This is a genomic window from Mariniflexile sp. HMF6888 (genome assembly GCF_044335535.1).
Lineage (GTDB): Bacteria > Bacteroidota > Bacteroidia > Flavobacteriales > Flavobacteriaceae > Mariniflexile.
In genome coordinates, this window is the sequence record NZ_JBIQVZ010000002.1 from 692055 (window position 1) to 749725 (window position 57671).

The following is a 57671-nucleotide window of genomic DNA, read 5'->3' on the forward strand; positions in this document are numbered from 1 at the left end:
GTACGGCCAATGCCTGTTTGTACCTCATCGGCAATAAATAACACGTTATAGCTTTCACATAATGCTTTTGCTTTTGCTAAATAACCTTCTTGTGGTACATAAACACCTGCTTCACCTTGAATAGGTTCTACCAAAAAACCAGCAACATTGGGGTTGCTTTTTAATGTAGTCTCTAAGGTTTCTAGGTTATCATATTCAATTTTTATAAATCCTTTTGTAAAAGGCCCGAAATTTTTCCGTGCCACAGGATCGTTAGAAAACGAAATAATAGTAGTTGTTCGCCCATGAAAATTATTTTCGCACACAATAATATCTGCTTCATTTTCATCGATACCTTTAACTTCATACGCCCATTTTCTACAAATTTTTAATGCCGTTTCTACAGCTTCAGCACCCGTATTCATGGGTAATAATTTATCGAAGCCAAAAAAATTACAGGCAAATTTTTCATATTTACCAAGTACATCATTAAAAAAGGCACGCGATGTCAAGGTTAAAGTTTGTGCTTGCTGTATCATAGCATTCACGATTTTCGGGTGGCAATGTCCTTGATTTACAGCCGAATAAGCCGATAGAAAATCGTAATACTGCTTCCCTTCTACATCCCACACAAATACCCCTTCACCCCTATTTAATACGACAGGAAGTGGATGGTAGTTATGCGCTCCGTACTTGTTTTCTAATGCAATTGCTTGCTGTGGTGTTAATTGTTCTAAAACAGCCATTTTAATGTAAATTAAATTGATAAAATAACCATTCCTACTGTACCTTTATTCTTTCGAAGATTTCGAAAAAGCAGCGTGGGAGAGAAATCATCCCCAGATAGAACTGCAAGTTACTAAATATTCTTAAAAGTTTCTGGGTTTCAGAGTTTCAAAGTTTCAAAGGCGCAAAGTTCCAAAGTTTCTGAATTGCAGAGTTTTTAGTTAGCTACTTTTCGCTTTGCCACTTTGCTACTTTGTCACTTTGCCACTTTGCATTCAAAAATCGTTATTCAAAAATCGTAAATCGTAAATCCTTTCATTACTTTTGCAGCATGTCAAAAAGAACAAAAAAGCAAGCGTTTACAAACGTTGAAGTTTTAGATGCCGGTGCCAAAGGCAAAACCATAGCCAAAGCACCCGATGGGAAGGTTATTTTCCTATCCAACACCGTCCCTGGTGATGTAGTAGATGTACAAACATTTAAAGCCCGCAAAGCTTATTATGAAGCCAAAGCCACGGTATTCCATAAATTATCCGATAAACGTACAACACCTGCATGCGAGCATTTTGGTGTTTGCGGTGGTTGTAAATGGCAAGATATGGGGTATGAACATCAATTATATTACAAACAAAAAGAAGTCACTAATAATTTAACTCGTATTGGGCATATTGAATTGCCCAAAATAACACCTATTTTAGGCGCAGCCAATCCATATTTCTACAGAAATAAAATGGAATTTTCGTTTAGTGACAGCCGTTGGTTGACCCAAGAAGAGGTGCAATCGGATGCCGATTTAGGCGACAGAAATGCTTTAGGATTTCATATACCGGGTATGTGGGACAAAATTCTTGATATAAAAAAGTGCCATTTACAAGCAGACCCTTCAAACGCTATTAGAAATGCCGTAAAGCAATTTGCCCTCGATAATGATTTTGAATTCTTCAACACCAGAAACCAAACAGGCTTGTTGCGTACCATGATGATTCGCACTTCCAGTACGGGCGATGTGATGGTGGTTATTCAATTTTTTAAAGAAGACAAAGCTAAACGTATTTTGTTATTGGATTTTCTTGCTGAAACCTTTCCGCAGATAAGCTCTTTACAATACATCATCAACGAAAAAGCAAACGATACCATTTACGACCAAGAGGTTATTTGCTATAAAGGTGAAGACCACATTTTTGAACAAATGGAAGGTTTGAAATTTAAAATTAATGCCAAATCGTTTTATCAAACCAATTCAGACCAAGCATTTGAACTATATAAAATAACCCGGGATTTTGCAGGCTTGACAGGAAACGAATTGGTTTACGATTTATATACAGGGACTGGTACTATTGCGCAATTTATAGCTAAACAAGCCAAAAAAGTGATTGGTGTTGAAGCCGTTCCAGACGCTATTACCGCTGCCAAAGAAAATGCACAATTAAATGATATTAATAACGTTGAATTCTTTGTAGGCGACATGAAGCATGTTTTTAATAACGAATTTATTACAGCCCACGGGCACCCAGATGTTATTATTACCGATCCGCCTCGTGATGGGATGCATAAAGATGTGGTGCAACAACTATTAAATATTGCGCCTAAAAAAGTAGTGTATGTAAGTTGTAACAGCGCCACCCAAGCTAGAGATTTAGAATTAATGGATGCCATGTATAAAGTTACGAAAACACAAGCTGTGGATATGTTTCCGCAAACGTTTCATGTTGAAAATGTTGTACTTTTGGAAAAACGGTAATTTAGATTGTTAGATTAATTAGAAAGTTAGAACCTTAGGTTAACTTAACAAATAAACTCAGAAAAGAGATTAATGAAAAAAACAAGCTTACTTTTAATGTTGCTTATCCTTACTGGAATTGGAATCACCATAAGCTGCGAACCCGATGATATTTGTCCAGAAAGCACTCCCACAACCCCTAGTTTAATAATTGATGTTTACGATGTTGATAATCCTGAAAACATAAAAGCCGTCACGAACTTACTTGTTGGCGGTGTAGATAACGACAACGTATTACCAGGATACGCCATAGCTACTTCCACACAAATTGTACTGCCTTTAAAAACCGATGCTGATACAACACAATATGTCCTTATTAAAGGCGCTTTTGTAAATAATAATGGCACACCAGATGACACAAGCGATGATTATATTGATGGCAATACCGATATTATAACCATCAATTATACCAGAGAAGAGGTTTATGTATCGCGCGCTTGTGGCTACAAAACCATTTATAAAAACGTTACGCTTACCATTGAGCCTGAAAACAATGACGAAAATTGGATCAAATCAAGACAACCTTTAAACGATAACCAATCTGTAGAAGATGAAACAGAAACACATTTTAACATATTTCATTAGTAGCTTAACGTGTATGCTTTTGTTTTCTGTGTCTTTAAACGCTCAAAACGATAGCATTGCAACTACCGTTAAAGATTCAATAAAAATTAAAGAAAAATACGGACTTCGTGTTGGTGGCGATATTGGCAAACTAATCCGCTCTTTTGTTGATGATGATTATACGGGTTTTGAAGTGTCGGGCGATTTCCGATTAAAAAAACGCTTATACATTGCTGGTGAACTAGGTATTGAAGAAAAACATACAACCACCGATTATTTAGATGTAACCACTAGCGGAAGTTACCTAAAAGCAGGAATAGATTATAATTTATACCAAAACTGGTTGGATATGGATAACATGATTTATGCAGGCTTTCGTGTCGGTGCTAGTACTTTTAGTCAAAAACTTAATAGCTATAGCATTTATAGTACCAACCCTTATTGGTCACCACACTTTTCATCATCCGATTTACAAGAATTCAATGACTTAACAGCCTTTTGGGGAGAACTTATTCTTGGTATCAAAACGGAGCTATTAACCAACCTATATCTTGGCTTAAACGTACAACTCAAAGTTATGGCAAATGAAACCGAACCCAACAATTTTGAGAACATTTACATTCCAGGATTCAATAAAACTTATGATAGTAGCGGTATAGGTGTTGGATATAGCTATACGCTTTCGTATCGCATTCCACTTTATAAGAAGGATAAATAGTCTTTATAAAATTATATCTTTGTATTAAATTTTCAATAATTAGTAATGCCTAAAAACACATACAAAATAGCCGTTATTCAATTGAACCTGAATAATACACCTGATAATAATTTAAAAAAATGCATGCAATGGGTAAAAGACGCCGCTAAACAAGGTGCTGAAGTTATCTTGTTACCCGAATTATATAGCAGTCATTATTTCTGCCAAAGTGAAGATGTTAATAATTTCGCTTATGCGGAACCCTTATATAGCACATCGTTTACAGCTTTTAGTGCATTAGCTAAAGAATTGGGTGTGGTTGTTATTGTCCCTTTTTTCGAAAAACGAATGGCAGGTATTTATCATAACAGTGCTTACATTATTGATACCGATGGAACTGAAGCTGGTTTATATAGAAAAATGCACATTCCAGACGACCCACATTTTTATGAAAAATTCTATTTTACGCCGGGCGATATTGGGTTCAAATCATTTCCAACCAAAAAAGGAAATATTGGCACGCTTATTTGTTGGGACCAATGGTATCCCGAAGCTGCCAGATTAACTGCTTTACAAGGTGCCGAAGTATTATTTTACCCAACCGCTATTGGTTGGCATCCTCAAGAGAAAGCACAATATGGTGAAAATCAACAAGGTGCTTGGATGAACGTCATGCGTGGTCATGCGGTGGCAAATGGCATTTATGTAGCCGCAGCTAACAGAATTGGATTGGAAAAATACCTTCCAGACACCAATGGTATTGAGTTTTGGGGCTCCTCGTTTATTGCAGGTCCCCAAGGTGAAATTTTAGCACAAGCTTCAGAAGATAAAGAAGAAATTTTAATAGCTGAAGTCGATTTAAGCTTACAGGAAAACGTTCGACAAAATTGGCCATTTTTACGCGATCGTCGTATTGATAAATATGGTGACATTACTAAAAGAGCGATTGATTAATGAAAGCTGATAATTGGATATTTCCTGCCGAATGGGAAAAGCAACAAGGTGTTTTATTATGCTTTCCTCATAATGGTAACGACTGGCCTGGTAAATACGAAGCGGTACAATGGGCTTTTGTTGAGTTTATTAAAAAAGTAGCTTCAGTTGAAGAAGTCATTTTAATCGTTGCCAACGAAAAACTAAAAAGCAAAGTTTCCACTATGCTTGAAACGGCACATGTTAACTTAGAACATGTATCTTTCATTATTCATAAAACCAACCGCAGTTGGATGCGCGATTCAGGACCCATTGTTGTAAAAAACGGGAATTCCAGAAAAGCCATCAATTTCAATTTTAATGGTTGGGCAAAATATGCTAACTACAAATTAGACAAACATGTACCTACAAAAGTTTCGGGATTTTTAAATATTCCTTTAGAACAAGCCGTCTACAAAGGTAAACCGGTTGTTTTGGAAGGTGGTGCCATTGATGTCAATGGAAAAGGCACTTTGTTAACTTCGGAAGAATGCCTGCTTCACCCAAATATTCAGGTTAGAAACCAAGGGTTTACCAAGCAAGATTACGAAGCTGTGTTTAAAGAATACTTAGGCGTCACAAACGTTATTTGGTTAGGAAATGGTATTGAAGGCGATGACACCCACGGACATATTGATGATTTAGCTCGTTTTGTTAATGATGACACTATTATTACTGTTTTAGAAGATAACCCGAAAGACGCTAATTACAAACCACTTCAAGACAATTTAAAACGTTTACAAACTTCTACTTTAGAAAATGGTAAACACCCAAACATAGTAACCTTACCCATGCCAAAACGTTTGGATTTTGATGGCATTAGGCTACCTGCCAGTTACGCAAACTTTTTAATTTTAAACAAGACGGTTTTAGTACCAACCTTTAACGATACTAACGATCGCATAGCACTAAACATTATTGCAGATTGCTTTCCTGATAGAGAGGTTATTGGAATTGCCGCCACCGATTTTATTTGGGGGTTCGGTACGTTGCATTGTTTGAGCCAGCAAATACCTAGATAATTTTTATAATTGGCAATAGGAACATTATGGTCTTGGTGACTTTACCTTGTTCGATTGCTATTTAGGTTTAGAGAAACTGACCTATCAGGGTTTTAAATCCGGTAAGTTTCTATATATAAATCTTCGAAATGCTTTACCCTTCCGTCTTTTATTTTTTTTCTGAAATCAAATCCACCTTCCCTTAAAAAAAGGGAAGGAGTTGTTTGGTACTTCAATTTAAAAGGAAAATAGCTTTATTGATCCATAGTTTTATAACTGAATTCAGGTTATTAAACCATACCGTCTTCATCTATTTATTTAACTAAAAGAACATTAAAAACCTAAAGTGTGGAACCACCATCAACCACAATTTTCTCGTTTCGTAATACCAAAGAATTATCAGAAACTAAAAATTCAACTATAGGTGCTATATCTTCTGGTAAAACCACTCTTCCAATGGGAGAAGTTTCAGAGAAATACTGCAACAATCCATCAATGGCTTCGTCTGTCATTCCTGATTTTTTCTGGATTGGAGTATGCGTAACTCCTAGACTAACTACATTAATTCTGATGCCTTTTTGTGCCAATTCAAGATTCAATACTTTAGCTATGGCTTCTAATGCTGCTTTGCTTGCCGAATAAACACTTGCATTAGGAAATGCTTTAAAAACGGCAATAGAAGTATTCAAAACAATACTCGAAGGATTTTTAAGTATGGGAATAAACTTTTGTACCGTAAAAAAAGCGCCTTTAAAATTAATGTTCATGGTTTCATCAAACAAGGCTTCATTGGTGTCTTCAAAACCAATCGATTTAAAAATGCCTGCATTTATAAACAAACCATCAATGATTCCATGAGCTTCTTTAATTCGATTTACTAAACCGTCAATGTCATGTAACACACTTGTATCCGAAGTATATCCGAAGGCATTCTTTCCTAGTTCGGTTAACGCTTTTTCCAGATTTTCTTCATTTCGACCTGTAATAATGACTTGGTAATTTTTTGCAATTAGATATTTTGCACAAGCTAAACCGATTCCGCTTGTTCCTCCTGTAATAACAATTATTTTATTCATTTTGTATTTATTTTTGAACAAAACTAGATTATTACTAACTTTGAAACAAGTACTTACTAAATGGTAAGTAACTGACTTTTAACTCGGAAAATTATTCTTACTGTGAAAATAGAGACAAAAAAAATTGAAGAAAAATATATTATAGCTGAAGAATGTCCCATTACAATTTTCATGGAGCAAATTGGAGGTAAATGGAAACCTGTTATTATATGGGTATTATTAAGCAATAAAGTGATGCGTTTTAATGAACTTGACAAAACCATAAAAGGAATTAGTCAGAAAATGTTATCGCAACAATTAAAAGACTTGGAACAATTAGGAGTAATTACTAGAAAATCTTACCCTGTAATTCCCCCAAAAGTAGAATACCGTTTAACTGAAAAAGGAAAATCGCTAGCGCCTCTTTTAACAGCGATGAAAGCGTGGGTTTATGAAAATTTAAAATAAACCACTATGGATTTCAAATCATAGTGGTTTATTTTAAATGATTTAGCAATTCGGCAAAAGACACTTTAAACTGTTCGCTTGAAACCATGTTTTTAAGAGTATAAGTATTTGAATTCACTTCGGCCTCACCTACTATAACCACAAACGGAATATTACGTTTATTAGCGTGATCCATTTGCTTTCTAATTTGTTTAGCATTAGTAGCTTTATCGGGATATAATTCAGTATGAATACCCGCCGAACGCAATTCCTTAATGGCTTTTAAACAATACATTGCTTCTTTATCACCAAAATTGATAAACAAAACTTCTACATTTTTAGTTACCGTTTCTGGGAACAACCCCAATTCTTCCAACACCAAATAAATACGGTCTAAACCAAAACTTATACCAACACCACTTGTGTCTGGTTTTCCAAATATACTAGTAAGATCGTCATAACGTCCTCCACCGCCAATAGAGCCCATTTGCACGGTTTTTGGTGCAGCGACTTCAAAAATGGCTCCTGTGTAGTAATTTAACCCGCGCGCCAAGGTGACGTCCAATTGTAAACTGGCGGTTTTTAATCCTAATTCTGAAATCGCTTCGTTTATAAACGCCAATTCTTCAATACCTTTTTTACCTTCTTCGGAAGTTGACAAAATATCTTTTAAAGATTCAACTTGCGATTCAAAAGAACCCGATAAGGTGAATAGCGGCTGTAATTTAGAAATACCTGCTTCTGAAATCCCTTTGGAAAGCATTTCCTCCTTCACCTTGGCCTCGCCTATTTTATCAAGCTTATCTAAGGCTACTGTAAAGTCTATCAATTTATCGGAAGCGCCAATAATTTCAGCAATGCCGGACAAAATTTTTCGGTTGTTGATTTTTATGGTAACACCTTCCAGTTTTAAAGCTGAAAACACGGTATCGTATAACTGAATAAACTCCACCTCTTGCCACAACGATTTGCTGCCAACCACATCGGCATCACATTGGTAAAACTCCCTAAAACGCCCTTTCTGTGGTCTGTCGGCTCGCCAAACAGGTTGTATTTGGTAGCGTTTAAATGGAAATTCGATTTCGTTTTGATGTTGTACCACGTATCTTGCGAATGGCACGGTTAGGTCGTAGCGTAGGGCTTTTTCGGAGATTAAATTTACCGATTCGTTAGAGTTATAAATTTCCTCACTAAAGAATTTATTTAAAAACTCTATAAATGCATTTGTCTTTTCTAATTCCTTCCCGAATTGATTAAGATTTTTATTGTCGATTAAAGCACTTTTATGATTTTCTAGAACTTCCTTTACTAAATCCTTAAAAGAAGAACTTTCATTTTTATAATAACTATTAATAGTTTTATCAAGAATTCCATTAAAATCAACTGAATAACTTTCGTCAGAAATTCTATCGACAATTTTATCATACAAAGGATAAAAATTACCAGCAACAAGCGAAGCACTAACTTTGGCTTTCTTTACATCTTTAAAAAAATCCCCACTATTCAAAATCTTAAAAATCAGTCTGTCCCCTTCATCACCATACTTTCCCATGAGGGTTTCGGAGTTTTCAAAACTGGGTGTTTCAATAGGCTGAAATCCAAACGTTTCGAAAGTACCACGAATGGTATTAAAAATATAATTGCGTTTTGCTACCTGTTCTGGGTTGAAATCCCTGGTGCCTTTAGGAATGCTTGGTTTTTGAGCCATATTAATGCCTGCGAAAGCAGGTATCTTTTTTTATTAGTTAAAATTCTGCATCAAACCACTACCAACGTAATTGTATGATGAGGATTGCAAAAATAATAGTTTTAAATGAAAATAGATTCCTTCCTACGCAGGAATGACAAAAATAATTAATGAAAACGTCATGGCGTGCCTTTTCTTTAAAAAAAAGCGAAACCATTCTTTTTAAATTAAAGTTTAATCACGCAAAGCCGCAAAGTTGCAAAGTTGCAAAGATTGTTTCGTTTAAAACAGTAGATATCGTGATGTACTTTTGTTTTAAAAAAGCTCGGCTTCTAACCGATAATAACCCAACTGTTCACTGCAACTGAACACTGCCTACTGCGACTGTTTACTGAACACTGCAACTGAACACTGAACACTGCAACTGCCTACTGGCTATTGATTATTGTTTATGGGTTTATGAGTTTATGCGCTGAATCGTTTAATTGGTTAATCGTTGAACAGATTGTTGATCACCAACTACTGACACCAACTACTGACACTGCCTACTGTTACTGCCTACTGCTACTGTTTACTGAATACTGCAACTGCATACTGAACACTGCAACTGCCTACTGGCTATTGATTATTGTTTATGGGTTTATGAGCTGAATCGTTTAATTGGTTAATCGTTGAACTGATTGCTGATCACCAACTACTGACACTGCCTACTGTTACTGCTTACTGTTACTGCTTACTGTTACTGTCTACTGAATACTGTGACTGTTTACTGAACACTGCCTACTGCGACTGTTTACTGAACACTGCAACTTATTTAATTTATCAATTTATTAAAATACTTAAACAAATCGCCTTTGGTAATTACGGCGCCTTGTTCAATCATTTTAAATTTGTCAAGGTTTTTATCTTCGGTATAATCTTTATCGGCTTGTAAGAACTCAACCGTTTCATCCATTAAATTTTCGCGGAGCCAATTATAACCTTCTTGTGTGGTGATATCTACTGCTTTGTTTTTTACGTTTACAACAATGGCTTTCATTTTTTTCTTTCCCAAACGGAATAAATACATGTGTTGTGCCGAAAAATGTTCTAGATATTCAGCTTTGTTTAAAACACCTTCCCAAATTAAATCGCTAAAAACATCCAGTTCCATTTCTGCTAATTCTGGCTTATTGGTTTTCAAATTAGCCCATTCATCGGCAGTAATGGATTGTGTTGCCAAAAAGTTTATAAATTCTTGGTGCAGTTCTTCAAACTGTTCTTTTGTAAGTCTTGAATATTTCATTGAAAATAAATTTTTTAATAAAAAAGCCCCAACTAAGTTGAGGCTTTTATATGAATCTATTTGATATTATTCAGCTTGTGCAATAACCTCAAATTCTAAATCTACACTTACTTCTCTGTGTAAACGTATTACGGCATTATACTTACCTGTACGTTTTACAGTTGTAACTGTAATGAATTTTTTATCGATAGATTGCCCTTCTTTTTCTAAAGCAGCAGCAACATCAATATTATTTACAGAACCAAATAATTTATCTCCTGTTCCTACTTTTGCAGCTATTTTAATTTCTAAAGCTTTTATAGCTTCAGCAATTTTGTTAGCCTCATCAACTATTTTCTTTTCTTTATAAGCTCTTTGCTTTAAGTTTTCTGCCAATACTTTTTTAGCAGAAGCCGTAGCCATAATAGCTTGTCCTTGAGGAATTAAAAAATTTCTACCATAACCGTTCTTAACTGTTACAACATCGTCTTTAAATCCTAAATTTTCAACGTCTTGTTTTAATATAAGTTCCATTGTTATCGGTATTTTATTTTAATAAATCGGCTACATAAGGCATTAAAGCTAAATGACGTGCTCTTTTTACAGCAACAGCCACTTTTCTTTGATACTTCAATGAAGTCCCTGTTAAACGTCTTGGTAAAATTTTACCTTGCTCGTTTATAAATCTTAACAAGAAATCTGGATCTTTGTAATCAACATATTTGATTCCAGACTTTTGAAACATACAATACTTCTTCTTCTTGTTTGTATCGATGTTAAGAGGAGTTAAATATCTAATTTCTCCGTCTTTTTTTCCTTTAGATTGTTGTTCTATAGATGACATAATTAAGCTTTTTGTTTAAGTTTAACTCTTCTTCTCTCAGCCCAAGAAATAGCATGTTTATCTAACGCTACCGTTAAATAACGCATAAAACGCTCATCACGTCTAAACTCTACTTCCAAAGTATTAATTACCTCACCGGCAACCGTGTATTCAAATAAGTGATAAAAACCACTTTTTTTGTTTTGAATTGGATAAGCTAATTTTTTAAGCCCCCAATCTTCTTTTGATACCATCTTAGCGCCGTTAGAAACAAGAAAATCTTCGTATTTCTTTACTGTTTCCTTTATCTGGTCTTCAGATAAAACGGGATTTAAGATGAAAACAGTTTCATAATGATTCATAAAAATCGTGTTTATTGTTAAAAATTGGGTGCAAAAATAGTTAATAAATACATATTACACAACTATATTATCACTATATTTTATAGTATATTTGCTACACGAAACAAATGTTAAAATTATGTTAAAATCAACAGTTTAACGATGTTTTTTGGTTTTTAGCCGAATTTTTTGTACTATTGTCGATATCTTAACCGAAATAATATAAATGTTATGACTTTAAACTGTGTAGTAGTAGACGATTCGGCAATACAACGTCTCTCTATTGTTAAGTTAGTAGAGAACCACCCCGCTCTAAACCTAATAGCAGAGTACAGTAGTGCCCTAGAAACCAAAAATGGTTTAAATACACACCAAGTAGATTTAATCTTTTTAGACATTGAAATGCCAGTGCTAAACGGATTTGAACTTTTAGACGTATTAAACAACAAGCCTCAAATTATTTTTGTAACTGGTAAAACAGAGTATGCTTTTAAAGCATTTAACTATGATGCTACCGATTATTTACATAAACCAATTACAAGAGAACGTTTTAATGTCGCTGTAGAGAAAGCTCTGGAGCAACACAAATTAACTCAGGATTTTAACGAAGAAGAGGGTGAACACATCTTTGTTAAGAGTAATCTTAAAAAACGTAAGGTTTATATCAAAGACATTAAATGGATTGAAGCTCTAGGCGATTATGTAAAACTTGTTACTGAAGAAAACAGCTTGGTAGTACTTTCTACTATGAAATCTTTTGAAAAAGAATTGCCGGAAAATAAGTTTTTAAGAATTCACAAATCTTATATTGTCAACCTAGATAAAATTGACAGGTTTAACAGTAAAAATGTTGAAGTTGGTGCTTATGAAATTCCTTTAAGTAGAAACAAGAAAACCCAATTGGTTGATGCTCTGAATAATATTTAAGCATAACCAACTAAACTTAAAAGTTATCGACATTTAAAATTACTTTAACCGACCGAAAATCTTTTACACTCAAGAAGCTATTATTTATTTTAATGATAGCTTCTTTAGTTTTTGACAAGGATTGTTTCTTCGGGATTTTTACCAAAATGTTTTTATGAAACTGATTTCTAATTCTGGCAATTGGTGGCGATTCGGGTCCTAAAACAAAATTTCCAAATACATTGCGTAGCGATTTTGCATACCAAATTGAAGCGGTATCTACCCTAGTATAATCCTTATGTTTCAAAGTGACTTTAATTTGCTTAAAAATGGGTGGGTATTTGTAATTATAACGATCATTCATTTGCTCGTTATACATATCAATATAATTATTTGTAGAAACCTGCTGTAAAATATTATGAAGCGGATTGTAGGTTTGAATCAACACCTTCCCACGCTCCTCCGTACGTCCTGCCCTACCTGAAACCTGCAGCATGAGCTGAAAACTGCGTTCGTGCGCTCTAAAATCTGGAAAGTTCAACATATTATCGGCATTCATAATACCTACCAACTTAACGTTTCTGAAATCCAAACCTTTAGTAAGCATTTGTGTACCAACCAAAATATCTATTTCCTGTTGCTCTAAAGCGGTAATTATTTTTTCATAGCCATATTTACCTCTTGTGGTATCTAAATCCATTCTGGCGACTTTATAATCAGGAAACAAAAGCTTCACTTCTTCTTCAATCTGCTCGGTTCCAAAACCTTTATTATCTAATTCAGGACTTCCACAAGCCGAACAGGTTTTAGGCATTATTTCAACAAACCCACAATAATGACAGCGTAATTGGTCTCTATATTGATGATAGGTTAAACTCACATCGCAATTAGGACATTGCGGCGAATGCCCACAAGTATGGCATTCTACAATTGGTGAAAATCCACGTCGGTTTTGAAACAGTATGATTTGATACCCTTCTCGCAAGGTTTCGGTCATTTCTTCAATAAGCCGATCGCTAAAATGCCCTCTCATGCGTTTCTTTTTCAACTTATCCTTGATATCTACCAACTCAATATCCGGCATGAGCACATCATTAAACCGTTTTGTTATTTCAACAAAACCATATTTATTTTGTTTCGCATTGAAATAACTTTCCAAACTGGGTGTTGCAGATCCTAAAAGCGTTTTAGCCCCATGTATATGTGCCAAAACAACAGCCGTATCACGTGCATGATAGCGTGGTGCTGGATCGAATTGTTTGAAAGACTGTTCGTGTTCCTCATCAACAATTATCAATCCTAAATTATTGAATGGTAAAAAAATAGATGATCGCGCACCTAAAACAATTTGCGCTTTCACGGAATTATTTAAAACATGATTCCAAACCTCTACCCGCTCCTGTGATGAATATTTAGAATGGAACACCGCCACTTGCTCTCCAAAATAATTTTGCAAACGAGTGATTAATTGTGCCGTTAATGCAATTTCAGGTAATAAATACAAAACCTGTTGCCCTTTACCCAAAGCCTCTTCAATAAGTTTTACATACACTTCGGTTTTGCCTGAGGATGTAACGCCATGAAGCAATACAACAGATTGTTCTTTAAATGATTCTTTTATTTCGGTAAGTGCTGTGTTTTGATGTTCATTGAGGCTTTTTGAATCTTCATTATCATCACCCGAATACTGAACCCTATCGGTCTGTATAAAATATTCTTCAAGGATACCTTTATCTATTAATGCTTTTATTGTTGTGGATGAAGCATCACTTTCTGTTGACAAATCAGCAACTTTTACAGGCTTTTTTGTCGTTGCAGAAATAGAGAATAACGTTAATATAACCTGGTGTTGTTTGGGCGCTCTGCTTAAATCATCCAATAGTTTTTGTAGCGCAGATTCCGAAGAAAAATGAGAATGCAACTTAACATAACGCACCAATTTAGGCTTGTATTTTTCATATATTTCTTCTTCAACAGCAATGGCTTCTTTTTCAATCAATCGCTTAATAACCGGAAGCACATTTTTTTTATCAAGAATGTTAGCGATATCATGGATCTTTAAAGACGATTGATGCTGCAAAGCTTCATAAACCAAAAACTCATCATCCTTTAAAATAGATTCATCAATAACTTTGGCGTGCTTTGTTATGATGGTTTCGCTCTCCAAAACAAAGGCACTGGGTAAAGCAGCTCGCATCACATCGCCCAAAGTACACATATAGTAATTAGCTATCCATTGCCACAACTGCAACTGCTTTTCGTTTACAATAGGGCCTTCATCCAATATTTGATGAATTTCCTTAGCTTCATAAGCTATAGGTGCGTCGTTGTGAATAGTAGAAACAATCCCCGTGTAGATTTTAGATTTCCCGAAAGGAACAGATACACGCATACCTGGTTTTAAAAAATCGGCTTCGGCAGAAGTTATACTGTAAGTAAATAACTTTTGAAGTGGTACAGGTATAATGATGTCTATAAAATATAGCATAATCTAAAACCTTTTACGCAATTTGTTCAAAGATGCATTTAACTCGTAACCAAGCAACAAAATATTAGCATTTAGCCACAAATAAAACATAAGAATTAAAAGTGCACCAATAGAACCGTATAGTTTATTATACTGACCAAAATTTTCTATATATATACCAAATAAAAAAGACAATAAAATAATAAGGAATGTTGTAAAACCAGCGCCAACAGAAAAGAATTTAGAATATTTCCCTTCTTTGGTTCCGAAATAATACATGGTTGCCGTTGCTATATACACTATAAACACAAAAAACACATACTTAACCACTTTAAACCAAAACACGCTTTGTGCCGCCACATCATATCCTTTATTATGCAAGGTATCTAACACCTTTTGCACCACATAAATTTGAAAGTATCCCAAAACCGCTATAGTGACAATAAGCAAAAAAGCCAATATTAAAGCGACACCTAAAGCGAATAAATATTGTCTAAATACGCTTCTGGATAATTGCTCATGGTATGAGTTTTCAAAACCAGAAAACAAGGCATTTACACCATTTGCCATAAGCGCGATAGACAATACGAATACGGATGACAATAAACCACCCCGTTGTGAATTATCAATACCTTCAAAAATGTTTTTAAAGAAAAATTCGGAAGTACTTGGTGGTAAAAACGATTCTAAAAACCTTAAAAATTCAATTTTAAAATCGTCTATAGGCACATAAGGTATCACTATTAAAACAAAGAGCAAAAAAGGGAACAATGCCATAAAAAAACTAAAAGCAATAGCACTTGCCCTTGTGGTTAAGGCGCCTTTTACTATGCCTGTTATGTAAAGTTCCAATAAATCGTAAAACGATAAGCCTTCAAGGCCCGGTAGTTTGGCTCGTTTAAAAAAGCGCACTAAAATATTTACAACAGGAATTTTATCGAGTTTTTCTTCAAGAGGCTTTGTCATTAATAATTTACGTTAAAATTCATAACAAAGTTATTAAAATTAAAAATGTCAGTATAATAAAAGTACATTATACCGACATTAAAATATATAGTAAGAAAAACTACTTTATAGCTTTTAAGCTTAAATCCATATTATGGACAGAATGCGTTAATGCACCCGATGAAATAAAGTTCACACCACACTCTGCATAATGTCTAATGGTTGTTTCGTTAATATTTCCAGACGATTCGGTCAGACAGGTATCACCTATCATTTTTACGGCTTTCTTGGTATCTTCATAATCAAAATTGTCAAGCAAAATCCTATAAATACCATCGTTTTTCAGAATCTCTTCAACTTCGCTTAAATTTCTGGCTTCAACCATTATTTTTAAATCTTTCCCCGTATCTTTTAAATATTGTTTGCTCATTTCAATAGCTTTGGTAATGCCTCCAGCAAAATCAATATGGTTATCTTTTAGCATGATCATATCGTACAATGCAAACCTGTGGTTTTCGCCACCACCAATTTTAACAGCCCATTTTTCTAACACACGAATTCCCGGAGTTGTTTTTCTAGTATCCAAAATCTTGGTTTTAGTACCTTTTAATAAATCTACAAACATTTTGGTTTTTGTAGCAATGGCACTCATACGCTGCATGGCGTTTAATACGGTACGTTCCGCTTTTAATATAGATTGCGCCGAACCTTCTACATACATAACCACATCACCATAAGTCACTTCTGAACCATCTTCTATTAGAACTTCTAACTTCAAATTTTTGTCAACATAAGCAAAAACCTTTTTAGCAAAGTTAACACCTCCAATAATGCCTTTGTCTTTCACCAAAAGTTTAGCTTTCCCTCTGGCATTATCAGGAATACATGCCAATGAACTATGATCGCCGTCTCCAACATCTTCCCTAATGGCATTAGATATTATTGACTTGACTTCTTGATCAAATTGCTCTTGTGTTATCATAATATAAGGTTGATTTGCCACAAAAATAAGAAATAGATTTACTTTATTTAATTTTACAATTACGAATTTTCTAAATTTTTCATATTTAAATTCATTATTCATAATTACTAAATGCTAATTTTGCCATTATGACCATCAAACTTATTGCTATAGGAAAAACAGATAATAACGATTTAAAATCGTTAGTGAATGATTACACCAAACGATTAGGTTTTTATATTAAGTTTTCAATTGATATTATTCCCGATATAAAAAATGTTAAAAATTTAAGCGAAGATCAGCAAAAACAAAAAGAAGGCGAACTTATTTTAAACAAACTAAACGCTACCGACGTCTTAATTTTACTTGATGAAAATGGAAAACAGCAAGACTCGGTTGCTTTTTCTGAATATTTACAAAAACACATGAATTCTGGTATAAAACAATTGGTTTTTGTTATTGGTGGCCCTTATGGGTTTTCACAGGAAGTTTATAACAAAGCAAATGGGAAACTATCATTATCTAAAATGACATTTTCCCATCAAATGATTCGCTTATTTTTTATCGAGCAGCTTTATAGAGGGTTTACCATTTTAAAAAATGAACCCTACCACCATAGATAATTAATGATGAATGATTAGTGATCAATGATGAATAATTTTTTCACTTTACATTGTTAATTGACTTAGTATGTTTTAAAAACTTCTTTTCGCTTTTTTAATTGACGTTCTAAATCATTAATAGTTTCTCTCACAGCTACTTCAAAATTTCGTTCGGTTGATGTAGCAAAAATTCTAGGTCCTGGCAAACTTAGTTCTATATTACATATTTTGCCAGTATCGTGCTTATTTTCGTCTTGTTTAAAATACACGGTGGCACTTATTAAAAACTCATATTTATTGAATAAGCTTTTTAGTTTTTCTTCTGTAAAAGCTGAAAGGGTTTCGCTTACATCGACATCTACGTATTGAAAATTTACGGTCATATTTATTTGTTTTATTATTTTATAAACTTAAAATAACCATCTTATTTTTTTAATGATTATTATCAGGTAAAATACAAATTTTTAAAATGAATCCTATTAATTTTGGCATAAACTTAAAAATAATGAAAATCGTTTTCGCTACCAATAATTTAAATAAGCTCAAAGAAGTACAAGTTTTAATACCTAATCATATTAAACTACTTAGTTTAAAAGACATTGATTTTTTTGAAGACATTCCAGAAACCCAAAACACTATTGAAGGGAACGCTATTCAAAAAGCAAGTTATATCAAAGAAAACTACGGTTTTGATTGTTTTGCTGACGATACTGGATTAGAAGTTGACGCCTTAAATGGGGAGCCTGGTGTATTTTCGGCACGTTATGCTGGTGAACAACGAAATGCCAACGATAATATGGATAAATTATTGGATGCATTAAAAGACAATCCCAATAGAAACGCCCAATTCAAAACAGTCATCGCCTTACAACTAAACAACAAACAATATATATTTACAGGTATTTGTAAAGGAGAGATAACAAAAACAAGACAGGGTGAACAAGGTTTTGGTTACGATCCTATTTTTAAACCCAAAGGCTACCAAAATACGTTTGCCGAAATGGATTTAAGCCTAAAAAACAGTATTGGACATCGCGGTAAAGCAGTAGCTCAACTAGTTGCTTTTTTAAATTCGTAACCTATAAAAAATCATTATAAAATTTAACAATACTATTGGTTGTTAATATTCTTTATGTTACTTTTAAATTATGACAGAGGAAGAAATTGGAAAAGAAAATGCAACCATTACCAAAGCCTACAAAGAGTTATTAAAAGTTAGTTATACCACCCTTACTAACGATGATAAAAAATTAATTCGAAAAGCTTTTGAAGTTGCCTTAGACGGACATAAAAATCAGCGCAGGAAGTCTGGTGAAGCTTATATATTTCACCCCATTGCTGTTGCCAAAATTGTAGCGCAAGAAATTGGATTGGATGCTACTTCCATTGCTGCTGCATTACTACATGATGTGGTTGAAGATAGTCCTGATTATGAAATTGCCGATATTGAAAAACTATTTGGAAAAACTGTAGCAACCATTGTTGATGGCCTTACAAAAATTTCATCATTAAGTAAAGAAAAAGACATGAACGTGTCTTTACAAGCTGAAAATTTTCGAAAAATGCTGCTTACACTTAATGACGATGTTCGTGTTATCATTATAAAAATCGCAGACCGTTTGCACAATATGCAGACCATGGACTCAATGCGTTCAGACAAACAAGAAAAAATAGCCTCTGAAACTCTATATATTTATGCGCCTTTAGCACATCGTATTGGACTTTACAATATTAAAACCAAACTGGAGGACTTAAGTTTAAAATATACCGAACCAGATGTTTATAATGACATTTTACACAAAATAAAAGAAAGCAAAGAAGAACAAGACCTTTATATAGCACAATTTAGTGAGGTTATAAAAAACTCTTTGGATAAAGAAAATTTAGCATATACTATAAAAGGACGCCCTAAATCAATTTTTTCCATCAGAAAAAAAATGCTCAAGCAAGGTGTTTCTTTCGATGAAGTTTATGATAAGTTTGCTATTAGAATAATCTATGAAAGCGATCCTTCATCTGAAAAATTTTTAGCTTGGAAAATTTATTCTATAGTTACCGATCATTTTAGACCCAACCCCATTCGTCTTCGCGATTGGATTTCATCACCAAAATCTACAGGTTACGAAGCATTACACATTACCGTAATGGGTCCTAAAGGGCGTTGGGTAGAAGTACAGATACGTAGCGAACGCATGAACGAAATTGCCGAGAAAGGATATGCGGCCCACTATAAATACAAACAAGAAAACGAAAAAGAAGATAATCTAGAAGACTGGATAAACAAACTGCAAGAGGCACTGGAAAACCCTGAAACCAATGCCGTGGATTTTGTTGAACAATTCAAACTTAATTTATACTCAAAAGAAATCTTTGTTTTCACACCGGCCGGCGAATTAAAATCGTTACCCAAAGGTGCTACCTCATTAGATTTTGCATTCAACATACATACCGAAGTGGGTATGAAAACCCGCGGCGCTAAAGTAAATGGTAAATTAGTCCCATTAAATCATGTCCTTCAAAGTGGCGACCAGGTAGACATTTTAACATCGGAAATGGCTAAACCAAATGCAAACTGGCTAGACTATGCCACTACAGCAAGAGCCAGAAGCAAAATCAAATCTGCCTTAAAAGAAGACAAAAAACGCATTGGCGAAGAAGGAAAAGAAGTATTAAGACGCAAATTAAAACAGTTAAAAATCAACCTTAATGAAGCGTCTATAAACGAATTAGTGAACTTTTTTAAACTTAAAACGAGTTTAGATTTGTTTTACAGAGTAGGCATTGGCACTATAGACAACAACATGCTTAAAGACTATGCGTCTTCTAGAAGTAATGCTTTAATGAGTTTTATTAAAAGTAAAATCTCTAAAAAAACACCCATAAAAAAAGAGGAGATTGAAAAAGATGAAGTAACCACTAATTACGATTCTTTAGTCTTTGGAAAAGAAGAAGAAAAATTAGACTATAAGCTAGCTAGTTGCTGTAACCCAATTCCTGGTGATGATGTTTTTGGGTTTTTAACAGTTTCAGAAGGTATTAAAGTTCATAAAAAAAACTGCCCAAATGCATTAAGTTTGCAATCTAATTATGCCTATAGAATTATGCTTGCAAAATGGATCGATTCCTCGCAACAGGAATTTTTAGCTCAAATTGTAATTACGGGCATAGACCATATAGGATTGGTAAACGACATTACTAAAATAATTTCAGAGAACATGCATGTAAACATGAAAAGTATTAGTTTTGAAAGTGACGGTGGTGTGTTTTCAGGAAAAATTAACCTAGTAGTAAAAAATAATACCCTTTTAAAAAAGCTCTTAGATAAACTTAAAAAAATTAATGGTATAGATAAGGTTACTAGACTGTAAAAAATGTGTAAATTTGCGACGAAATTATGGATGAAAACGTAGAAACAAAAAATCAAGAGATAGTAAAAAGTGTTTTTACTAACTTTTTAGAAAACAACGGACACCGAAAAACGCCCGAACGATACGCTATACTGCAAGAAGTTTATAATAACAAAGAACACTTCGATATAGAATCACTATATCTTAGCATGAAAAACAAAAAGTATCGTGTATCTCGCGCAACACTATACAATACCATAGAATTGCTTCTTGAATGTAAACTGGTTAGAAAGCACCAATTTGGTCAAAATCAAGCACATTACGAAAAATCTTATTTTGATAGACAACATGACCATGTGATACTAACCGATACTGGTGAAGTTATAGAGTTTTGCGACCCACGAATACAATCCATCAAAAAAACCATCGAAGAAGTTTTCGATATTGAAATTAATAATCATTCACTTTATTTCTACGGGAATAGAAAATCAACTAAATAACTAATTTTTACAATGGCAGTAGATTTACTACTAGGACTACAATGGGGAGACGAAGGCAAAGGAAAAATCGTTGACGTACTTACCTCTAACTACAATATTATTGCACGTTTTCAAGGCGGTCCAAATGCAGGACATACACTGGTTTTTAATGGACAAAAACACGTTTTACATACCATTCCATCTGGAATTTTTCACGATGGCACTACCAATTTAGTAGGTAACGGTGTCGTAATAGATCCTGTGATTTTTAAAGGGGAATTAGCCAAACTTGAAGCTCAAAATGTAGATTACAGAAAGTCTTTAGTTATTTCTAGAAAAGCACACATTATTTTACCAACACATCGCTTATTGGATGCTGCCAGTGAAGCCTCTAAAGGAAAAGCTAAAATCGGCTCAACTTTAAAAGGGATTGGCCCCACATACATGGATAAAACCGGCAGAAACGGGCTTCGTGTGGGCGATTTGGAATTAAGCGACTGGAAAGAGCGTTATAGAGCATTGGCCGATAAGCACGAATCTATGATTGCTTTTTACAACGTAGATATTGAATATAATTTAGCGGAGCTTGAAACAGAATTCTTTAAAGCTATTGAAGTTTTAAAATCATTAAAGTTTATAGATTCAGAAGAATACATTTACCAAGCACAAAAATCTGGAAAAACTATTTTAGCTGAAGGTGCCCAAGGCTCGTTATTGGATATCGATTTTGGAACCTATCCATTTGTAACATCCAGCAACACCACTGCCGCTGGTGCTTGTACTGGTTTAGGCGTGGCACCAAACCAAATTGGTGAGGTTTTTGGCATTTTTAAAGCGTATACCACACGTGTTGGTTCTGGACCATTCCCTACCGAATTATTTGATGAAGATGGTGCAACCATGAGTCGTGTCGGTAACGAATTTGGAGCAACCACAGGCCGCCCAAGACGTTGTGGCTGGTTAGATTTAGTAGCCTTAAAATACGCTTGTCAAGTTAATGGTGTGACCCAATTAATGATGATGAAAGGTGATGTGCTTTCTGGGTTTAAAACCTTAAAAGTTTGTACCGCTTACAAATATAAAGGTGAGGTTATCTCACATTTCCCTTACAACATTGAACCAGAAAATGTAGAACCTATTTATACAGAGGTTGATGGTTGGGCAGAAGACTTAACTGAAATGTCTGATGCTACACAAATTCCAAAAGCATTAAACGAATATATTGAGTTTTTAGAAAAAGAACTTGAAATTCCTATTACCATAGTTTCTGTTGGTCCTGATAGGAAACAGACTATTTTTAGGAAAAACTAATTAAGTTTTAATTTACTTCAAATATAACAAAAGACTACTGTTTTAAGTAGTCTTTTTCTTTATATTTGTTTTATGAATTACTTAAATTTAAACATTTTTAATATTGTAATACTTGTAGGTATTATCCATGGGTTTATTTTTAGTCTAGTAATAGCTTTTAATAAAAAATTACACTCTAAAGCAAATTACTTTTTAGTGCTTACAATTTTAGCACTTGCCTTTAGTAATTTACAATACTGGGTTATGGATACAGGGTTAATAAACAGGTCTGTTTACGATAGACACCATCTGCTTTTTATCCCTTTTGAATTTTTAATACTTCCTTTCTTCTACTTTTTTGTTAAAAGCTATCTCGATAACCCAGTTAGGCTAAATGAAAAAATACTCTTGTATAGCCCTTTTATTTTATGCATGCTTTACTTGGGTATTAAAGACGTACTACAAATAGATATAAAACTTGCAAAAACTATAAATTTAATTATTGAATATGCTTCAATTCTTCTATCAACTATCATTGTTTTGCTAATTTTTAAAGTTTTAAACAAATATGAAAAGTCACATTCCAAACCTGTACTTTCTAATATAAAAATTAAAACCAAATGGTTAAAAAATCTTTTGTATTTAGGGTTGGTTATTATTTTAATTTGGTTTGTTTCTATTAGCTTTTTAGAAACCACAACAAGTAGAGGTTTTTATATTTTCTATCCACTATGGATAAGTATAACTCTTATAATTTACTGGATAGGTTATACTGCTATTATCCAAAAACAAATTTTTATTGATAGAAAAGAAATAAGAGCTAAAAAAGAAAACATACTAAAAGTTAAAACGAACAAAACAACATATAATAAAATTGACACCTTAATTAACGATTCAAAATTGCATTTAAATCCTGCGTTATCATTACAAACACTTTCTCAAGAACTTAATTTAAGTGAAGGCTACATATCACAACTTATAAACAAAAATTCGAATTTAAATTTTAATGACTATATAAATTCATTGCGTGTTAATGATGCTAAAGAGATGTTGGTAGATAACCAATACGATAATTACACAATTATATCTATTGGTTTAGAAGCTGGTTTTAACTCTAAATCCAGTTTTTATACAGCATTTAAAAAGTTTACAGGCAAAACACCTCTTGAATACAAAAAAGATATCCGAAATCTTTAACTTTACAAGAAATCAGGACTTCATACGATTAAAACTACATTAATATTGTTTCATAAATAAATAACCATACCAAAAAAATCATGAAACAACAATTATTAAAACTTGTGCTTTTACTTATTATTTCAATTTCTTTAATTAATTGCAATAAAGAAGAAGTCCGTCAAACATCATTAAATGATATCCAACAAATTCAAGGTGGATTCACTTTAGAAAACTTTAACGACCCTTATATAAAAGAAAATTTAATTGTAGATTGGAATGATTTCAATACAAACCCTGAGGACAGTATTACTATTTATGAATATAACACGTCTTTTAAAGTAAAAAGAACTTTAGAAAACGACAATCAATTATTCAAAGTTAAATATAAAATACTAGCTGTTAAAGACAGCTTAGAGAATTGGTCTTTTGAACTGATTAAATTTTTGGCCAACAATGACAGGTCTTTAAATAATACATCCTATTTTTATCCTAGTACATTCTCTGGCACATTGTATCATTATAACTTAAAAGGAGAGACAGTAAAATTAAAAGCATATGAAGATGGCGAATTAATACATGAATTAGACCCTAACAAGCCAAACATTAATAGTGCGCAGTCAAAGTACGACATAAAAAATCTTTCTAATGTGGACGCTGACCCTGATGGAACTGGGGGCATCTATATTCTGGTAACTACAATTCATTATACCGATTGGTACGCCAATAATCAAGGAGGCACTACATTATATTATACGCACTCTGTTCATAATTACACTACTTACGAGTATGTTTATGTTCCTAGTAGCACAAGTAGTTATACAACAAGTTTGCATAGCCATACAAGTCCTCAATTTGGCAGTTCGGGTGGTGGAACAAATAATCATGATCATGAGGTGATTTTAGATGAAGAAGTTATTGTTGAAGGACCTGATAAACCAATTACCAATATGGCAGATTATTTAAAATGTTTAGATCCTACACAGAGTGCAACGTTAACAATTTATGTTAATGAGCCAGATAATAATTCCACCAATCTCTTAGGTCCAGATGGTGTAGGACATACTTTTGTCTCAATTCAACAAGGCAATAATATTGCTTCTTTTGGTTTCTACCCAGTTTATGGCATTCCTAGTCTAATTACTCCTGTTGACGGCGTTATGGGTGATAACAGTAATACAGAATATGATGTCAGTTTAACTATTAACAATGTCTCTCCAAGTAACCTACAGAAAATAATTAATCGTGCTATTAGCTATTCAATTTCAGATTATAGTTTAGAACAACAAAACTGTACCGACATGGGAATTGATTTAGGTAATTTAGCAGGTTTGCCAATACCCGAATGTAATGCAAACCCTATATATTTTTATGGCTCTACTCCTGGTAGATTGGGCGAATATATAAGAAATTTAAGCTCACCTCCATCAGGTGTAACTCGAAACACAAATGGAGGTAATTCACCAAGCAATAATTGTAATTAATTACATATTTAAAACTAACTTATAAAATGGCTTCAATAAAAAAATTAAAAAATATATCATTAATTGTATTTATAGTTATGATTATTCCTTATGGGAAATTAGAGATGTTAAATGGTTTTGTTATCATTGTAAATTTATTTTATTTTTTCAAAATAAACTCGTTAACACTTTTAGATTATATTTTTTTAATATCTTGTTTTGCTGGGATCTACTTGTTTTATTTTAAAAAAAACTATTTTATAGTTATTGGATTTCTTCTAACTTATTTATGGCTTTTTTACAAAATAGATTATATAAATCTTAGAAACAGTTTACCTGTAAGTATTTCTCTTCTAATATACGTTTTAACATCAATCTATACATCCTATAAAGTAATTTTGGATAACAAAAAAACATAACTTAAAAGTACCCAAATGAAGAAAACCTTATGCATGACTATTTTTATCGCCTTAGGAATTAATTATATTCTTTTATCACAAAACGAAAATATTACAATTAATTTTAAAAGAAACCCAGATAACACTATAGATTTCTATTATGACAAAAAACTCCCCGGTAGTTTTTATTTAAATTTAAAGTTTAGCAATCTACAAAATTGTAATCGCTTTAGTTATAAAGGTGTTTTAAAAAATAATTCTGGAAGCCTTTTTAAATTAAAACCTATAAACAATCAACAACCCATAATTTTTTCTTATAAATTTTCCTATATACGAGGAACTCCTAACCCAAAAGTAGACAGTTTATTTACTTATAGCTTGCCCTTTAAAAAAGAAAAAGCAGTAACCGTACTTGAAACTACTTTTTTAGGAGAAACTTATTTTGGAAGTAAAGCCCCTTCTAAATGGAAGTCTTATGTTATTAATCGATCTTATACAGATACTGTATACAACATGAGAAAAGGGGTGGTTGTTGATATTATCAATGAATATCAAACTGACACTTTAGTGCCATATGATTATAAAAGCAAAATGAACAGTATTCTAATAGAACATGAAGATGGCACTTTTGCTTCATATAAAGGTTTTAAAAAGAACACCTTTTTAGTTAAATTAGGCCAAACAGTATATCCACAGCACCAACTAGGGATTTTAGATATACTTAACAAAGATACTTATAGGTTATACTTTGACGTTTACTATCTAATTGACAAAAACATTAACTCAAAACAAAAAGAAACACTAAAAGAACAAATGAGTTATGTTGAATATCTAACACCTTATTTCAATACTACAGATGGCGTTATGCAATTAAAAAACGGTACTAATTACATTGTAGATTTCAATAAAACCATCCTATTTAAAGAATTCACAAAAAGAGAAATTAAAAAATACGAGAAAAACCCCAATGAATTTGAATAGAGAAAAACTCCGTCAACAAATTATTTATTTCAAAAACGCTCCAAAATGTTTTGACAAAAACTAACCTCGCTAAATTAACTATCTATATTGAGCAAGCTGTTGAAAACTCTAGAGAAAATCGTAGTGGTTTTGGAATTGAAATGGCATCACGAGGTTGTTTTAATTTACTTCGTATCGTTGGAACAAGTCCACAACTTGGATGAAGCACATAACAATATTTCAGACCCTGATGGTATTTTCAATCAAGGGATTTATAACGCAAAAAAAATCATTTCAGTTCAAAAAACAAAAAGAGTGTCTGATTAGGCTAAATAACAAGTATAAAATGACTTCTTTTCAATAATTGTATAATTATAACCTTTATTATGCCCATGAAAAACCTATTTCACACCTTGTTTTTAATAGTATCAATCTATGCTAATTCACAAACGAAACCCATAGATTCGCTTAAATTCATAAATCAAAATAGGATTAAAGAAGATTTAGTAAAAATCACTCAAACACAAGAGAGTAGGAACTATCAAAATATAAAGACACTCAATGCCGTAGCAGATTATATTAAATCAGAACTAACAAAGGCCTGTGATTCTGTAACTTTTCAACCCTATTTGGTAAATGGAAAAACATATAAAAATGTTATTGGTTCTATTGGTGTAGAACACAAAGAACGTATTATTATTGGGGCTCATTATGATGTATGTGGTAATCAACAAGGGGCAGATGATAATGCTAGTGGCATAGTTGGACTACTTGAACTAGCTCGCCTGCTTTCAAAAGAAAAATTAAATTATAGGATAGATTTTGTTGCATATACTCTAGAAGAGCCTCCTTTTTTTAGAACCAAACAAATGGGTAGCTACGTTCATGCTAGTTATTTACACAAAAATAACATTTCTGTTAGGGGGATGATTTGTCTAGAAATGATAGGCTTCTATAGTAATCAAAAAGACTCTCAAAGATACCCTTTACCAGAAATGCACTTAAAGTATGGTGACATTGCTGATTTTATCACGGTTGTTCAAAGTGAAAAAAGTGGAGAATTCGGCAAGCAAATTGAATTACTAATGAAAAAACAAAACACTATAAAGACTATATCTTTTGAAGGCTCCAGTTTGGTAACTGGTGTAGATTTTTCTGATCATTTAAACTATTGGTTTTTTAATTACCCTGCCGTTATGATAACAAATACAGCTTTTTACAGAAATAAAAACTATCATACTAAAAACGACACCATAGAAACCTTAAATATTAATAAAATGAGTGCCGTGATAGAACAATTATATTTAACCATAAAGCAATTAAAATAATTTCTACACAAAATTATACAGCTTAAACGCTCCAAAAAATAATTTGGAGCGTTTTTTGTACCAAAACAATTATAAGTTATAATTATCGTTATTTTTGTGACAAACTTTTAGAACTTGAATAAACAAACTTTATATATCATACTGCTTCTTTGCTTATTTTCAACAGAGATTATTCATTCCCAAGAAAAGAAGAAAATTGAAATTGAATATGCTGGCAGGTTAACTATTGATGAAGAAAACTACCCCGGTGCGAAAGTTTTAACCCGAGACGAATCGCAACAAGTGCATATTATGCAGGGAAGCATAAATATGTGGAGCGATAAAGCCATTTATTACAGCGGTGAAAATTTTATTGAAGCCTACGGAAATGTGAAACTAATTCAAGCTGACACCATTCACATGACTTCAAAATATGTTGAATACAGTGGGATCACTCAATTAGCTTTTGCCAGCGGTGATGTGGTTTTTAAAGATCCAAATTCAACCATTACATCCGACACATTGTATTACGACCGTGTAAAACAACAAGCCTTTTATAAGAATGGTGGTACTGTAGTAATAGACACATCGGGAACTATTACCAGTAAAATTGGTCGGAATTACATGCAACAAAAAAAATACCAATTTGTAGATGATGTGGTATTGGTTAATAAAGATGCCACCATCAATTCTAATTATTTCGATTTTTATTCTGATACAGGTCATGCTTATATATTTGGGCCTTCAACCATAGTTACAGCCAAAAGTAATACTTATACCGAAAAAGGATTTTACGACACCAAAAACAAAAATGGCTATGCCGTAAAAAATTCTAAAATTCATTACAACGACCGTATTATAGAAGGTGATAGTTTGTATTTTGACGATACCATAAAATTTGCATCGGCAACCAATAATATAAAAATAACCGATACTATAAACCATAGTATTGCAAAAGGGCATTACGCTGAGGTCTTCAAAGCCCAAGATTCGTTGTTCATTACAAAACGTGCCTTAGTTGCAACCAAGCAAGAAAACGATTCCATCTACATGCATGCCGACAAAATAATGGTAACCGGCAAGCCAGAAAACCGTATTGTTAGAGCGTATTACAATGCCAAAATTTATAAATCCGATTTAAGTGGAAAAGCAGATTCCATACATTCAAACCAAAAAACAGGTCTCACACAGCTCATAAATTTAAGTCGTTTATCGTCAACCGATGTGTTTTCAACCAAACGACGTCCCATTCTTTGGAATGTTGAAAACCAAATGACAGGTGATACCATTCATTTAATTTCAAATCCAAAAACCGAAAAATTAGACTCGCTGCTTGTGTTCAACAATGCGTTTATAATTAGTAAGGACACTATAAGTAAAACGGGATTTAATCAAATTTTCGGCATAAAATTAACGGGGCTATTTAACGACGAAAACCAATTACGCAAAGTAGATATTGTAAAAAATGCCGAATCTGTTTTTTATACCAGAAACGACAAACAAGAACTTATAGGCATAGACAAAGCCAAATCTGGAAGTATATCCATTGTTTTTGCCGATGGCGATATTGAAGAATACACCCGATACAACCAAGTTGATGGCAATTTATACCCAGAATCCAAATACCCAGAAAAAGAAAAACGCCTTAAAGGTTTTGATTGGCGCGAAGATGAACGTCCACTAAGCGTTGAAGATTTGTTTAAAGATGACGAACCTTTGGTTTTACCCACTATAAAAGGTCTAGATGATTACATTCCACAAGATACTTTTTTTGATGAAGAACTTTTAGAACGCATTAAATTGGCTGGGCAAAATCATCAGAGGATTTTAACAGAAGCCTTATTAAGAGAAATAATAACTAAAGAAGATCCTAAAAATTATTTTCAAGTAATAATTAATGCTAAAGTGAAAAAAAATGACAACTTCCAATTGTTTTATACCAATGATATTTCAAAAAATTTTTCTGAAACTCAATCATTAATAAAAATAGTTATAGGTCAAGAAGAATTTCAAAATATAGAATTTCAAATACCAAATAAAGAATACCCAACCAACTTAAGAATTGACGTAGGTTCCAACAAAGATCAAAACCAGCTTAAAATTGATTCAATCCTACTTAGATATGGGGGTTATGAAATTTTTATTCCAGAACATTTAATTCAAAAATATTTTAAGTATAACGATTATATTGATTTAAACAATTATACTTATAATTTACATACTATAAATAAAAATTACGATCCTTTTTTTACTTGCACTGAGGATTTAATTACATTACTAAAAAAACTAAAAAAATGAAAATATTAAGCATACATCCTTATTAATATTGCTTAAATTTCTCAGCTATGCCTTCAGATTTCCTCAAATATCAAGCACAAACCTCACCACACCCATTAGCTATGGAGGTTTCCCATGCCAATGGGAGCTATATTTATGACACAAATAACAAAGCCTATTTAGATTTTGTTGCTGGTGTTTCGGCAACTCCTCTAGGTCATAACCACCCAAAAATAATCAGCGCCATTAAAGAGCAACTTGATAAGTATCTACACGTGATGGTTTATGGGGAGTATATTCAAAAACCTGCTGTAGAACTCGCTAAATTGTTGGCTAAAAACCTGCCCTACCCTTTAGAAAATACCTATTTGGTTAATTCCGGTACCGAAGCCATTGAAGGAGCTTTAAAATTAGCAAAACGCGCTACGGGCAGAAGTGAAATTATCTCGGCAAAAAATGCTTACCATGGTAATACGATGGGCTCGATGAGCGTTATGGGTTACGAAGAACGCAAACAAGCTTTTAGACCATTGTTGCCAGATGTTCGTTTTATCGCTTTCAATAATGAAGAGGATTTAAATCATATTACCACAAAAACCGCTGGGGTTATTTTAGAAACCATTCAAGGTGGTGCTGGCTTTATTGAACCCGAAAATGGGTATCTAGAAAAAGTTAGGAAACGCTGCGACGAAGTTGGTGCTCTTTTAATTTTAGATGAAATCCAACCAGGTATTGGCAGAACAGGAAAACTTTTTGGATTTGAAAACTACAACTGTGTTCCAGACATTTTAGTTTTGGGCAAAGGCTTAGGTGGTGGTATGCCCATTGGTGCTTTCACAGCTTCCCGTAAGTTAATGAATTTGCTTCAAGACAACCCAAAACTAGGCCATATTACAACCTTTGGTGGGCATCCTGTTATTGCTGCATCTGCCCTTGCTACCTTAAAAGAAATAACAGAAAGCAATTTAATGGCACAAGCCTTAGAAAAAGAACAATTATTCCGTAAGCTTTTAGTACATCCATTAATTAAAGATGTTCGAGGAAAAGGTCTCATGCTTGCCATTATAACCCCTTCAGCCGAGATAACAAACACCGTAATTTTGCAGTGTCAAGACAAAGGTTTGATACTCTTTTGGTTACTTTTCGAACCTAAAGCTATCAGAATTACACCACCGCTAACCATCTCAAATCATGAAATTATTGAAGGTTGTTCTATTATTATCGATATTTTAAACAAAATTTAACAACAAATAATTAATCACAACTAATTGATAATCAATAAATAACAATATTTTATTAGCACATAACCTACAACTGTTCATTACTTTGTTAAAAACATTTGATTATTACGACTAATAAAAAGAAATAGAACATTAAATTTAATCAAGTAGAACTTTACAAATGTGCTTATGGAGTTTAGTCATGATGACAATAACGATTTACCATTAACCAAGTTTGAATCGATGCTAAAAACAAACCATGTTTTATTCTTCGATTCCGAAGAATTTGAAAACATCATTCACCACTACCTTAATCAAGGTAAAATTGCTTTGGCCAAAAAGGCCATAAAATTAGGTTTAGACCAACACCCAACCTCAATTAATTTAAGACTTTTTAAAGTTGAGATTTATGTGTTTGAGGATAAACTTATTGAAGCAGACACGTTATTGAGTGAACTTTATAATTTAGACCCGATGAATGAAGAAATCTATATTCAAAAGGCTAATATTTTTTCCAAAAAGGATGACCACGAACAGGCTATTCAAGTATTAAAGAAAGCACTGGAACTTACTGATGATGTAGTCGATTTATACTCACTTATTGGAATGGAATACTTGTTTTTGGATCAATTTGAAGAAGCCAAAGAATACTTCATGAAATGTTTAGAAGAAGATATAGAAGACTATTCGGCTCTATATAATATCATCTATTGTTTTGAATTTTTAAACCAAACGGAGGACGCTATCGAATACCTGAACGTATTCTTAGATAAAAACCCCTATTGTGAAGTGGCATGGCATCAGTTAGGAAAACAATATTATACTCTTAAAAATTACAAAAAAGCATTAGCAGCATTTGATTTTGCTATCATTTCAGACGATACTTTTGTGGGTGCCTATATAGAACGAGGTAAAGTGCTAGAAAAACTAAAATGCTTTGAAGAAGCCATAGAAAACTATAGCATTACCTTAAAACTAGATGAACCAACATCGTTTGCACTATTACGAATTGGTTTCTGCTACGAAAAATTAAGGAATGATGATTTAGCAGTCCAATATTACTATAAAACAGTACACGAAGACCCTTTATTAGACAAAGGTTGGATTGCCATAACACGTTATTACAACAGAAAGCGAAACTACCAAAAAGCGTTATACTATATTAATAAAGCCATTAATATTGATTCTGAAAATGTAACCTACTGGAAATTATATTCTCAAATTAGCCAACGTCTAAACCTTTTTGAAGAAGCCGAACGCGGATTTAAAAAAACATTAGAGTTAGGTAATTATGAACTAAGCACGTGGTTGTCTCGTGGTGATTTATTAATTAAATTGGGCGAACCCGAAGCGGCAATTTTTAATTTTGAACAAGCTACTGAGTTTTATCCAGAAAATGCCGAATTAGAATATCGTTTGGCTGGTTTGTATTTTTCTTTAAACGAAAACGATAAAGGAATATTTCATTTAAAAAACGGCTTAAGTTATAACGAGGAATATACTTTTATAATTGACGAACTATTCCCTGAAGTCGCCAATAAAATACTTGTTAAAAATTTACTAAAAACGAATCAATAGTCTAACGTCAAGCTAAAATCCATACCTTTGATTTAGCTTAAAAATCAAACTATGCAAAGACGTATTAAAGACTATGCCATCATTTCTCTTAAAGGTTTAGCCATGGGTGCTGCCGATGCCGTTCCTGGTGTTTCGGGTGGTACTATTGCTTTTATTTCTGGTATTTATGAAGAATTGGTTTCTACCATAAGTAATGTGAATACATCACTTTTTAAAACCCTTTATAATAAAGGTCTTATAGCGTTTTGGAATCAAGCTAATGGAAATTTTGTTTTAGCACTGTTAAGCGGTATTATAATTAGTTATGTTTCATTTATGAAACTTGCTAAATATTTATTGGAAAACCACCCTGTATTAATTTGGTCATTTTTTTTTGGACTAATTATAGCTAGTATTTATTTTGTTGGCAAGCAGATCACAAAATGGAATTTGCCTGTTATTATTGCTTTTATTATTGGTGCAGGTATCGCCTTTTATATTACAATGCTTCCTGCACTTTCTACCAACAATAGTCCTTATTTTCTTTTTATTGCTGGTGCCATTGCTATTTGCGCCATGATTTTGCCGGGAATTTCTGGGTCTTTTATTTTAATAATTCTTGGAGCTTATAAAACTTTAAGTGATGCCATCCATGATATCGATATAAAAAAAATAATACTTTTCGTTGCTGGTGCCATTATTGGTTTACTAAGTTTTAGCCATGTTTTAAAATGGCTTTTTAAACATTATTACAATATCACTTTAGCATTACTTACTGGGTTTATTTTGGGATCGTTAAATAAGGTATGGCCATGGAAAGAAACTTTAACTTGGCATACTGATTCCAAGGGAATAAAAAGCCCCGTACTTCAAGAAAGTGTTTCTCCTTTTTCGTTTCAAGGAGATAGCATGCTTGTATTAGCATTAATATTAATGATTCTTGGATTTTTAACTATTTTTATTCTTGAGAAAATAGATTCTAAAAAACAGTAATGGAAAGTACCAGAACACTAAAAGATAAAATTTTCTTAATTCTTAAAGGGTTAGGTATGGGTGCTGCTAATAAAGTACCCGGTGTATCAGGCGGTGTTGTTGCTTTTGTAGCTGGTTTTTACGAAGAATTTATTTATTCTCTTAAAAAAGTAAATAGAAAAGCCTTTAAACTGCTTATCAATGGTCGGTTTAAAAGTTTTTACAATTATATAAACGGTCGGTTTTTAAGCTTACTGCTTTTCGGAATGGTTGTGAGCTATTTTAGCGTTTCAAAAGTATTGGATTACTTTATTGAACACTATGAATTGTATGTTTGGAGTGTTTTCTTCGGAATGATCATCGGCTCTATTTATTATATAAACAAGGATTTTAAAGATTGGAATTATAAAACCTATGCGTCTTTAGCATTAGGAATTTTAGTTGGTTTAAGCATTAGTTTTTTAAATCCTGCAAAAGAAAACGACAATCTTTGGTTTGTGTTTTTTTGTGGTATCATAAGTGTTTCGGGCATGACACTTCCAGGATTTTCAGGTTCTTTCATACTCATCCTTCTAGGGAATTATGTGTTGCTTTTGGTAAATTCTGTAAATGCTTTATTTGATACTTTTTATGAAGTTTTAGGTGGGGATTTTGGGTTTATTAATAATACAGAACGCATTAGAATGCTAAAAGTACTCGTTGTTTTTACACTGGGCTCAGTGACTGGTTTGGTGACTTTTTCGAATATTTTAAGTTACATTTTAAAACATTTTAAAAGCATTACACTTTCGGCTATTATTGGTTTTATAATTGGGTCTTTGGGCGTGGTATGGCCTTGGAAAACAACTCAGTATAAATTAGCCGAAGATGGCACACATGTATTAGATTCTACTGGTGCTAAAGTTGTTTTAAATTATAAAAGGTACATGCCTCAACTTAATGCCGATACTTATTACGCTATCGCTTTTATTTTCCTTGGAATTGCTATAGTTTTGGCACTTGAATATTACGGACAAAAAACCAGAAAAATCAATGAATAAATTAGGGCTTTTAGGTAGAAATATCTCCTACTCATTTTCAAGAGCATACTTTAAGGAAAAGTTTGAAAAAGAACAAATAACCAATACTACTTACGAAAATTTCGATATAGAAAGCATCGATTTATTTCCATCAATAATAAAGAACACTGAAGGTTTAAAAGGGTTGAATGTTACCATACCCTATAAACAAGAAGTTATGCCATTTCTTGATAAAATCAACAAAAAGGCCAAAGCCATTGGTGCTGTAAACACTATAAAAATCACAAAAAAAGGCAAACTAGTTGGCTATAATACCGATTGTTATGGGTTTAAAAAATCCCTAAAACCCTATTTACAACCACATCATAGAAACGCATTAATTCTAGGCACAGGCGGTGCCAGTAAAGCCATTGCTTATACGTTTAAAAAATTAGGCATAACCTACCACTATGTTTCCAGAAAGCAATCAGAAGGTGTTAGTTTTACTTATGATTCACTTACCGAAGATATCATTAAAAACCATCAGATTATTGTAAATAGCACACCGTTAGGCACATTTCCTAATATAGAAAACTGCCCTAACATTCCTTATAATGCCATTACCAACAACCACATTTTGTTCGATTTAATTTATAATCCTGAAGAAACCAAATTTTTAAAATTAGGTAAAGAACGACAAGCAGTAACCATTAACGGACTAAATATGTTAAAATTACAGGCAGAAAAGGCATGGTCTATCTGGAATTTACATTAAAAACAGCTTCCAAATCATTAAAACCCTATATAGTACTTTGTAAATAATAGACTTGTTAGTATCTTTAAACTCAAAAGTAATTTAAGGAACCCTAACATTTTTAAAAATGTCTGATATAAATAACCTGCCAAAAGCAGAAGGAAAAGAAGAAATTAAAAAGGATGCCAGTCATTCAGATAACGTCTTGGAAGAAAACAAGTCGGTAGAGACAAATAATTCTGAAACAAAAGATACACCATCTGTTTCAGAGGAAAAAACTATTGACAAAAATAAAAGTGCTAGTGACGATATTGAAAATTCAGACAAACAAAGCGACGAAGTTTTCAATGAAATTGAAGATTCTAATGCCGAAGATGCCGAAGATGAAGGCAATAAAGAACGTCATACCATTGAAATAAAAGCTTACGATACCATGTCGTTGGAAGCTCTTACCATTGAATTGGAAAGGCTTGTAAAAAACGAAAAAGTTCAGGCCATAAAATCACATGTTGATGGAATTAATAGTGAATTTAAAGACAAATTTCAAGCGTTATTAGACGAAAAGAAAGAAGAGTTTTTAAATGATGGTGGTAACGAAATAGATTTTTATTATGTGTCGCCAATACAAAAACGATACAAAGAAGCGTATAACAATTACAGAAAAAAGCTAAATGATCATTACCAAAATTTAGAAAAGAACTTAAAACAAAATTTAGCCGATAAACTTGAAATTATTGAAGAGTTAAAAGGTTTGATAAATGTTGAAGAAAACATAAATACCACCTATAAACACTTTAAGGAATTACAAGAACGTTGGAGGACTACAGGACCTATACCTCGAGATAAGTACAACAACGCCTGGAATAGTTACCACCATCATGTAGAAATGTTTTACGACTTTTTACATTTAAACAGAGACCTCCGCGATTTAGACTTTAAGCATAATTTAGAACGTAAATTATTAATAATTGAACGTGCCGAAGAATTAGCTGCAGATGATAACGTGATGCGTGCTTTTAGAGAATTGCAAGAGCTTCATAAAATGTGGAAAGAAGAACTCGGGCCCGTAGACAAAGAACACAGGGAAGTTATCTGGGAAAAATTTAAAGCAGCTACCAAAAAAATAAACGACAAACGTCAAATTTATTATCAACAGATAGATAAGGTTTATGAAAAAAACCTAGAAAAAAAGCTTGAAATTATTGAAAGTATAAATGCGGTAACGGCACAAGGCGCTAATTCGCACAATGGCTGGCAAAAGAAAATTAAAGAGATTGAAGATTTAAGAGAACAGTTTTTTAACATTGGTAAAGTCCCCAGAGAAGAAAACGAAAACACTTGGGCCAAATTTAAGGAATCTGTAAGAACTTTTAACAGACAAAAAAATGCGTTTTATAAAGACCTAAAAAAAGACCAATACACCAATCTTCAAAAAAAATTAGACTTAATTAAAATTGCCGAAGACAATAAAGACAGTGATGATTTTGAGGTAACCACTGCGTTGATGAAAAAAATTCAAAGCGATTGGAAAAAAATAGGTCACGTACCCCGTAAAGACAGCGATAAAATTTGGAAACGATTTAAGGCTGCTTGTAATTTTTATTTTGACAAACTACATGCGACACGAAATGCCGCAAATAAAGAAAGTTTAGATGCTTTTAACAACAAAGTAACCCTTTTAGAAACACTAAAAAGCTTAAAGCCGGTTGCTGATAAAGAAAAAAATGTTGAAAGCATAAAAGAATACATAAACAAATGGAAAGATTTAGGACGGGTTCCTAATGACAAACGTTACATAGAAGGCAAGTTTAATAAAGCTATTGAAGATTTTCTTACTAGCCTAAAAATGAATAGAAACGAAGTAGAAATGATTAAGTTTGAAAATAAACTTGACACTATTAATACTTCAGACGACAATAAAGATTTAGATAACGAACGTTACTTTATAAGGAAAAAGATAGATGAGGTAAAAAGTCAAATCAATCAATTGGAAAACAATCTACAATTTTTTACAAATGTTGAAGACGACAACCCACTTGTAAAAGAAGTTCACAACAATATAAAAACCCATAAAGAAGCCTTAAAATTGTGGAAGAGTAAGCTTAGCAAAATAAAAGAGCTTTATTAAAACTTATAAAAAAAAACTTAGGCAATGCCTAAGTTTTTTTGCTTTTGTTACCTAACCAAGCTAAAATGCCCTCGATAAGTTCTAATATTTCCAGAAAAATCAACCAATTCAGCCACAAACCAGTAATCTGAACCTGCTAATAACTGCCCATTAAATGTTCCATCCCAAGAACCATTTTTAGCATTTAGCTGCTTTATTAATTTTCCATAACGGTTAAACACGTTTACTTTTGAAGCATTGGTAAAATCGGTGCCTAAACCTATAATTTGCCAAGTGTCATTTTGTCCATCGTTGTTGGGCGTGAAAAATTTTGGAAACCCGAGTATAAAAACCTCTAAAGGACTGATACCACAACCATTTTTATCTTTTACGTATATAATGTGAGAACCCGCACCTACCCTATCAAAATATGGTTCATCTTGATAAGGGCCATTTATCTCATCAAGAGAAAACTCATAATCACCAATCCCCAAATTATTATTAGAATTGTTAATAGTTATGCTGTTATTATCTGTTAATTCAACTATTGAAATATCATCAATGTCTATGTTGGCAATAACAGATTCTACAACATTAAAAGAAACAGGAAACGACTCGCAACCAAAATCTTTTGATGTTGCTATTACGGTATAAGTACCTCCTATAGACACAGAAATAGAAGAAGAATGACCAACTATTTGCCCATGTTCATCTTTCCATTCATAGGAAAAATCACCGCTTGGGTTATAGGTAAATAATGTAATAGACTTCTCTTCAAAACAGTATATTTCAGTTTGGTCAATTTCAAACTCCGGTCTGGGATATACTGTCAGAAGCAAATATGGCCCAATCCCGTAACAATCACCATTATCATCACTTTCTACCCTAACAAATAACCTTTGGGAAAAAGGTTCTTCATTCACATAGGCTGTTTGATTTAAAATTTCATTTTGCTCTAATTCCGCATCATTTAAGTTTCTGAAATAATGCACACTTAAATTTTGCCCCAAAGGAAATTGATCCTTAAACAAATCAGAAACTTGGGTTAAATCAAAACTATGAAATCCATCAATACTATCATCATCATCGCAAAGGTCTAACTCTTCAAAATAGTTTGAAGGAAATGATGTTGTTGAAACTTGCAAATTTACGGTTGAAATCACATAACACCCATCTGCTGTTTCCACACGAGCATAAACCGTATTGCCTTCGGAATTGTTATAAATAGGATCAATGACATTGTCCCCGGTATTGGCATCATCAAGTAGTTTATGATAAGTAATTGTTAAACCCGTAGAATTATTATAAGTAATAATATCATTAGCTTCCTCTAAATTAAAATCGGTATATCCATCAGGTGTTCCATCTTCATCGCAGTTTTTAAACACGATACTTGATTGATACACAGGCACATCATAAACTGTGGCCACAACAGGCGTTCTTTCGCCTTCTGTACAACCATTGGTTGAAGCCAACACATAATAAGTTGTTGAAGCATTTAAAAATGGTGTAAAAACATTGCCTGTAAAAACCGAAGCACCTCCGGTTGAAGACTCAAACCACAATACATTGGCAGTTACCTCAGAAGCTGTAGCCTGTAACGTTACGATACCACTGCCACAGCGGGTATCAGATTGTGTATCAATGATTTTTAGAACGCTGATATGGGTACTAGCAGAGATATTTAAAGGCGGATCCGTTGGGTATCCATATTCTACAATGTAACCTTTTGGTTGATAATCACTTGGATTAAGATCTCCTGTATTAGACAAATCATTCCAAGAACCTTTTCTTCCAACATTGTAAGTCACGTGCGCATAATCTTCATTACCCAAATTATTAGGTTCACCTGTATTCCAGTTTGCATAATTAGGTGTTGAACCATTAGATAAACCATTCCAGAAAATGGTTCCAGCCTCTGGGCCCGTCACCCATTTCCAAACACCTTCGGTTTCAGCATCACTTCCTCCTATCCAACCAGCACCTGCGGCCTGCTCACCTGCTAATTGAGCTTCTTCAGGATATAATATTGTGGCCAAATAACCATGTAACCCATAATAAGTCATAGTTTCTGCTGCAACCTTTGCATCAGACCAAGTTATACCCAAATCTGGTACATATTCATAATAATGTCCCGTTAATGGCAAATAATTGGCGTCTCCTACCGTTATTGAAAAACTTTTATCTATTGGTGAATCACTAGTACTTTGAAAAACAATGTCTTTTATTGCTGCAATGAAATCTGTATAACTTACATTGCCAGACATAGCTCCCTTCAAGGTCAGTTTGCCCTCTCCATTGCTCCATGTAGTGGTTATTGTTGGGTGGTTACCCATGAGTGTCAGTGTGTCTTCACCTTGCTTATATCCTGTAGAAATTTGGACATAAAATGCTTCAATTCCAGTATCATCAGGATCTGTAACATTAAAATTGGTTACAATATTTATTTGACTTTTTGGACAATAATATTGATTTCCTGTAGCTGTTAGTGTTGGAGCAACATTTTGAGAAAAACCAAAATTTTTAAAAAACAATAGAAAAACAATGCAAATTACCGTATGATTTGTTTTTATATACATTAACAATGATTAAATTTTACCCTAAATAAAATAAATATTTATCAATTATTTAATAGATTCTTAATGTTTAAGGTAAAAAACATTATTATACGATTAAAGACTTTTCGCTTCTTCCCAAAACACATCCATTTCAGCCAAAGTCATATCTTTTAATGGCTTATTAATGGATTTTGCTTTTTCTTCAAGATATTTAAACCTTTTAGAAAATTTTTTATTGGTACGCTCTAAAGCGTTTTCCGGGTTTATCTTTAAGAACCTTGCATAATTTACCATAGAAAACAAAACATCTCCAAATTCACTTTCCATAGCATTTTGATCACCTAATTGAATCTCAGCTTTTAATTCATTAAGTTCTTCCTGCACCTTTTCCCAAACTTGTTCTGGTTTTTCCCAATCAAACCCTACACCTGCCACTTTTTCTTGTATTCTATTCGCTTTTACTAATGCTGGCAAACTATTTGGCACACCTTCCAAAACACTTTTTTTACCTTCTTTTAGTTTTAAATTTTCCCAGTTTCGTTTTACATCTTCTTCATTTTCAACCTTTACATCGCCATAAATATGCGGGTGTCTGCTAATTAATTTTTCGCAAATGCCATTACAAACATCGGCAATATCAAAATCATTGGTTTCACTTCCTATTTTGGAATAAAACACAATATGCAGCAATACGTCACCTAATTCTTTTTTAACTTCTTCTAAATCATTGTCTAAAATGGCATCCCCCAATTCATAGGTTTCCTCAATAGTCAAATGTCGTAAGGTTTCCATGGTTTGTTTTTTATCCCATGGGCATTGCTCACGCAACTCGTCCATAATGGTCAATAATCTATCAAAAGCTTTCAGTTGATTGTCTCTGGAATTCATGTGATGTGTTTTTGTAAAAATACAATTATAAATGATTTTAAATTAATACCTTAAACAAAAAATCCAGCCTAAAAAAGCTGGATTTTTCAATATATCAAACACTACTTAGGATGCATTTTGCTTTTTAATTAAGTTTAAGGCAGAACCTTCATTATACCATGCTATTTGAGCATCATTATAAGTGTGGTTTAATTTGATAATATCTTTACTACCATCTGCATGTACTGCCTCAAGGGTCAATTGCTTATCGGGAGCAAATTCATTTAAATTCAAAAAGTTGAATGTATCATCTTCCTGTATTAAATCGTAATCGGCTTCATTTGCAAAGGTCAAACCTAACATCCCTTGTTTTTTAAGGTTTGTTTCATGAATACGAGCAAACGATTTTACAATAACTGCAGCAACGCCTAAAAATCTAGGTTCCATAGCGGCATGCTCACGCGAAGATCCTTCACCATAGTTATGGTCGCCCACAACTATTGTTTTAATCCCTGCTTTTTTATAGGCTCTTTGTACATCTGGAACACCTCCGTATTCTCCTGTTAATTGATTTTTAACAAAGTTTGTTTGTTGGTTATAGGCATTTACAGCACCAATTAAACAGTTGTTTGAAATATTATCTAAATGTCCACGGAAACGTAACCATGGTCCAGCCATACTAATGTGGTCTGTAGTACATTTTCCAAATGCTTTAATTAATAATTTAGCACCGTTTATGGTATTTCCTAAAGGTTCGAAAGGCTCTAATAATTGCAATCGCTCTGAAGTTGGAGACACATTCACCTGTACATGGCTTCCATCAGCTTCAGGGGCTAAATACCCATTATCTTGAACCGCGAAGCCTTTTGGTGGTAACTCCCACCCTGTTGGTTCATCAAACATCACTTCTTGTCCATCCTCATTGATTAAGGTATCTGTCATCGGATTGAAATCCAAACGTCCTGCAATAGCAATAGCTGCCGTAATTTCTGGTGAAGCCACAAATGCATGTGTATTTGGGTTACCATCAGCACGTTTAGCAAAGTTCCTATTGAATGAGTGAACAATGCTGTTTTTTGGTGCATTTTTTGGGTCGCTATAACGCGCCCATTGCCCAATACATGGTCCACAAGCATTGGTGAATATTTTAGCGTCCAATCGTTCAAATACTTGAAGAATACCATCTCTTTCGGCAGTATATCTCACTTGTTCAGAACCAGGATTGATACCTAGTTCTGATTTCATTTTAATACCTTTATCAATAGCTTGTTGTGCAATTGAAGAAGCACGCGATAAATCTTCGTATGATGAATTGGTACACGACCCAATTAATCCCCATTCTACAGCAATTGGCCAATCGTTGGCTGTTGCTTTCTCCTTCATATCTTTACCAACAGATGTAGATAAATCCGGCGTAAAAGGGCCATTTAATAATGGTCCTAATTCAGTTAAATTGATTTCAATTACTTGATCGAAATAATGTTCTGGGTTTGCATATACTTCAGCATCTGCCGTTAAATATTCTTTTACAGCATTTGCAGCATCGGCCACATCTGCTCTATCGGTAGAACGCAAATAACGCTCCATGGATTCATCATAACCAAAAGTAGAAGTCGTTGCTCCAATTTCAGCCCCCATATTACAGATAGTCCCTTTACCAGTACATGACATGGCAATGGCACCTGGACCAAAATACTCAACAATAGCACCTGTTCCTCCTTTTACAGTTAAAATTTCAGCTACTTTTAAAATGACATCTTTTGGTGCTGTCCAACCAGATAATTTACCTGTTAATTTAACGCCTATCAATTTCGGGAATTTAAGTTCCCAAGCCATACCTGCCATAACATCAACTGCATCGGCACCTCCAACACCAATAGCAACCATTCCTAATCCACCTGCATTTACAGTATGTGAATCGGTACCAATCATCATCCCGCCTGGGAATGCATAATTTTCTAAAACTACTTGATGAATAATGCCGGCTCCTGGTTTCCAAAACCCAATACCATATTTATTTGAAACAGACTCCAAGAAATTAAATACCTCACTACTGACACTATTAGCGTGTTTTAAATCGGCAACAGCACCTTCTTTAGCTTGAATTAAATGATCGCAATGTACGGTCGTAGGTACAGCTACTTTACTTTTACCTGCTTGCATAAATTGCAATAAAGCCATTTGAGCTGTAGCGTCTTGACACGCTATTCTATCTGGTGCAAAATCTACATAATCTTTTCCTCTTTCAAATGCTTTGGTAGGATTTCCATCCCAAAGGTGATTGTATAATATTTTTTCAGAAAGGGTTAATGGTCTTCCAACCACTTCTCTAGCAATGTCTACGCGTTCTTTCGTGCGAGAATAAACATCTTTAATCATTTCAATATCAAAAGCCATAAAATCTATATATAATTAATTTAATATTCATTTTTTTAGTAGTACAATATACAAAATTATAGAGAGGCAATAAAGCATATTAATTATTAAGATTGAAAAGTAAGAGCCTGTCCTTTATAATAAAAAAAGCCCAAGTCTAAAACTTGAGCTCTTATATATTAGAATAAATTGGTTGATTAATTAACCAACAACTTATGGGATGGTTTAAACTTTGTTAAATTAATGCCATCTACCGCAGCTTCATACTCCGATAAATTTGGAGTTCTACCCAATATTGTAGAAAGAACTACTACTGGAGTGGAAGATAGTAATGATTCTCCTTTTTTCTCACCGGAGTCTTTAACAACTCTTCCTTGGAATAAACGTGTTGACGTAGCCATCACCGTATCACCTGGCTCTGCTTTTTCCTGGTTCCCCATACATAGGTTACAACCTGGACGCTCTAAATACAACATGTTTTCATATTTAGTACGAGCCAATCCTTTAGGCTCATTGTCATCAAATTCAAAACCAGAGTACTTTTGTAATACTTCCCAATCACCTTCAGATTTCAATTCATCAACAATATTATATGTTGGAGGTGCTACAACAAGCGGCGCATTAAATTCAACCTTTCCTTGTTTAGATTCAATATTCTTAAGCATTTGAGCAAGAATTTTCATGTCTCCTTTATGAACCATACAAGATCCAATAAATCCTAAATCTACTTTTTTATTTCCTCCATAAAATGAAAGCGGTCTGATAGTGTCATGTGTATAACGCTTGGAAACATCCTCATTATAAACATCAGGGTCTGCAATCATTGGTTCTATAATAGCATCCAAATCGACAACAACTTCTGCAAAATACTTAGCATTGGCATCAGGAGTTAAGGCAGGTTTTTCACCAGATTTAATCTCTGCAATTCGTTTATTAGCTTTATCAATTAATCCTTGAAGCACTTGTTTATCATTATCCATACCCTTCCCAATCATGATTTGGATTCTAGATTTAGCGATTTCTAAAGATTCGATTAAAGTTTCATCTTCCGAAATACATACAGAAGCTTTCGCTTTCATTTCAGCAGTCCAATCAGTAAATGTAAAGGCTTGGTCTGCGGTTAATGTTCCAATATGGACTTCTATAACGCGTCCTTGGAATACATTTTCACCTCCAAACTGTTTTAACATTTGCTGTTGTGTTGCATGAACTACATCACGGAAGTCCATATAACTCTTCATATTCCCCTTGAAAGTCACTTTTACAGACTGTGGAATTGGCATGGTTGCCTCTCCTGTAGCTAAGGCTAAAGCAACCGTTCCTGAATCTGCTCCAAAAGCAACACCTTTTGACATACGTGTGTGCGAGTCACCACCTATAATGATAGCCCAATCATCAATGGTAATATCATTTAATACTTTATGGATAACATCCGTCATGGAATGATAAACCCCTTTAGGATCACGTGCCGTAATTAAACCAAAGTCATTCATAAACTTCATTAGCTTTGGAATGTTGGCTTTAGACTTATTGTCCCAAACTGAAGCTGTATGACATCCTGATTGGTAAGCGCCATCAACAATTGGTGAAATAACCTTAGCTGCCATAGATTCTAACTCCTGGGCGGTCATTAAACCTGTTGTATCTTGTGAACCAACAATATTTACTTCAACTCGAACATCCGATCCTGCGTGCAATATTTTTCCTTGTGTATTACCAACAGCGTTTTTATTGAATATTTTTTCAACTGCAGTAAGACCTTGACCTTCAATAGAAATTTCTTTTGATGGTGCATACACTTGAGGGATATCAACACCTAAAGTTTTAGCTGCAAATGTTTGTAATTTTTTACCAAATACAATAGCATAAGAACCTCCTGCTTTGATAAACTCCACTTTTTGTGGTGTTAATGAGGCTGAAATGTCCATTAATTCTTGGTCGCCGTTGTATAACTTTTTCTCTTTGGTATTTATCGTTAAAACCGTACCGGTTTCTACAGAATATTTTTGCTCTAATACTGGTTCTCCATCAGCATCCAATATTGTATTCCCATCAGCATCTTTTTGCTTTACCCAGTTTTTTAAGTCAATTCCAATACCTCCTGTTACTCCAACGGTTGTTAGGAAAATTGGAGAAATACCATTTGTACCAGCAATAATCGGAGCTATATTGATAAATGGTACATACGGACTAGCTTGAACACCTGTCCATAACGCCACATTGTTTACTCCTGACATTCTTGAAGAACCAACTCCCATAGTGCCTTTTTCAGCAATTAACATCACACGTTTGTCTGGATGCTGTTCTTTTAACGCTAAAAGATTCTTTTGCATCTCTTTATTATGTTCGAAGATACACTGACCATGTAACTCACGATCTGATCTTGAATGCGCATCACCTCCAGGTGAAAGTAAATCTGTAGAAATATCACCAATACCAGCAATGAAAGTAACTATCTTTATTTCTTCTTCAATCTCTGGAAGTTTTGTAAAAAACTCAGCTTGGGCGTAACTCTCAAGAATATCTTTAGCAATCTCGCTTCCTTTTTCATAGGCATCTTTTAAACGTGCCGTGTCCGCTTCATAGAGGTAAACTTGTGTTTTTAAGACTTCCGCAGCTTCTTTAGCTATAGTGGCATTATCCCCTAAAGCTAAATCCAACAATACTTCAATAGAAGGGCCTCCTTTCATATGCGACAGTAACTCTAATGCAAAAGCAGGCGTGATTTCTTCCACTACTGATTCACCAAGAATGATCTCTTTTAAAAATTTAGCTTTCACGCCAGCAGCACTCGTGGTACCAGGCACAACATTGTATATGAAAAAGTTAAGAGAATCCGCTCTATACTTATTTTCTAAATCTTTAATTTGCTCAATAATTGCGCTTAACAATTCGGCATCATCAATTGGCTTTGGATTAAGCCCCTGACCTTTTCGTTCTTCGATCTCCTTGATGTAATCTTCATAAATGTTCATAAGAAAAATGTTTTCAATGTTAAATTCAATTAAATCAAATTGATTTTCATGAATTGTGATAATGGCACTTGCGCGGAAGCATGCTGACTTGATTTTTTGTTTAAAGCAAAATTTACATTATCCAAACCTCTTTCAAAGATTTCTACTAGTATACTATCCCAAAGGAAATTGTAAACCATTTTTAAAGAAAGTGAAAGTGTTGTCAGTTGTTCAACAACTTCTTGTACGGCATGAATAAAACTTTGTCTTCTAGCATATAACCCTATTAATAAATCAGTGCCAAATGCCATGTCTTCTGTTTAATTTTTTGTTTTTTTAAAAGTTTCGCAAATTACTAAATTAATCTTTAGAAGTAAAAACAAACGCTGCAATACAATTGTTCTATATTGCGATTTATTATAGTCACATTATAAATTAATCTGATTATATTTTTTTCAATATTTTCAGATTAATAATGATGATTATTTAATCGATTCTTATTTTAAAAAAATTTTTATCTCTTAGATTCGTTGTTGGTCTTTCAAAATATACGAACAGCAAGTAACTAAGTTGCTATGATAATAGCCAATAAATAAACAGAATTACTATTTTAATGATGAATGATGCCTGTGATACATCTATAAAATATTGACACAATAGAATAATTTATCAAATAAAGATGTTTTTTCTGGACTTATATGATCGACATTAATCTCCAATTAAAGATTTAAGACCTTCCCTAAAAGAAAACAGACAAAACAATAACATATTGATATTCAAATACATATTTACATATCTGTTTTAATAATCGCTAAGTAACTAATTATTACAAAAGCAAGCCCACAAATAGGTAATCTCTTAAAAAAGCCATTAGCACTGTGTTTGTAGTGAATTGTAAAAGTTTTATTGGACAACAAGGATACAGAGTTTTTTCCGTACCTATTATTTTAAAATAAGCTCTTAATAATTTGTGTTTCGGTAATACCTTCAGCTTCGGCTTTATAGTTTTTAATAATCCTATGTCTTAAAATACCAAAAGCTACGGCTTGGACATTTTCTATATCGGGAGAAAATTTACCTTGTATGGCCGCATGTGTTTTAGCTGCCAATATTAAGTTTTGTGAAGCTCTTGGACCAGCACCCCAATCGATATAATTTTTAACTAATTCGCTAGTTGTTTCGCCATTTGGTCTGGTTTTACCTACCATGGTAACCGCATATTCAATAACATTATCGGCCACTGGTATGCGTCTTATTAAATGCTGAAAGTCTGTTATTTCTTTTGCTGAAAACAGTGCGTTTACTTTTGCTTGATTGTCTGAAGTGGTTGCTTTTACAACCTCTACTTCTTCTTTAAAAGATGGATAATCCAAATTAATAGCAAACATAAAACGGTCTAATTGTGCTTCTGGCAACGGATACGTTCCTTCTTGCTCGATAGGATTTTGTGTGGCTAATACAAAATAGGGGAGCTCCAATTTATAGTGATGACCAGCTACCGTTACCGCACGTTCTTGCATGGCTTCTAATAAAGCTGCTTGCGTTTTTGGAGGTGTTCTGTTAATCTCATCGGCTAAGATAATATTAGAAAAGATGGGGCCTTTTATGAATTTAAAATGGCGGTCTTCGTCTAAAATTTCACTGCCCAGAATATCACTAGGCATTAAATCGGGCGTGAATTGGATACGCTTAAATTCGAGTCCCAAAGCTTGTGCAATGGTATTTACCATCAAGGTTTTTGCTAAACCCGGCACACCAATAAGTAATGAATGTCCGCCAGAAAAAATAGAAATTAATATTTGATTTACAACCTCATCTTGACCAACAATGACTTTGGCTATTTCTGTTTTTAAATCTTTATATCGTTTTACAAATTGTTCGATAGCAGCTACATCAGACATATTATTACTTTTTTAACCAGTTGCTGGAAAATTTACAATCTCTATACGTTCCACTAATTTTTATATAAGTATCTAAAATCTTTTCTTCCTGCCATTTTGCAATTGCTTTTATCTTTTTTTCATCTAAAGCCAGTTGCTTAATTTTTAAATAATCGCGTGCATAATCTGCTTCGTGCTCGTCTATTCTATCGGTAACCATTAAAATTTTAAACTTGGTTTTACCGGTTCTGTCTTCTTCTTTTAATACCAAACTAACCTCACCGTCTTTTAAGTTTTGGATTTGTGAATATAACTCCGGTTCCATTCTGGTTAACTCAAAATTATAATCTTGGGTGATTGGGTTTATCAATTGCCCACCATCACCACGTGTTTCTTTTTCATCACTGGCTTCTCTGGCAGCATCGGCAAACGATATTTTACCCTCAACAATACGCTGTCTTACTTTTTCCAAACGTTCTTTTGCTTCTTTTACAGCTTCGATTGAAACTTTTGGTGATAATAATATATGGGCTACATCATATTCTTGCCCTCTAATTTTTTCACATTGAATGATATGATAGCCAAAATCGGTTTCAAAAGGTTCTGATATTTCACCTTCTTGAAGTGAAAAAGCTACTTGCCTAAACTCTTTAACCATTCGTGGTTGTTTTCTGTTCAAGGTATATTTTCCACCTTTACTTGCCGAACCTGGGTCTTCGGAATACAATACGGCTTTAGAACGGAAACTAGCGCCGTTTTCAATAATATCGGCTTTAAACTCCTTTAATCTATTAATAACACGTTGTTTTTCTTCTTCCGATATTTTAGGCTCAGCAACAATCTGGGCTACTTTTAACTCGGTTCCAAATGTTGGACGCTCGTCTTTAGGGATTTTTTCAAAAAATGCACGTACCTCTTCAGGCGTTATTTCAATTTCCTCAACAATTTTAGCCTGCATTTTAGCTGCTAATTGATTGCTTTTATTAATTTCGAACATCTCGTCTCTAAACGCTTTTTCATCGTCCTTTTTATAAAACTCTAAAAGCTTTTCCATAGATCCATTCGTTTGTGCCAAGAATTGTTCGATTTGGTAATCTACATTCTGTCTTATTTCGGAATCAGAAACTTGAATACTATCTTGTATCGCTTGATGTGCATACAATTTGTCTTCTAATAATTTCCCAAATAATTCACATGGTTTTATATCGGTCGTATTAACACCCTGTGCCTGTAATTGCAAATAGGCTTTATCTATATCTGAATCTAAAATAATATAGTCACCTACAACGGCTGCAACACCATCAACCTTTTTAGCATTTTGGGTACTGATTGAATCTGCTTTTTTAGGCGTTTCCTGTACTTTCTCGTCGTTTATTACTTCTTGTGCAGATATATTATTTACTATTAGTAAGGTTATGAATAAAAGAACGAGTTGTTTCAAATTATTTGTAAATTTCAAATTGTTTATTTTTAATAGCATCTTTAGTAATGTCTTTTTCTAATTCTCTAATAAGTTCAAGCTTTCTTTTATTAACGACAATCTGATCTATAGTTGGCCTTACGTACTCTAAAGGCGCCGTATCATTTCGAAACAAAACGTCATTAATTTGCATCAAATATACTCCTAATGAATCTTTGAGTTGTACAAAATTAGATTTTTTTAACAGTTGATCTTTATTTTCAAGAGTAATAGCTGGAATTTTACTAACTACTTGGTTCGCCTTAATCCAAATGGTATCGTTTAACGAGTACGATTTAAACTGTATGGAAATAGCATTTAAGTCTTTTTTGTCTTTGGAATTGAAGCGTTTAAATTTTTCTACAATCGCCTTGTAGTTGATAATGTTCTCGTCCAAATGAATATACCTAAACTTTAGCAATTCTTCATTTAATTTAAATATATCTTTATTTTCATTGTAATAAGCTTCGGCTTCTTGTTTAGTAACCACCGTATTCATATCCCTTTTTACTAAAGCCTCAATATATGCTTTAGTGTATAAATCGGTTTTATACTGATCCACCAGCTTATTAAACTCTGCCTGCTTTGATTCGCTTAAATTAACTTTAGCGCCATCTACAAACAACTGCTGGGTAGCCCAACGCTTAATAAAGTTTTGAACCAACAGCATACTATCTTCTTTGGAAGTACCTTCAGAAACTAAATCTTTAATATCATCATAATACAAATAGGTATCGTTAACCCTTGCAACAGCAACCCTATCGTCTGTTTTTTTAAAAAAGTCACACGAGGTTACTAATATTAAGAGAAAAAATATGATGATTTTATCTTTCACCTATTGGTTTTTTATTTGGGACTTTACATTTTTTAAAGCCTCTTGGTTTATTACTATTTTATATTTTTCTGCGAGTTCTTTTAGCCATTTTTCCTCTTTATATGCTTGATAATCGCTTATCACCAAACCTTTAGCTTCTTCTAATGTTTTTTGGGTTTCTGGCAACACTTCTTTTACTTGAACTAAAACAAAAGCATTATTATGATTGTATATTTTAGATATTCCTTTTTTAAACTCAAAACCTTTTGGCAATGCTTGATGATTGACATCCATGGTATCTACCGTAAAGATAACGTCTATTTTATCATTACTATTTACAAGTGTTTTAATTTCTTGTAATGCCATCCCCTTTTTTAACAGTTTCGCTACTTTTTTTAACGTTTTTTGGTCTTTTGAAGAAGCTACTACGGCATCTACACGTTTTGGTGTTAGATACTTGTTCTTATGTGAGTTGTAGTAATCTTGAATTTCTAAAGAATCGGTTTTAGCCGTATTCCAAATGGTGGTTTCCATCAAATCGAACAATAATAATCCGTCTCTATATTCGGCAACCACATGGGCATATTCTTCGTTTTCGTTTTCAAGATTATCTTCTTGATATGTTACTAAACTCGTATTTAAAAACGCGTTATAATGTTTTAAAGCCAAGGTTTTAAAATCGGTTTTTGCAGCAGTATTACGTTGTACTGAAACTAAATAATCGCCAAAATCTTTATATATTAATTGCTTGTTTCCTATTTTAATCAGTGGTTTATCGGCGGTAAAATCTTTAGGAAGTTGCCAAGTACTTTTAAAATAATCGGCATTCAAAATAGATGCAAAATACGCTAACGCAGGTTGTTTTTCTGGAATATTGTATTTTGTTTTAAGCTTAGTATATAAAGCTTCATCTATTAATTTAGAACGCTCATCACGCTTTACTTTTTGCTCCAATTCCTGTTTCATATCTTCAAAAGAGGCTATGTTTTTTTTGCCATACAATTTTACAATATGCCACCCGTATTGCGTTTTAAAAGGTTCGGAGACCTCGCCTATTTCATTTAAACCAAAAGCAGCACCCTCAAACTCATTGGAGTTTATTTGTCCGCTAGAAAATGGCGCTAACATACCACCATTTAGTGCTGAATTTGTATCATCTGAAAACTGTTTTGCCAAAGCTTCAAAATCTTCACCTTGTTTTAGTTTTTTATAAATATCCTGGATTCTATCTTCTGGTTTTTCAGCTAAGGAATCGCCTGGCTTTTCTACAACCATAATGTGTGCCACCGTACGTTCGCCTCTAGATTTTCTTTTGTCTTGCACATATACAATATGATACCCAAACCGAGTTCTAAACGGTTGTGAAATATCGCCAACTTTGGTATTGAACGTAGCATTTTCAAACGGATAAACCATTCTAAAACCTGAAAAATAACCTAAATCTTCACCATAAACCGTTTGTCCGTTATGCACTTCTTGTCTTACTTTATCAAAACCTTCTTTTAAAGCTCTATTACGCAAGTTTAAAATAGAATTATAAGCTGTCAAAGTATCGTTAGGATTTGCATTTTCTGGAATTTTTATTAAAATATGTGATGCTTTTACATCATTAGAAATACGCTCGTATGCTTCTTCCACCAAGGCATCGGTTACTTTGGCATCTGTAATAAAACTTTTTGCCAACTGCTTTTTGTAACTGTCTAACTCGCGTATGTATGTTGGTTTTTCTTGAAGCTCTAAAGTTTTTGCCTCTTTTAACTTTAGTTTGTAGTTGGTAAAAAGCGACAGATACTCATCCACATCTTTTTGGGATTCATCTTGAACTAAATCTAAATTTTTATTATAAACCCTTAAGAATTCTGAAACATAAACGGGCTCATCATCAATACTGAACAATATTTCTTTATCAACAGATTGACCCTTAACATTTGTAATAAATACTGAAAAAATTAAAATAAGTAAATACTTAAAGTTCATTTGAATAAAATTTATATAATAGCACAAAAATAGCAATATAAAGCTATAATGCAAGTTGCTTTTAAAAACGATTAAAAACATAAAATATTTTCATTTTTGAAGCAGTGGACTCGTATATTTTTTTACCTTTCAATTATTAATTAGTGTCCGATTCAAGATTCAAGACCGCTTCGCTGAAAGAAAATAGAATATAGACAAGAGACAATAGAAGAATGTACGTAGACATAATGACAGCAAATTGATATTCAAATGTATGTTTGCATGTCTGTTTTTTGTAATCGTAAGTAACTAATTATTACAAAAAGCAAGGTCACAAATCAGTAATCTCTTTAAGTTTGCAGTGAACTGTAAAAGTTTAATCAAACAAGAATGTTTTTTTATTAAATACTATGCGGAAATTAAAGCTAATATGGGATTTTCATGGACCAGATGCCACTAAAATTGCACAACATCATGAAATTCATTTAAAAGAATACATCCTACTAGAAAAATTGGACATCACTATTACTGGCTTTGAAAATATAAGTGAAATACATGCCCTCGCTTATTTGGTTGTAGATGAAGTAAACATGAAACCCATTCGAGATGCTCTAAAACCACATAGAGGACAGGTTTATGTCTAAAAATAAAGCTTTCGATATCTCAATGATACCTGTATTCAATCAAAAAATCAAGACGAGTTCTAAATTAAAATCAAATTGAACCATCTATTCTCACTTAAAAGAATAACCAATACCTGTAGCTTTGCTGTCTTGAAATTTTTTTCACCTAAACTTATCATTAAAAACATCAAGAGCTTTTGAAAATAAAACTAGACGGATTTGTCTTGGCTATAATAGCCATTGTTATTACGGCTTATTTTTTTCCTAATTGGGGCAGTAAAAATAGCCCAATACCTTTAAACCTTATTGGAAGTATTGGGGTGTCATTAATTTTCTTTTTTTATGGATTAAAGATAAGTCCGGAAAAGATAAGAATAGGTTTAAAAAACTGGAGATTGCATCTCTTGGTGCAAACATCAAGCTTTATTTTATTTCCAATACTTGTTATGGGATTTTATCCGCTTATATCTAACGAAAACGACCATACAATCTGGTTGGCGTTTATGTTTTTGGCAGCACTTCCTTCAACAGTGTCATCATCTGTAGTTATGGTGTCTATTGCAAAGGGAAATATTCCGGCTGCTATATTTAACGCTAGTATTTCTGGACTTATTGGAATTATTATCACACCTCTATGGATGGGGCTATTTTTACAGGAAACCACCACTAATTTCAACCTAGGAAGCATTTACTTAAAACTACTTACCGAAATTTTATTACCAGTAATTATTGGGATGTCTTTACAACGTTATTTAGGCGAATTTGTTAGGAAACATCTACGATATCTAACCTTATTTGATAAGGCCATCATCTTACTTATCATTTATAAAAGTTTTGCTGAATCGTTTACAGAACATGTTTTTAACTCAGTTAACTTTTCGGATTTATTACTCATCCTGACTGCTGTTATCGGGTTGTTTTTAGTCGTTTTTTTGATTATTAAACGGATTGCGAAATATTTAGGTTTTACTTTGGAAGATCGCATCACAGCACAATTTTGCGGTACCAAAAAATCGTTAGTACATGGTACCGTTTTTTCTAAAATACTATTTCAAAATACGGCATCGGTAGGTATCATATTGCTTCCGCTTATGCTATTTCATTTTATACAGATATTCATAATCAGTATAATCGCAGCAAGGTTCGAAAGGCAAATTTCACCTTCTAAAAGTTAATCGAATTTAATATTTAACTTGGTTTAATTTAATATACAAACAACAATTTCAAGGCGAAACTATTCAAAAAAAAAGCTATCTAAAAAGTCTAGTTCTATGTCATATTGAGCTTGTCGAAATATTTTAACTACCGATAATCAATATCGGTTTCGACAAGCTCAACCTGACAAATTAAATTTAAAGGACTTTTTAGACAGCCTCTTTTAATTTTTATCAATAAACCTATCTGGAATAATTAGGTGATTCTTTGGTAATGGTTACATCGTGTGGGTGGCTTTCGTTAATACCACTCGCTGTAATTTTTATAAACCGACCTGTTTCTTTTAAAGTCGCAATATCTTTAGCACCACAATAGCCCATGCCTGCACGCAAACCACCAATAAACTGATGGATGCTTTCGTATAAATCGCCTTTGTAAGGTACGCGACCTACAATACCTTCTGGCACTAATTTCTTAATATCGTCTTCAACATCTTGGAAATAACGGTCTTTACTCCCTTCTTTCATCGCTTCCACAGACCCCATCCCACGATATGATTTAAACTTTCTGCCTTCATAAATAATCGTCTCTCCTGGCGATTCTTTAGTTCCTGCTAATAGCGACCCTAACATCACAGTATCTGCTCCTGCAGCAATGGCCTTAGGAATATCACCTGTATAACGAATTCCACCGTCGGCAATTACCGGAACTCCCGTCCCTTTTATAGCCGCAGCTACTTCTAAAACTGCTGAAAACTGAGGAAAACCAACGCCTGCAACCACACGTGTTGTACAAATAGATCCTGGACCAATACCTACTTTTACGGCATCGGCTCCTGCTTCTACTAAATACTTCGCTGCTGCTCCTGTAGCAATGTTACCAACAATAACATCTAAATTAGGAAACTTCGCTTTAATGTCTTTTAATACACCAACCACACCTTTGGTATGTCCATGTGCGGTATCAATCACCACCGCATCAACACCGGCATTTACCAAAGCTTCGGCTCTATCAATCGCATCGCCCGTAACGCCAATAGCCGCAGCTACACGCAAACGCCCATATTGGTCTTTATTGGCCATAGGTTTTTGACTCAATTTTGTGATATCTCTAAACGTAATTAAACCCGATAGTTTGTAATGGTCGTCAACAATAAGTAGCTTTTCGATTTTATGTTGTTGAAGTATTTTTTCGGCATCTTTTAAAGAGGTTCCAACGGCAGCAGTTACTAAGTTTTCACTAGTCATCACCTCAACTATGGGACGCTTTTTATCGTGCTCAAAACGTAAATCACGGTTGGTTACAATACCTTTTAGCGTTCCATTTTCATCTACAATAGGAATCCCACCAATACCGTATTCAGCCATCGCTTTTTTGGCGTCGTTTACTATGGCCGTAAGTGGCAAAGTTACTGGGTCTATAATCATCCCACTTTCAGCACGTTTTACTTTTCTAACTTTTAAAGCCTGAGCTTCAATAGTCATGTTTTTGTGCAATACACCAATACCACCTTCTTGCGCCATGGCAATAGCCATTTTGCTTTCGGTAACGGTATCCATAGCTGCCGAAATAATAGGCACGTTTATGGTAATGTTACGTGTAAATTTTGTTTGAATATTAACTTCGCGTGGAAGTACTTCTGAATATGCTGGAACTAGTAGAACGTCATCATAGGTTAACCCTTCTCCTAGAATTTTATTTTGATGTGCAGTCATGATGCAATTATGATTATAATTGCGTGCAAATATACACATTTTTTTCTGTTTGAATTGCGTAAAACCAAAAGAATAAGTGAACTCATCTTGATTTTTTCTATTTCCTAAAACCTGCCTGCCGGCAGGCATGAATGGCTAAAACTTATCCATATTTCGTTACTTTTTTTATGTGTAGCGATGCTATGCCTTGCAAGAAGCGCTTCATCTGTACAAATTTTATCTCATTCCTGCCTGCCGGCAGGCAGGTTCGGTTAAAAACAAAAAGTCAAGATGAGTTCATAACAACAACAAATTATCGGTTGGTATCTTCAAAATACCTCCTAAGTGTGTTTAAAGCGTACTCATACCGGATGTCTTTATTGGTCAAATCGCCTGTAAATCGAATCGCTTTTGGGACAAATATGCCATACAAACACTTGCCTTTTAAAATATTTTCCATCTTTTTTAAACTATGGGAATCGATGTTATCAATAATAGCATCAACCCAAACATACTGCTCTTTGTACAAAATATCTTTATCCCATTGTAAACCAGCTTCTCCATTTAAAACATCTGTTGATTTAAATAGGGTGTTTATTTCGGGAAATGAATTTTCAAAAACAGACTCGCTGCAACTATTGGCATAGGTCATCATCTTTTTATTCACAAAAATGACATTTGGAAACGTTTCCATAGTGCATAATTTGCTGGAAACAAAATGCACCATTTTAAACCAAACAACTTGGTGTCCTTGTTTTTCAACTTCAGCATTTGCCCATTTGTAAAAATCTTTGCGCTCTGCAATGGTGGTGTACTCTTGGGGTAGATTGTTCTCTAAATTAAAAGCATTGGCAAGTCTCCAAACAGCTGTGTTGTTTATTCTATCAGATTTTAACCAATCGGAAGGCAACAGGGTTTCCTTATGGGTGGTTTTATGGTAGACTCTTAAACTTTTCCATTCCTTTGCATTGACAGATAGGCTTGAAACAAGCAGAAATAAAAAATAATATATTTTAAAATTCATCTTGACTTTATCCATTTCCTGAAAACCTGCCTGCCGGCAGGCAGGAATGGTAAAATTTATTCATATTTAGTTACTCTTTTTTATGTGTAGCGATGCTGCCTTGCAAAAAGTGCCTCATCTGTACAAATTTCATCTCATTTTCGGTTAAAAACAAAAAATCAAGATGAGTTCTCTCATAATTGTATAAAACTACAAGAAAATACTATTCAAATATCTCATCATTTAATTTTTTTCCTAGAATCTTAAGGTCTTCTAAAACCGCCGCCGGATCTGTTTTGGTATCTATCACCCATATTCATATTTTGACCTGCAAATCGTCCAAATTTATAAACAAAGGTTAGCATAAAGTATTGTTCTAATATTTTATTCTCTACATCTTGAATAGCCGTTTCAGAAACGGACCTATTATAGCCATTATTTTTCCCTAAAATATCATAGCCAACTGCTGTTAAAGTTGCTTTATTGTCCCATAGCTGCACTCCTAAGCCTGCATTCCAAAAAACAGCAGCTCCATCAAAATCATCACCCACCCTACTGTTATATCGGTACGATACTTTATTAGTAAAAAAGGCATCTTTTAGAAAAAACACAGAAGATTCCAACCTTAAATTCTGTACAAAATAATCGTTATCGTTATATGTATTGGTATCGTATTTAGTATGAGTCATCTCATAACTGTAAGATGTACTTATATCTATTTTCTTGTTATGTGAATAACTTAATGACAGCGATGGTCTAAGCGTATTCGTTTTTGTTGTGAATCTTACAGTATTTTGAATGGATTTAATG

General features: G+C 33.5%; 49 protein-coding genes (2 of these 49 cut by a window edge). 26 read left to right on the forward strand and 23 right to left on the reverse strand.

Annotation, left to right across the window (positions count from 1 at the left end; genetic code table 11):
* Positions 1-725 carry the 5' portion of an ornithine--oxo-acid transaminase gene (gene rocD, locus ACGLWY_RS08180; RefSeq protein WP_396619186.1) on the reverse strand. It extends 520 nt beyond the left edge of the window, so only the first 725 of its 1245 coding nucleotides appear in the window; its start codon is at positions 723-725; its stop codon lies off the left edge, out of view.
* A 311-nt stretch (positions 726-1036) separates the two neighbouring features.
* Here rocD and rlmD point away from each other — a divergent pair, with 311 nt between their 5' ends.
* The 5 genes from rlmD to ACGLWY_RS08205 all read left to right on the forward strand — a co-directional run bounded on the left by rlmD (position 1037) and on the right by ACGLWY_RS08205 (position 5740).
* Positions 1037-2446 (forward strand): 23S rRNA (uracil(1939)-C(5))-methyltransferase RlmD, encoded by a 1410-nt coding sequence (gene rlmD / locus ACGLWY_RS08185; RefSeq protein WP_396619187.1) that lies wholly within the window; start codon positions 1037-1039, stop codon positions 2444-2446.
* A gap of 72 nt (positions 2447-2518) precedes the next feature.
* Positions 2519-3070: a DUF6452 family protein gene (locus ACGLWY_RS08190; protein WP_396619188.1), complete on the forward strand. Its 552-nt coding sequence runs from the start codon at positions 2519-2521 to the stop codon at positions 3068-3070.
* Positions 3036-3767: a DUF6048 family protein gene (locus ACGLWY_RS08195; protein WP_396619189.1), complete on the forward strand. Its 732-nt coding sequence runs from the start codon at positions 3036-3038 to the stop codon at positions 3765-3767. Before ACGLWY_RS08190 ends, ACGLWY_RS08195 begins: the two co-directional genes overlap by 35 nt.
* A gap of 45 nt (positions 3768-3812) precedes the next feature.
* A complete protein-coding gene (locus ACGLWY_RS08200) occupies positions 3813-4700 on the forward strand; it encodes a carbon-nitrogen hydrolase (protein WP_396619190.1) in 888 nt (295 codons plus the stop codon).
* Entirely contained in the window at positions 4700-5740 is a 1041-nt protein-coding gene (locus tag ACGLWY_RS08205; RefSeq protein WP_396619191.1) for an agmatine/peptidylarginine deiminase, read from the forward strand. The genes ACGLWY_RS08200 and ACGLWY_RS08205 overlap by 1 nt, the downstream gene beginning before the upstream one ends.
* 320 nt (positions 5741-6060) lie before the next feature.
* Here the strand turns inward: ACGLWY_RS08205 and ACGLWY_RS08210 are convergent, their stop codons facing one another.
* On the reverse strand, positions 6061-6795 hold the full coding sequence (locus ACGLWY_RS08210; RefSeq protein ID WP_396619192.1) for an SDR family oxidoreductase: 735 nt from the start codon (positions 6793-6795) through the stop codon (positions 6061-6063).
* A gap of 102 nt (positions 6796-6897) precedes the next feature.
* Between ACGLWY_RS08210 and ACGLWY_RS08215 the strand changes: the two genes are divergently transcribed.
* Complete coding sequence (locus ACGLWY_RS08215; RefSeq protein WP_396619193.1) at positions 6898-7242, forward strand: winged helix-turn-helix transcriptional regulator; 345 nt, start codon at positions 6898-6900, stop codon at positions 7240-7242.
* A 28-nt stretch (positions 7243-7270) separates the two neighbouring features.
* Here the strand turns inward: ACGLWY_RS08215 and hisS are convergent, their stop codons facing one another.
* From hisS to rpsF, 5 genes are all read right to left on the reverse strand, one after another.
* Entirely contained in the window at positions 7271-8929 is a 1659-nt protein-coding gene (hisS, locus tag ACGLWY_RS08220) for a histidine--tRNA ligase (protein ID WP_396619194.1), read from the reverse strand.
* A gap of 793 nt (positions 8930-9722) precedes the next feature.
* The gene (locus ACGLWY_RS08225; RefSeq protein WP_396619195.1) at positions 9723-10193 is read right to left on the reverse strand and encodes a DUF6495 family protein; all 471 of its coding nucleotides are present in this window, start codon (positions 10191-10193) and stop codon (positions 9723-9725) included.
* Positions 10194-10259: 66 nt separating this feature from the next.
* Entirely contained in the window at positions 10260-10706 is a 447-nt protein-coding gene (rplI, locus tag ACGLWY_RS08230; RefSeq protein WP_396619196.1) for a 50S ribosomal protein L9, read from the reverse strand.
* A 13-nt stretch (positions 10707-10719) separates the two neighbouring features.
* Positions 10720-11016 (reverse strand): 30S ribosomal protein S18, encoded by a 297-nt coding sequence (rpsR, locus tag ACGLWY_RS08235; RefSeq protein WP_117176520.1) that lies wholly within the window; start codon positions 11014-11016, stop codon positions 10720-10722.
* 2 nt (positions 11017-11018) lie between these two features.
* Positions 11019-11357, reverse strand: a complete 339-nt coding sequence (rpsF, locus tag ACGLWY_RS08240) for a 30S ribosomal protein S6 (RefSeq protein ID WP_117176518.1) — start codon at positions 11355-11357, stop codon at positions 11019-11021.
* A 210-nt stretch (positions 11358-11567) separates the two neighbouring features.
* Between rpsF and ACGLWY_RS08245 the strand changes: the two genes are divergently transcribed.
* Positions 11568-12263, forward strand: a complete 696-nt coding sequence (locus tag ACGLWY_RS08245) for a LytTR family DNA-binding domain-containing protein (protein ID WP_132218826.1) — start codon at positions 11568-11570, stop codon at positions 12261-12263.
* 16 nt (positions 12264-12279) lie between these two features.
* Here the strand turns inward: ACGLWY_RS08245 and priA are convergent, their stop codons facing one another.
* The 3 genes from priA to nadC form a co-directional block, all read right to left on the reverse strand.
* Positions 12280-14730: a primosomal protein N' gene (gene priA / locus ACGLWY_RS08250; RefSeq protein WP_396619197.1), complete on the reverse strand. Its 2451-nt coding sequence runs from the start codon at positions 14728-14730 to the stop codon at positions 12280-12282.
* 3 nt (positions 14731-14733) lie between these two features.
* Entirely contained in the window at positions 14734-15675 is a 942-nt protein-coding gene (locus ACGLWY_RS08255) for a YihY/virulence factor BrkB family protein (RefSeq protein ID WP_396619198.1), read from the reverse strand.
* A gap of 100 nt (positions 15676-15775) precedes the next feature.
* Positions 15776-16636, reverse strand: coding sequence for a carboxylating nicotinate-nucleotide diphosphorylase (gene nadC, locus ACGLWY_RS08260; RefSeq protein WP_396619199.1), 861 nt, complete (start codon positions 16634-16636; stop codon positions 15776-15778).
* Between the two features lie 128 nt (positions 16637-16764).
* On the opposite strand from nadC, the gene rlmH reads away from it, so the two are divergent.
* Entirely contained in the window at positions 16765-17238 is a 474-nt protein-coding gene (gene rlmH, locus ACGLWY_RS08265; protein ID WP_396619200.1) for a 23S rRNA (pseudouridine(1915)-N(3))-methyltransferase RlmH, read from the forward strand.
* Between the two features lie 62 nt (positions 17239-17300).
* Here the strand turns inward: rlmH and hpf are convergent, their stop codons facing one another.
* Positions 17301-17600 (reverse strand): ribosome hibernation-promoting factor, HPF/YfiA family, encoded by a 300-nt coding sequence (gene hpf, locus ACGLWY_RS08270; RefSeq protein ID WP_396619201.1) that lies wholly within the window; start codon positions 17598-17600, stop codon positions 17301-17303.
* Between the two features lie 122 nt (positions 17601-17722).
* On the opposite strand from hpf, the gene ACGLWY_RS08275 reads away from it, so the two are divergent.
* From ACGLWY_RS08275 to ACGLWY_RS08350, 16 genes are all read left to right on the forward strand, one after another.
* Positions 17723-18295 (forward strand): non-canonical purine NTP diphosphatase, encoded by a 573-nt coding sequence (locus tag ACGLWY_RS08275; protein WP_396619202.1) that lies wholly within the window; start codon positions 17723-17725, stop codon positions 18293-18295.
* Between the two features lie 70 nt (positions 18296-18365).
* Complete coding sequence (locus ACGLWY_RS08280) at positions 18366-20585, forward strand: RelA/SpoT family protein (protein WP_396619203.1); 2220 nt, start codon at positions 18366-18368, stop codon at positions 20583-20585.
* A 26-nt stretch (positions 20586-20611) separates the two neighbouring features.
* Complete coding sequence (locus ACGLWY_RS08285; protein WP_396619204.1) at positions 20612-21064, forward strand: Fur family transcriptional regulator; 453 nt, start codon at positions 20612-20614, stop codon at positions 21062-21064.
* 12 nt (positions 21065-21076) lie between these two features.
* Positions 21077-22354 (forward strand): adenylosuccinate synthase, encoded by a 1278-nt coding sequence (locus ACGLWY_RS08290; protein ID WP_396619205.1) that lies wholly within the window; start codon positions 21077-21079, stop codon positions 22352-22354.
* Positions 22355-22426: 72 nt separating this feature from the next.
* A complete protein-coding gene (locus ACGLWY_RS08295; protein WP_396619206.1) occupies positions 22427-23530 on the forward strand; it encodes a helix-turn-helix domain-containing protein in 1104 nt (367 codons plus the stop codon).
* An 80-nt stretch (positions 23531-23610) separates the two neighbouring features.
* On the forward strand, positions 23611-24993 hold the full coding sequence (locus tag ACGLWY_RS08300) for a hypothetical protein (protein WP_396619207.1): 1383 nt from the start codon (positions 23611-23613) through the stop codon (positions 24991-24993).
* Between the two features lie 413 nt (positions 24994-25406).
* The gene (locus tag ACGLWY_RS08305) at positions 25407-26351 is read left to right on the forward strand and encodes a hypothetical protein (protein WP_396619208.1); all 945 of its coding nucleotides are present in this window, start codon (positions 25407-25409) and stop codon (positions 26349-26351) included.
* Between the two features lie 87 nt (positions 26352-26438).
* Complete coding sequence (locus ACGLWY_RS08310; RefSeq protein ID WP_396619209.1) at positions 26439-26657, forward strand: hypothetical protein; 219 nt, start codon at positions 26439-26441, stop codon at positions 26655-26657.
* A gap of 65 nt (positions 26658-26722) precedes the next feature.
* Positions 26723-27658, forward strand: a complete 936-nt coding sequence (locus ACGLWY_RS08315; RefSeq protein ID WP_396619210.1) for a M28 family peptidase — start codon at positions 26723-26725, stop codon at positions 27656-27658.
* 114 nt (positions 27659-27772) lie between these two features.
* Positions 27773-29935 carry an OstA-like protein gene (locus ACGLWY_RS08320; RefSeq protein WP_396619211.1) on the forward strand — a complete coding sequence of 721 codons (2163 nt, stop codon included), beginning with the start codon at positions 27773-27775 and terminating at the stop codon, positions 29933-29935.
* A gap of 47 nt (positions 29936-29982) precedes the next feature.
* Entirely contained in the window at positions 29983-31158 is a 1176-nt protein-coding gene (locus tag ACGLWY_RS08325; RefSeq protein WP_396619212.1) for an aspartate aminotransferase family protein, read from the forward strand.
* Between the two features lie 165 nt (positions 31159-31323).
* Positions 31324-32712, forward strand: coding sequence for a tetratricopeptide repeat protein (locus ACGLWY_RS08330; protein ID WP_396619213.1), 1389 nt, complete (start codon positions 31324-31326; stop codon positions 32710-32712).
* Positions 32713-32763: 51 nt separating this feature from the next.
* A complete protein-coding gene (locus ACGLWY_RS08335) occupies positions 32764-33684 on the forward strand; it encodes a DUF368 domain-containing protein (RefSeq protein ID WP_396619214.1) in 921 nt (306 codons plus the stop codon).
* On the forward strand, positions 33684-34703 hold the full coding sequence (locus ACGLWY_RS08340; protein ID WP_396619215.1) for a DUF368 domain-containing protein: 1020 nt from the start codon (positions 33684-33686) through the stop codon (positions 34701-34703). Before ACGLWY_RS08335 ends, ACGLWY_RS08340 begins: the two co-directional genes overlap by 1 nt.
* Positions 34696-35436 carry a shikimate dehydrogenase family protein gene (locus ACGLWY_RS08345; RefSeq protein WP_396619216.1) on the forward strand — a complete coding sequence of 247 codons (741 nt, stop codon included), beginning with the start codon at positions 34696-34698 and terminating at the stop codon, positions 35434-35436. Before ACGLWY_RS08340 ends, ACGLWY_RS08345 begins: the two co-directional genes overlap by 8 nt.
* Positions 35437-35542: 106 nt before the next feature.
* Complete coding sequence (locus ACGLWY_RS08350; protein ID WP_396619217.1) at positions 35543-37543, forward strand: DUF349 domain-containing protein; 2001 nt, start codon at positions 35543-35545, stop codon at positions 37541-37543.
* A 47-nt stretch (positions 37544-37590) separates the two neighbouring features.
* On the opposite strand, the gene ACGLWY_RS08355 is transcribed toward ACGLWY_RS08350, so the two are convergent.
* The 9 genes from ACGLWY_RS08355 to ACGLWY_RS08395 all read right to left on the reverse strand — a co-directional run bounded on the left by ACGLWY_RS08355 (position 37591) and on the right by ACGLWY_RS08395 (position 52407).
* Positions 37591-40101, reverse strand: coding sequence for a T9SS type B sorting domain-containing protein (locus ACGLWY_RS08355; RefSeq protein ID WP_396619218.1), 2511 nt, complete (start codon positions 40099-40101; stop codon positions 37591-37593).
* 93 nt (positions 40102-40194) lie between these two features.
* Positions 40195-40968 (reverse strand): nucleoside triphosphate pyrophosphohydrolase, encoded by a 774-nt coding sequence (mazG, locus tag ACGLWY_RS08360; RefSeq protein WP_396619219.1) that lies wholly within the window; start codon positions 40966-40968, stop codon positions 40195-40197.
* Positions 40969-41073: 105 nt separating this feature from the next.
* A complete protein-coding gene (locus ACGLWY_RS08365; RefSeq protein ID WP_396619220.1) occupies positions 41074-43344 on the reverse strand; it encodes an aconitate hydratase in 2271 nt (756 codons plus the stop codon).
* Positions 43345-43520: 176 nt separating this feature from the next.
* A complete protein-coding gene (locus ACGLWY_RS08370; protein ID WP_396619221.1) occupies positions 43521-46298 on the reverse strand; it encodes a bifunctional aconitate hydratase 2/2-methylisocitrate dehydratase in 2778 nt (925 codons plus the stop codon).
* Positions 46299-46327: 29 nt separating this feature from the next.
* Positions 46328-46588: a hypothetical protein gene (locus ACGLWY_RS08375; RefSeq protein ID WP_396619222.1), complete on the reverse strand. Its 261-nt coding sequence runs from the start codon at positions 46586-46588 to the stop codon at positions 46328-46330.
* 636 nt (positions 46589-47224) lie between these two features.
* Positions 47225-48178, reverse strand: coding sequence for an AAA family ATPase (locus ACGLWY_RS08380; RefSeq protein WP_396619223.1), 954 nt, complete (start codon positions 48176-48178; stop codon positions 47225-47227).
* 4 nt (positions 48179-48182) lie between these two features.
* The gene (locus tag ACGLWY_RS08385; RefSeq protein WP_396619224.1) at positions 48183-49637 is read right to left on the reverse strand and encodes a peptidylprolyl isomerase; all 1455 of its coding nucleotides are present in this window, start codon (positions 49635-49637) and stop codon (positions 48183-48185) included.
* Complete coding sequence (locus tag ACGLWY_RS08390; protein ID WP_396619225.1) at positions 49600-50451, reverse strand: peptidyl-prolyl cis-trans isomerase; 852 nt, start codon at positions 50449-50451, stop codon at positions 49600-49602. Before ACGLWY_RS08390 ends, ACGLWY_RS08385 begins: the two co-directional genes overlap by 38 nt.
* Entirely contained in the window at positions 50452-52407 is a 1956-nt protein-coding gene (locus ACGLWY_RS08395) for a peptidylprolyl isomerase (protein ID WP_396619226.1), read from the reverse strand.
* Between the two features lie 389 nt (positions 52408-52796).
* Between ACGLWY_RS08395 and ACGLWY_RS08400 the strand changes: the two genes are divergently transcribed.
* Positions 52797-53030, forward strand: coding sequence for a hypothetical protein (locus ACGLWY_RS08400; protein ID WP_396619227.1), 234 nt, complete (start codon positions 52797-52799; stop codon positions 53028-53030).
* Positions 53031-53206: 176 nt separating this feature from the next.
* Positions 53207-54184 carry a bile acid:sodium symporter family protein gene (locus tag ACGLWY_RS08405; RefSeq protein WP_396619228.1) on the forward strand — a complete coding sequence of 326 codons (978 nt, stop codon included), beginning with the start codon at positions 53207-53209 and terminating at the stop codon, positions 54182-54184.
* A 222-nt stretch (positions 54185-54406) separates the two neighbouring features.
* Here the strand turns inward: ACGLWY_RS08405 and guaB are convergent, their stop codons facing one another.
* The 3 genes from guaB to ACGLWY_RS08420 form a co-directional block, all read right to left on the reverse strand.
* Positions 54407-55879 carry an IMP dehydrogenase gene (guaB, locus tag ACGLWY_RS08410; RefSeq protein WP_396619229.1) on the reverse strand — a complete coding sequence of 491 codons (1473 nt, stop codon included), beginning with the start codon at positions 55877-55879 and terminating at the stop codon, positions 54407-54409.
* Between the two features lie 292 nt (positions 55880-56171).
* On the reverse strand, positions 56172-56882 hold the full coding sequence (locus ACGLWY_RS08415) for an Insecticidal toxin complex protein (RefSeq protein ID WP_396619230.1): 711 nt from the start codon (positions 56880-56882) through the stop codon (positions 56172-56174).
* 242 nt (positions 56883-57124) lie between these two features.
* Positions 57125-57671, reverse strand: the final stretch of a protein-coding gene (locus tag ACGLWY_RS08420; protein WP_396619231.1) for an outer membrane beta-barrel protein. The gene runs 2204 nt beyond the window's last position; 547 of the gene's 2751 nt are visible here — the last part of the coding sequence; its start codon lies off the right edge, out of view; its stop codon occupies positions 57125-57127.

Coding starts and splice junctions, on each gene's coding strand:
- rlmD (WP_396619187.1), top strand. CDS start 1,037: ATGTCAAAAAGAACAAAAAAGCAAGCGTTTACAAACGTTGAAGTTTTA.
- ACGLWY_RS08190 (WP_396619188.1), top strand. CDS start 2,519: ATGAAAAAAACAAGCTTACTTTTAATGTTGCTTATCCTTACTGGAATT.
- ACGLWY_RS08195 (WP_396619189.1), top strand. CDS start 3,036: ATGAAACAGAAACACATTTTAACATATTTCATTAGTAGCTTAACGTGT.
- ACGLWY_RS08200 (WP_396619190.1), top strand. CDS start 3,813: ATGCCTAAAAACACATACAAAATAGCCGTTATTCAATTGAACCTGAAT.
- ACGLWY_RS08205 (WP_396619191.1), top strand. CDS start 4,700: ATGAAAGCTGATAATTGGATATTTCCTGCCGAATGGGAAAAGCAACAA.
- ACGLWY_RS08210 (WP_396619192.1), bottom strand. CDS start 6,795: ATGAATAAAATAATTGTTATTACAGGAGGAACAAGCGGAATCGGTTTA.
- hisS (WP_396619194.1), bottom strand. CDS start 8,929: ATGGCTCAAAAACCAAGCATTCCTAAAGGCACCAGGGATTTCAACCCA.
- ACGLWY_RS08225 (WP_396619195.1), bottom strand. CDS start 10,193: ATGAAATATTCAAGACTTACAAAAGAACAGTTTGAAGAACTGCACCAA.
- rplI (WP_396619196.1), bottom strand. CDS start 10,706: ATGGAACTTATATTAAAACAAGACGTTGAAAATTTAGGATTTAAAGAC.
- rpsR (WP_117176520.1), bottom strand. CDS start 11,016: ATGTCATCTATAGAACAACAATCTAAAGGAAAAAAAGACGGAGAAATT.
- rpsF (WP_117176518.1), bottom strand. CDS start 11,357: ATGAATCATTATGAAACTGTTTTCATCTTAAATCCCGTTTTATCTGAA.
- ACGLWY_RS08245 (WP_132218826.1), top strand. CDS start 11,568: ATGACTTTAAACTGTGTAGTAGTAGACGATTCGGCAATACAACGTCTC.
- priA (WP_396619197.1), bottom strand. CDS start 14,730: ATGCTATATTTTATAGACATCATTATACCTGTACCACTTCAAAAGTTA.
- ACGLWY_RS08255 (WP_396619198.1), bottom strand. CDS start 15,675: ATGACAAAGCCTCTTGAAGAAAAACTCGATAAAATTCCTGTTGTAAAT.
- nadC (WP_396619199.1), bottom strand. CDS start 16,636: ATGATAACACAAGAGCAATTTGATCAAGAAGTCAAGTCAATAATATCT.
- rlmH (WP_396619200.1), top strand. CDS start 16,765: ATGACCATCAAACTTATTGCTATAGGAAAAACAGATAATAACGATTTA.
- hpf (WP_396619201.1), bottom strand. CDS start 17,600: ATGACCGTAAATTTTCAATACGTAGATGTCGATGTAAGCGAAACCCTT.
- ACGLWY_RS08275 (WP_396619202.1), top strand. CDS start 17,723: ATGAAAATCGTTTTCGCTACCAATAATTTAAATAAGCTCAAAGAAGTA.
- ACGLWY_RS08280 (WP_396619203.1), top strand. CDS start 18,366: ATGACAGAGGAAGAAATTGGAAAAGAAAATGCAACCATTACCAAAGCC.
- ACGLWY_RS08285 (WP_396619204.1), top strand. CDS start 20,612: ATGGATGAAAACGTAGAAACAAAAAATCAAGAGATAGTAAAAAGTGTT.
- ACGLWY_RS08290 (WP_396619205.1), top strand. CDS start 21,077: ATGGCAGTAGATTTACTACTAGGACTACAATGGGGAGACGAAGGCAAA.
- ACGLWY_RS08295 (WP_396619206.1), top strand. CDS start 22,427: ATGAATTACTTAAATTTAAACATTTTTAATATTGTAATACTTGTAGGT.
- ACGLWY_RS08300 (WP_396619207.1), top strand. CDS start 23,611: ATGAAACAACAATTATTAAAACTTGTGCTTTTACTTATTATTTCAATT.
- ACGLWY_RS08305 (WP_396619208.1), top strand. CDS start 25,407: ATGAAGAAAACCTTATGCATGACTATTTTTATCGCCTTAGGAATTAAT.
- ACGLWY_RS08315 (WP_396619210.1), top strand. CDS start 26,723: ATGAAAAACCTATTTCACACCTTGTTTTTAATAGTATCAATCTATGCT.
- ACGLWY_RS08325 (WP_396619212.1), top strand. CDS start 29,983: ATGCCTTCAGATTTCCTCAAATATCAAGCACAAACCTCACCACACCCA.
- ACGLWY_RS08330 (WP_396619213.1), top strand. CDS start 31,324: ATGGAGTTTAGTCATGATGACAATAACGATTTACCATTAACCAAGTTT.
- ACGLWY_RS08335 (WP_396619214.1), top strand. CDS start 32,764: ATGCAAAGACGTATTAAAGACTATGCCATCATTTCTCTTAAAGGTTTA.
- ACGLWY_RS08340 (WP_396619215.1), top strand. CDS start 33,684: ATGGAAAGTACCAGAACACTAAAAGATAAAATTTTCTTAATTCTTAAA.
- ACGLWY_RS08345 (WP_396619216.1), top strand. CDS start 34,696: ATGAATAAATTAGGGCTTTTAGGTAGAAATATCTCCTACTCATTTTCA.
- ACGLWY_RS08350 (WP_396619217.1), top strand. CDS start 35,543: ATGTCTGATATAAATAACCTGCCAAAAGCAGAAGGAAAAGAAGAAATT.
- ACGLWY_RS08355 (WP_396619218.1), bottom strand. CDS start 40,101: ATGTATATAAAAACAAATCATACGGTAATTTGCATTGTTTTTCTATTG.
- mazG (WP_396619219.1), bottom strand. CDS start 40,968: ATGAATTCCAGAGACAATCAACTGAAAGCTTTTGATAGATTATTGACC.
- ACGLWY_RS08365 (WP_396619220.1), bottom strand. CDS start 43,344: ATGGCTTTTGATATTGAAATGATTAAAGATGTTTATTCTCGCACGAAA.
- ACGLWY_RS08370 (WP_396619221.1), bottom strand. CDS start 46,298: ATGAACATTTATGAAGATTACATCAAGGAGATCGAAGAACGAAAAGGT.
- ACGLWY_RS08375 (WP_396619222.1), bottom strand. CDS start 46,588: ATGGCATTTGGCACTGATTTATTAATAGGGTTATATGCTAGAAGACAA.
- ACGLWY_RS08380 (WP_396619223.1), bottom strand. CDS start 48,178: ATGTCTGATGTAGCTGCTATCGAACAATTTGTAAAACGATATAAAGAT.
- ACGLWY_RS08385 (WP_396619224.1), bottom strand. CDS start 49,637: ATGCTATTAAAAATAAACAATTTGAAATTTACAAATAATTTGAAACAA.
- ACGLWY_RS08395 (WP_396619226.1), bottom strand. CDS start 52,407: ATGAACTTTAAGTATTTACTTATTTTAATTTTTTCAGTATTTATTACA.
- ACGLWY_RS08400 (WP_396619227.1), top strand. CDS start 52,797: ATGCGGAAATTAAAGCTAATATGGGATTTTCATGGACCAGATGCCACT.
- guaB (WP_396619229.1), bottom strand. CDS start 55,879: ATGACTGCACATCAAAATAAAATTCTAGGAGAAGGGTTAACCTATGAT.
- ACGLWY_RS08415 (WP_396619230.1), bottom strand. CDS start 56,882: ATGAATTTTAAAATATATTATTTTTTATTTCTGCTTGTTTCAAGCCTA.